Origin of the sequence: uncultured Kluyvera sp. (genome assembly GCF_902485085.1) — a bacterium.
GTDB classification, from domain to species: domain Bacteria; phylum Pseudomonadota; class Gammaproteobacteria; order Enterobacterales; family Enterobacteriaceae; genus Kluyvera; species Kluyvera ascorbata.
Map to the genome: position 1 here is coordinate 1 of NZ_CABTJS010000123.1, position 57,054 is coordinate 57,054.

Below are 57,054 nucleotides of genomic sequence, written 5' to 3' on the forward strand. Positions count from 1 at the left end.
AGTGCGGTCAGCACATGTTCCTGGCCGACGACGTCAGCAAAGGTTTGTGGGCGCCATTTTCGGGCTAAGACCTGATAACTCATTGGCAGGCTCTGAAACGCTGGAAGGTGGATTCACGAGGGAGTAATGCTATCACAGCCCCGCCGGGCAGGCGAGGCTATGTATCGGGAAATGCTTAGTGACCCGGGAAATTCACCAGGCTGTAGCTGGTGATGCCCTGTTTTTCCAGACGCTGCTCGCCGCCCAGATCGAACAGGTTGATGATGAAGGCCGCATCGTGCACTTCGCCACCCAGACGACGGATCAGTTTAACCGTCGCTTCAATAGTCCCACCGGTTGCCAGCAGATCGTCGACCACCAGTACTTTATCGCCAGCTTTGATCGCATCAACGTGGATCTCAAGCTGATCGGTGCCGTACTCCAGCTCGTAGCTTTCGGCGATCGTTTCACGCGGCAGCTTGCGCGGTTTACGCACCGGGACAAAACCTACGCCCATGGCCAGCGCGACCGGCGCGCCAAACAGGAAACCACGCGCTTCGGTACCCACGACTTTGGTGATACCGGCGTCTTTGTACTTCTCGACCAGCAGTTCAATGCTGAGCGCGTAGGCTTTCGGGTCTTCCAGTAAGCTGGTGACATCGCGGAAAAGAATGCCAGGTTTTGGATAGTCCTGGATGCTCTGGATGCTGTTCTTCAGATATTCAAGCTGCTGTGCAGTTGCGGTCATAGGTTTGTGCCTAATTGAAACAGTGTTACTCAAGGCGAGCAAAACGGGCTAAAAATCACAATTGGTTAACTTTTAACCGGGCGCGCCTGTGCTCGAAAACGCCAGAATTTACTGGCTCATTCGTAGAATTGCAACACCATAAATGCGGTTCACCCGTTTTGTTGTTCTGCATCAACCACCGGAATGCGCCAGAGGAAAACCAACAAGCCACAAAGAATCGCCAGCAACAGCAGTCGTACCCACAGCATGTTGACCAGCCACAGCGAAACGCCAAAGGTCAGTAAAATCACCATAATCGCCCGTAGTTTAGCGCCTGGCGGCATGGCTTTATAGCGCTGCCAGTGGCGTAAATAGCCGCCAAACCAGGAACGATACAGCAGCCAATGATGAAAGCGCGGCGAAGAACGCGCAAAGCACCAGGCGGCGAGCAGAATAAACGGCGTCGTCGGCAGCAGCGGCAATACCACGCCAATGGTGCCAAGGACTACCGCCAACCAGCCAATAATGATTAAAATAGTACGCTGCATAATGCGAATCGTTATCAAATGAGTCTGCTACTCTAGCATAGCCGATAACCATCAAGGGGAGAATCCGGTGAAAACGGCGCAGCTTTTACAAACGCTGGAACAACAGCTTGCCCGGCTTCAGGCGCGTATCGCACCGCTTGCCGCGCATGCCACGCTGAGCGCGCGCTTTGACCGCCAGCTTTTCCAGACGCGTAGTACGAAAATGCAGGCCTATCTCGATGAAGCCCATGCTCATCTCGAAGAGCTTAAGCACGCCGTTGAACAGCAGCAATTGCCGCAGGTAGCCTGGCTTGCTGAGCGGCTGGCGGCACAGATTGAGGCTATCAGCCGTGAGAGCGAGGCCTGGTCGCTGCGCGTCTGGGATAGTCCCTCGCCCGGGCTACGTCGCTGGCAGCGTAAGCGGCTGGAAACGCAGGATTTTGAACGTCGACTGCTGGAAATGAAGCAGCAGCGCCAGCAACAGTATCAGCAGGCGACGACGCTTGACGACCAGCAGCGTCTGGCCCGTGAAATTACCGCCTTTGATGGCCGTCTCAGTCGCTGCCGTCAGGCGCTGGAAGATATTGAACGCATACTGGCGCGCATGACGCGCTGACAAGGAGAAACTATGTCGCTGGAAAGCGCCCCGGATGATGTCAAACTGGCAGTGGATCTGATTGAGCTGCTGGAGAGCAATGAAATTGCGCCGGAAGTAGTGCTGAGCGCGCTGGAGATGGTGCGCAAAGATTACATCAACAAGTTAAAAAACGTGGAAGATGACGCGTAAAACGTAAAATCATCGGCGGCATCACCGCCATCGCCTGTGGCACATTCTTCTCCTCGCCCAGGAAACTCGATGACGGAACATCATGAATATCTATTCGGCAACGCCACACGACGCGATTTTTAAGCAGTTTTTACGCCACAAAGCGATAGCGAGGGATTTCTTACAGGCTCACCTTCCAGGTGAACTGCTGGCGCAGTGCAAACTTGAAACGCTGCAGTTGGCCTCTGGGAGCTTTGTCGAAGAAAATATGCGCGCCAGCTATTCCGATATTCTCTACTCATTGCAAACCCGCGATGGGCCCGGCTATATCTATGTGCTGATTGAGCACCAAAGCACACCGGATAAACTGATGCCCTTTCGCCTGATGCGCTATACGCTCTCTGCCATACAGCAGCATCTCGACGCGGGCCACAGCACGCTGCCGTTGGTCATCCCGATGCTGTTTTATCACGGCAGTGTCAGCCCCTGGCCATACCGTATGAACTGGCTTGAATTATTTGACAACGCCGCGCTGGCACACCGTCTATACACAGAGGACTTTCCTCTCGTTGATATCACCGTAATGCCCGATAGCGAGATCATGGCTCACCAGCGCATGGCCATGCTGGAGCTGTTGTTTAAGCATATTCGTCAGCGCGACCTGGCTTCTTTACAAGAACAGCTGGGAGCTTTGCTGATAGAGAATTGGCTCACGCCGTCACAGCTCGAGGCGCTGCTCACCTATATGCTACAAGCAGGTAGTACATCTCATCCGGAAGCGTTACTCTGCACATTAGCGCAATATTCACCACAGCATAAGGAGCAGCTGATGACCATCGCCGAATGGTTGGCCGAAGAGGGACGAAAGAAAGGCATTGTTCAGGGAATCGAACAAGGAATAGAGCAAGGAGAAGCGCTAGGCCGTCGTGATGAAGCGCAAAAGATTGCACTGAATATGCTAAACGCCGGGCTGGCTGCAACATTAGTTCAGCAGCTTACTGGGTTAAGCGAAGACGACCTGGCGGCAAAAGCAGAATAAATAAGGGCGGCTTTCGCCGCCCTTTTCAGTCTTAATCCGCAACCAAACCCTGGCCATCGGTTTTACCGTCACGCTTCACTTCCGTCACCACATCCCCTTTCTCATTGTGCAGATGCACTTCGAGCTGGTTGAAGGCGATGTTGATGTCGTTTTCGCGGCACAGACGATCGATAGTGCGGTTCAGCTCATCGACGGTATAGCTACGGTCACGCAGCTCGCGCACGTACAGGCGCAGTTCGTGATCCAGCGTGCTGGCACCAAACGTGGTAAAGAAGACCGACGGTTCCGGGTCATGCATCACTTTCGGGTGGCTGGTCGCCGCTTGCAGCAGCACTTTTTTCACCTTATCGAGGTCGGAGCCGTAGGCTACGCCAAGGCGTATCACAACGCGCGTCGTGGTATCGCTCAGCGACCAGTTGATGAGGCGCTCGGTCACAAACGCTTTGTTCGGGATAATCACCTCTTTGCGGTCAAAGTCGGTAATCGTGGTAGCACGGATACGAATCTTACTTACCGTCCCCGAGAAGGTGCCAATGGTGACCGTGTCGCCAATACGCACCGGGCGTTCAAACAGAATAATCAGGCCGGAAACGAAGTTCCCGAAGATTTCCTGTAAGCCAAAACCCAGACCTACCGACAGCGCAGCGGCGAGCCACTGCAATTTATCCCACGACACGCCGAGTGAACCAAACACGGTCATCGCGCCAACGGCGATAATCGCGTAGTTCAGAATCGTGGTAATCGCGTACGAAGCCCCCTGACGCATGTTCAGCCGTGAAAGCACCAGCACTTCCAGCAGACCCGGTAAGTTGCGAATCAGTGCCCAGGCCACCATCGAGGCAATAATGGCAAACAGCAGGCTGCCCATGGTGACATCTTTCACCACGCTGGCGCCCGCTTCGGTGCCGTTGTAGTGCCAGAGCGTAATGCTATCGAGGTAGCTGAACACGGTGATTAAGTCAGACCAGATAGCCCAGAACATCACGCCAAATAGCGCCACCATCACCAGCATAGTGATGCGCAGCGTTTGCTGGTTGATTTGCTCCAGTGCAATCGTCGGTTCTTCCTGCGGTTCAGCGCCTTCAGCCCCCTCTTTCACCAGATTCTGGCGACGCGCAACCGCACGACGATAGGCAATACGGCGCGCCGCCACGCTCAGGCCGCGCAGCACCGTCTGATAAAGCAGGTTCCAGAAAATAACCAGATAAACGGTTTCAATCCAGCGACCAGAGAGGCGCAGCGTGGTGTAGAAATACCCCGTTGCGGTCAGTACCATCAGACCGAGCGGCACCAGCGACAACACCGTCACCGTGAGCAGGCGTAAGCTGTGGGACTCTTTATCTCGCCAGCTTTCACGGCACATCGGCCACATCAGCACCGCGATAACCAACAAATTAAGCAGAATAACGAACTGTCCCAGCACATCATCCATCAGATTCAGAGGAGAGAGCTCAGATACTACAGACCAGAAGTGTAGCGGCAGCAGTGTGAGGCTAATACGCACGATCTGGCGACGCCAATGGCTGGTCAGCTGTTCCGGCATATTAAAGTGGCGCACGGCCACGCCGTTTTTCTCCAGCACTTTCCAGCACAGTCCAAAGACCAGCCAGAAGATGGCCAGTTTTTTACTGAACGCCCACAGCAGTGCGCTGATGTTAAGCTGCATGGTCAACAGAATCAGGCCAATCGCCAGAATGATCAGTACCACCGGGAGCGCACGGATGAGGTCGATGAGAATAGCCTTCGGCGTATGCAGCTGGCTGTCGTTACGCAGATTGCCAACCTGATCGCCGAGCTTATCCTGGTAATTACGCAACCACTGAAGTCGCCAGCGAATCAACCCGGCAATCAGCAGCAGCGGAAGCCCGGCGAGGAAGGCGACAAACACAGCCGGCCACGCTTTCTCCCAGTTCACGGTGATTTTCATCGACTTGAACTGACTTTTCAGCGCTTCAGGGAAGGATTTAATCCAATCCCAGTCCATCGGCTTGTTGCTGTTCACCCAGAAGATTTGTTGGGTCAGAATCGATTTCAGGCTTTTAGAGACGCTCATCAACTGCTGCTGATTAATCTGCAGGTTGATAGCCATCATCAGCTGGTTACCCAGCTGCTTGTTAATCAGGTCCAGCATTTCGCGGCGCGCGTCGACGATTTGCAGCAGCGCATCGTGCACTTCGTTATCGACTTCACTGCTGTGCCCCTCTTCCAGCTTGGCGACAAAATCATCGCTCTGGAACAGGGTATCGCGCTGCTGGTTAATCTCGAACTGCTCGAGGCGCAGGTCGGCGATGCGGGTGGTCATATCCTCCAGCTCATCCGCGGACGGTAGCGTCTGCTGCTGCTGATAGAGAATACGCGACAGCAGCAAGCTGCCCTTGAGCACTGCAATCTGCTCTTTGACGTTACGCTCAGACTGCAATGCGCGGTCAAGCCAGGTTTTCACCCTGATATTCTGTTGCACCAATTGGTTACCGCTTTCCGTTGCGGTAATCAGTTTCTGGCTCAACTGATGGTTGATTTCGAGCTCCTGCTTCACCAGCGGGTTACCCTGAATACGAGCGGTCTCTTCCGGAGAGGCATTCTCGGCGGCGGTTTTTTCCGACAGCATCAGGCGCTTACTGTTGACCGCTTCCTGCAACAGCTGAAGCTGATGCTCAAGCCGGGTGCTGTAGGCGGTCACGTAGTCGCGCTGCTTCTGCAAAGAGTCCTGCAATACCGTGTTACCAGCCAGGCTCTTACGCTGAAGCTCAATCTCAGCGTCAAGCAGCGTTTTTTGCACCTGCAACATGGTCTGCTGGGTAGGACGCAGACCGTCGCCGACGGTGCTGCTATTCAGGCTGTTACGCACCTGTAGCAACTGCTGCGAGGCAGAGTTCATCGCGTTCTGCACGCGTTCAGGTTGGGTTTGCAGGGAGACGAGCTGGCTGTTATAGGTGGCCAGGTCGTTTTGCGCATTCTGTAAATCATCTACCGCCTGCGACACGCGGGCTTCAAGCTGGCGCAGTGACAGGGTGCTCAGCGTTTTACGCGTCTCATCATCGTTATCAACATCGCTGATGTCATTCAGATTGTCGGTAGCCTGGCGCAGCTTAATGGGCGCCTGTTCAATCTGTTTTTGTAGCTGAGTGCTTTCAGCCTTAACGCTGTCGATTTTATCAAGTAGCTGCAGCGTTTCTGTCAGATCCTGCTGAACTAACTTCTCCTGAGGCGTCAGGTCTTTTTTATTGTTCAGCGCGCTAAGCTGATCCTGAACGTCAGTACGGTCAGGAATATCGGTGCCGTTCAGCGCGCGGGCTTGTACCGCGGCGATAGACAGCACAAAACAGACAGCAATAATGAGAAATGCAGAGATCGTGGCCCGAGGGCGGATGTTATGCAGCATAATCTTAACATGTGTGGTGGCTAAAGCCGGCGGTACGCCGGAGATAAATACCTGCGCAGAATAGCACTTCTGGCAACAGGCGAATAGCCAGGGAAACCAGGATTATTCCTGGTAATCCTCAGAAGAAGGGAGGTTTTTTTCACCGCGTAGCGTTGGGCAAAATTGGTACATTTCAAGCAGAATAGCCACGTAGGACTCCGCCTCGGCCCGCAGGTCGAAAGAGTTCGGCGCGAACAGCCAGTTTTCCATTAGCCCGGAGATATAGCTGCGGGTTAAGATTGCCGCCCGGCGGCTTAACAAATTTGCCGGTAAAACTTTCGCCGTGACACAGTCATTTAACGTCTGTTCAATTCTATCGTAACTTTCCAAACATAAATTACGCTGAGCCTGTTGCACTGCAGCCATTTCACCGACAAACTCACATTTGTGGAAAATAATTTCCATCATCAATCGTCGGCGCTCTTCGATAACTGTGGCAACTAGAATGTAAACGAGGATTTCTCTCAAAACTGAGAGTGGATCACCGGGGAATTTTGCCCGATACTCAATTTCAAGATCGCCTATGCTGGACTCTGATAACGCCCAGATTTCATTAAAGAGATCCGACTTATCCTTAAAATGCCAGTAAATTGCGCCGCGCGTCACCCCAGCCGCTTTTGCAATCTCGGCGAGTGAGGTGGATGATACCCCCTGCTGTGAGAACAACCGTAGGGCGACATCCAGTATGTGCTGACGCGTAGCCAGCGCCTCTTCTTTGGTTTTTCGTGCCATAGGTCGGTGAATTTACAGGGGTTAGATTTACATACATTTATGAATGTATGTACCATAGTATGACGATAATACAAACGCAGCAATGGGTTTGTGGACGCTTGTTCCATTGATCAATTTGAAATCGGACACTCGAGGTTTACATATGAACAAAAACAGAGGGTTAACGCCTCTGGCGGTCGTTCTGATGCTCTCAGGCAGCTTAGCGCTAACAGGATGTGACGACAAACCAGCTCAGCAAGGAGGTCAACACGCGCCAGAAGTTGGCGTAGTGACGCTCAAATCTGAACCTCTTGTAATCACGACGGAACTGCCAGGCCGCACCAACGCCTATCGTGTCGCAGAAGTTCGCCCGCAGGTCAGCGGGATTATTCTGAAGCGCAACTTTATCGAAGGTGGCGACATCAAGGCGGGCGAGTCGCTCTATCAGATTGATCCGGCAACCTATCAAGCCACCTACGAAAGCGCGAAAGGTGACTTAGCGAAAGCGGAAGCGGCTGCCAATATCGCCAAACTGACGGTGAATCGTTACTCCAAACTGCTGGGTACTCAGTACATTAGCCGTCAGGATTACGATACCGCCGTTGCGGATGCACAGCAGGCTAACGCCGCCGTTCTGGCCGCCAAAGCTGCCGTCGAAACCGCGCGAATCAACCTGGCTTATACCAAAGTGACCTCACCTATCAGCGGACGCATTGGTAAATCTGCGGTCACCGAAGGGGCGCTGGTACAAAACGGTCAAACAACCGCACTGGCTACCGTTCAACAGCTCGACCCTATCTATGTGGATGTGACCCAGTCCAGCAATGATTTCCTGCGCCTGAAGCAGGAGCTGGCAGACGGCAAACTGAAACAGGAAAACGGTAAAGCGAAAGTGGACCTGGTAACCAACGACGGCATCAAGTATCCGCAGAGCGGGACGTTAGAATTCTCTGATGTCACCGTTGACCAGACCACCGGTTCTATCACGCTGCGCGCTATCTTCCCGAACCCTGACCATACGCTGCTGCCGGGCATGTTTGTTCGCGCACGTCTGGAAGAAGGGACCAACCCAACCGCGCTGCTGGTTCCTCAGCAGGGTGTGACCCGTACGCCGCGTGGCGATGCGAGCGCCATGGTTGTGGGTGAAGGCGATAAAGTTGAAGTTCGTCAGATCGTTGCAAGTCAGGCGATTGGCGACAAGTGGCTGGTTACGGATGGTTTGAAAGACGGCGATCGCGTGATTATCAGCGGTCTGCAAAAAGTGAAACCGGGCGTGCAGGTTAAAGCCCAGGAAGTCACTTCTGACGATAAACAGCAAGCTGCCGCTGGCGCCGCTCAGTCAGAACAAACCAAGTCTTAACTTAAACAGGAGCCGTTAAGACATGCCTAATTTCTTTATCGATCGCCCGATATTTGCGTGGGTGATCGCCATTATTATCATGCTGGCTGGGGGGCTATCGATCCTCAAATTGCCGGTAGCGCAATATCCGACGATTGCGCCGCCTGCGATTTCGATCACGGCCATGTACCCCGGTGCTGACGCCGAAACGGTGCAGAACACAGTAACTCAGGTTATCGAACAGAACATGAACGGTATCGATCACCTGATGTACATGTCCTCCAACGGCGACTCCACCGGTACCGCAACCATTACCCTGACCTTCGAATCCGGTACCGATCCGGATATCGCACAGGTTCAGGTACAGAACAAGCTCGCTCTGGCGACGCCGCTTCTGCCGCAGGAAGTTCAGCAGCAGGGTATCAGCGTTGAGAAAGCCTCCAGCAGCTTCCTGATGGTTGTTGGTGTTATCAACACCAACGGCACCATGAACCAGGACGATATTTCGGACTACGTTGCGGCCAACATGAAGGACGCCATCAGCCGTACTAGCGGCGTGGGCGACGTTCAGCTGTTCGGTTCCCAGTACGCTATGCGTATCTGGATGGACCCGAACAAACTGAACAACTTCCAGTTGACGCCGGTGGATGTTATCGCTGCGCTGAAAGCGCAGAACGCCCAGGTTGCAGCAGGTCAGTTAGGTGGTACGCCGCCTGTACCTGGCCAGCAGCTGAACGCCTCTATCGTGGCACAAACCCGTCTGACGAATACCGAAGAGTTTGGCAACATTCTGCTGAAGGTTAACCAGGACGGTTCGCAGGTTCGCCTGCGCGACGTGGCGAAAATTGAGCTCGGCGGCGAAAGCTATGACGTGGTGGCGAAGTTTAACGGTCAGCCGGCTTCCGGTCTGGGTATTAAACTGGCAACCGGCGCAAACGCCCTGGACACCGCGAATGCTATTCGCGCTGAACTGGCGAAAATGGAGCCGTTCTTCCCGTCAGGGCTGAAAATCGTTTACCCATATGACACTACGCCGTTCGTTAAGATCTCGATTCACGAAGTGGTGAAAACGCTGGTCGAAGCGATCATCCTGGTGTTCCTGGTGATGTACCTGTTCCTGCAGAACTTCCGCGCGACGTTGATTCCAACTATCGCGGTGCCGGTGGTACTGCTCGGGACCTTTGCGGTGCTTGCCGCGTTTGGCTTCTCGATAAACACCCTAACGATGTTCGGGATGGTGCTCGCCATCGGGCTTCTGGTGGATGACGCCATCGTGGTGGTCGAGAACGTTGAGCGTGTCATGGCCGAAGAAGGGCTACCGCCGAAAGAAGCCACGCGTAAGTCCATGGGCCAGATTCAGGGCGCACTGGTCGGTATCGCGATGGTGCTGTCAGCGGTATTTATCCCGATGGCCTTCTTCGGTGGTTCTACCGGGGCAATTTATCGCCAGTTCTCCATCACCATCGTTTCCGCGATGGCGCTGTCGGTACTGGTAGCGTTGATCCTGACGCCGGCACTGTGTGCCACCATGCTGAAACCAATTGCCAAAGGCAGCCACGGCACCACTAAAGGCTTCTTCGGCTGGTTCAACAACATGTTCGAGAAGAGCACGCACCATTACACCGATAGCGTAGGCAACATTCTACGCAGCACCGGTCGTTATCTGCTGCTGTATCTGATCATCGTTGTCGGTATGGCGTACCTGTTCGTGCGTCTGCCAAGCTCCTTCTTACCGGACGAAGACCAGGGCGTATTCCTGAGCATGGCGCAGCTGCCTGCCGGTGCGACCCAGGAACGTACGCAGAAAGTGCTGGATGAGATGACCAACTACTATCTCACCAAAGAGAAGGACAACGTTGAATCCGTCTTTGCCGTAAACGGCTTCGGCTTCGCGGGTCGCGGCCAGAACACCGGTATCGCCTTCGTGTCGTTGAAAGACTGGAGTGAACGTCCGGGCGCTGAAAACAAAGTTGAAGCGATTACCGGTCGTGCGATGGGCTATTTCTCGACGATTAAAGATGCGATGGTGTTCGCCTTTAACCTGCCAGCTATCGTAGAACTGGGTACCGCTACCGGCTTCGACTTCCAGCTGATCGACCAGGCAGGTCTGGGACATGAAAAACTGACCCAGGCGCGTAACCAGCTGTTCGGGATGATTGCCCAGCACCCTGACGTGCTGACCGGCGTGCGTCCTAACGGCCTGGAAGATACGCCGCAGTTCAAAATTGATATCGACCAGGAAAAAGCTCAGGCGTTAGGTGTTTCCATCAGCGACATCAATACCACCCTCGGCACGGCCTGGGGCGGTAGCTACGTCAACGACTTCATTGACCGCGGTCGTGTGAAGAAGGTGTACCTGATGTCCGAAGCGAAATACCGTATGCTGCCGGAAGATATCGGCAAATGGTACGTTCGCGGTAGTGATGGTCAGATGGTGCCGTTCTCCGCATTCTCCACCTCACGTTGGGAATACGGTTCACCGCGTCTGGAACGTTACAACGGTCTGCCATCCATGGAAATCCTGGGTCAGGCAGCGGAAGGTAAGAGTACCGGTGAAGCCATGAACATGATGGAAGAACTGGCGGGCAAACTGCCTGCGGGTATCGGCTACGACTGGACGGGTATGTCCTACCAGGAACGTCTGTCCGGTAACCAGGCCCCTGCCCTGTACGCTATCTCGCTGATTGTCGTCTTCCTGTGTCTGGCAGCGCTGTACGAGAGCTGGTCTATTCCGTTCTCGGTTATGCTGGTGGTTCCACTGGGGGTTGTTGGTGCGCTGTTGGCCGCTACACTTCGCGGGTTAACGAACGACGTTTACTTCCAGGTGGGCCTGTTGACCACCATTGGCCTGTCGGCGAAGAACGCGATATTAATCGTTGAATTCGCCAAAGACCTGATGGACAAAGAAGGCAAAGGGCTGATTGAAGCGACGCTAGAGGCGGTACGTATGCGTCTGCGTCCAATCCTGATGACCTCACTGGCGTTTATCCTCGGCGTTATGCCGCTGGTTATCAGCTCTGGTGCAGGCTCCGGTGCACAGAACGCCGTTGGTACCGGCGTAATGGGCGGGATGGTGACAGCAACCGTTCTGGCCATCTTCTTCGTACCGGTGTTCTTCGTGGTTGTACGTCGTCGTTTCAGTCGTAAAAGCGAAGACGTCGAGCACAGCCATAAGGTAGAGCATCACTAAAGCTATGCTATCGAAAGGGCCGCAATTGCGGCCCTTTTTTATTCCCGCCATTCACTTTTGCGTGGTGTTTATTTTTTAATCACCACAAAAACAATTGATACCTTTTATCAACCGAAATTTAAATACCCTCACATTTCCGATTTAATTGAGATTTATCTTTAAGTAATTTCGAATAATCCCAAAAAAAGCCCAAAACAGAAGCAAATTAAGAATATTCCTATGACCATTAAACGCACGAAACGACGTTGTCGTGGTCTAACTCTTTGAATGCTCTCTTTATCAAACTAAAGTATGAGAAGGTAAGGCATTAACGCCTTTCTGGATGGGTGTCGTTTATAAACAGACTAACCATTTGAGACTTAATTGTAATTTTTCGTAATAGCTCGGTGAAATCTTTCGCGGAGTAGATTATAGTTACAGCAGATCAGGAACACGTGCATGTTTCAGGTTACTCAGTAGTACCCATCCCGCACCGGTATTTTTTACTCGTTGTTTGAACTGCGATAAGGGGATGCGTTATGGACGAATACTCACCAAAAAGACACGATATCGCACAGCTTAAGTTTCTTTGTGAAACCCTGTATCATGACTGTCTTGTCACGCTTGAAGAGAGCAACCATGGCTGGGTGAATGACCCTACCTCGGCGGTTAACCTGCAGCTTAATGAGCTGATTGAACATATTGCAACGTTTGCACTTAATTATAAAATTAAGTACGACGACGATAATAAATTGATTGCACAGATCGACGAATATCTGGATGATACTTTTATGTTGTTCAGTAACTACGGCATTAATAGCAGCGACCTGCAAAAATGGCGTAAGTCAGGGAACAAACTTTTCCGCTGTTTCGTCAACGCTAGCCGAGCTAACCCTGTTAGCCTCTCTTGTTAAAATTATTACAATCATTAGGTGAATTATGTCTGATAAACCATTAACTAAAACTGATTATTTGATGCGCCTAAGACGCTGTCAGTCAATTGATACGCTGGAGCGTGTCATTGAAAAAAATAAATATGAATTGTCCGATAACGAACTGGCGGTATTTTACTCAGCAGCCGATCATCGTCTGGCCGAGTTAACCATGAATAAATTGTACGACAAAATTCCTTCGACCGTCTGGAAGTTCATCCGTTAATCTTTATTCATTACAGGCACGTACCCACTTTTTCCGATCTGAACAATATCTGTGATTGTGGTCACAACGATAAAAAGGGAACGTTCCCAAAACATCATTCGCCTTCTATGGTGATGGCTTCCAGTACAGGGAGGCCCCATGAGTGAAGAAAAACGCAAAATGATTGCCGGTGATGTTTATCGCCCGGCTGACGATACGCTTAAAGCAGACCGAATGCGCGCCAGGCAACTTATTCATCGGTATAACCACACCGAACCGGATGAAAAAGCCGAACGTCACGCGCTATTGGCCGAACTATTGGGCACAACACACGATGCCTATATTGAACCGACATTCCGCTGCGACTACGGCTACAATATTCATCTTGGTGCCAACTTCTACGCTAATTTTGACTGCGTAATGCTTGATGTCTGCCCTATTCATATCGGCGACAACTGCATGCTGGCCCCGGGCGTGCATATCTACACCGCCACCCATCCGCTTGATGCCACAGAACGTAACAGCGTAATAGAGTACGGAAAACCGGTCACTATTGGTCACAACGTATGGATTGGCGGGCGAGCGGTCATTAACCCTGGCGTCACCATTGGTGATAACGTGGTTATTGCTTCTGGCGCAGTCGTGGTGAAAGATGTTCCAGCAAACGCCGTTGTTGGCGGCAACCCTGCAAAAATCATCAAAATGTTGGCCTGATAACAGACGCTGACTGTTATGCTTTTTTGCAACCGATCTGTTACTTTTCGTATTGATTGACGCAACATACAATAGGCTATTCCGCCCCTCGTTGCCGAGCAAAAGATGTCAGAGATCCAGCGATTACTCACGCAAACCATTGATGAACTGAACGCCACTGAAAAGCGCGATAATCGACCGCGCTTTAGCATCAGCTTTATCCGTAACCATCCCGGCCTCTTTATCGCCATGTACGCCGCGTTCTTTGCCACGTTGGTGGTCATGATGCGTTCTGAGACCCTGGCTGATACGGTCTGGCTACTCTGGCTGCTGTTTGCGCTGCTGAACGGCTTCTTCTTTTTCGATGTTTATCCGCGCTACCGCTATGAAGATATCGATGTGCTCGATTTCCGCGTCTGCTACAACGGCGAGTGGTACAACACCCGCTTTGTGCCAAAACAGCTCATCGAGCGGATCCTGAACTCTGCCCGCGTGGATGTCCAGGCCAAGGCCCAGCTGCAAAAAATGGTTTCAACCAAGGGCGAACTGTCGTTTTACGATGTGTTTACCCTTACTCGCGCCGAAGCGGCGCAATAAGACGCTGTAACGTCCGTACCGCCGTCGTAAACTGCGATGCGGACGTATTACCATAACCCAGCACCAGTCCTGATTTCGCCTTCTGGCGGTCAAGATAGAACGTACTGAGCGCGCTGGGTGCCATCTGGTGTAAACGCGCTTGCCGCACCAGCTCCACGTCATCAATCCCTTCAATCACCACCGTCATATGCAGCCCCCCTTCTCCTGCCATCAACTGATGGGGAACGGTCAGTTCCTGCTCCAGCGCTTCCTGTAACTGCGCCTGTCTCTTACGGTAAAGTCGCCGCATTGCCGCCAGATGGCGAGCATAGTGACCCTCTTCAATAAAGCAGGCCAACGCCTGTTGCTCGGCACGGTGTCCGCCGCGTAATAGCGCACGTATAGCTGGCTGAGCGGCTTCAACCAGCATCGACGGCAGCACCATAAACCCAATGCGTAACGATGGAAACAGCGTCTTGCTGAAGGTCCCCAGGTAGACCACAGGGGCGTTATCCACCATACCTCGCATCGCTGGTATCGGTTCGCCGCTAAAGCGAAACTCACTGTCATAGTCATCTTCGACTATCCAGGCCCCCTGCTGACGAGCATAGTCCAGCAGCGCCAGTCGTCTCGTGGCACTGAGTACGCTGCCGGTAGGATACTGATGCGAAGGTGAGGTAAAAATCATCGTCGGCGGCGTTAAGTCCGGCGGGATTTGCATCCCTTCACCGTCGACCGAAACGGCTTCTACCTGAAGCCCTGCGGCCAGAAAGGCGCTTTTAGCGCCAAAATAACCCGGGTCCTCGACCCAGGCAGTCTGGCCTGGCTCACTCAGCAAATGCGTACACAGATTTACCCCTTCCAGCGCCCCTTCGGTGATGACGATTTGCCGAGCGTCGCAATCAATCCCGCGCGATAACGCAAGATGTCGGGCTATCGCGACCCGTAGCGGCCACTCGCCTGCCGCATCACCATAGCCCAGCAGTGAACTCCCCTCTTCACGCAGGACGCGGTCGAGCAACCGCCTCCAGAGCGGTAATGGAAAATAGTTAATGGCTGGCGTTCCCGGCGTGAACAGCAGCGGTGGCGTATCGCGCGGCGAAATCTGCGGTAGTCGCTGTAAGCGTGATGGCAGCGTTACCCGTTCCAGCACGGCACCATCAATACTCACTGACTGCGGTAAAGACGCCACTCGAGAACCCTGGCGGTCCCGGCGAAGATACCCTTCCATCGCCAACTGTTCCAAAGCAGCGTTCACCGTATTGCGAGAAATCTGCAGCCGTTCAGCGATAACCCGCGACCCGGGAAGCCAGCTCTGCGCCTGTAGCTGTCCTTGCATAATGGCCTCTCGCAACGCGGCATACAGGCTACGTTGAAGTGTCTCTTTGCCGCGCATCTGAAGCGAGCGGGATAGCAGGGTAAAAAAGGGATCGTCGGGAATATTCATCTCAGCTCCTCGTGGTACCATAAAAATATAACTTGGTGGCACTTTTTACGGAACCAGTAAACCCCTACGCTCAGCGTATTGTTTATTTTCCCTAAGGAGAGGTTATGAGTCAGCTGAATCAATTTGGTCAGTTAATCGGCGATGCCCTGCCGGATTGGCAGCCACGTCCACATCCTGAGCGGGTGGTTCTGAAAGGGCAATACTGCCGCCTTGAGCCGCTAAGCCTTCAGCACGCCGATGCCCTGTTTACCGCGCACCGGCAGGCAACCGATACCCGCAACTGGACGTGGTTGCTGCGCGAGCCAGAAAGTTCGGTTGAAGAGTATCGTCAGTGGGTCGCCAGCGTCGAAGCGCTACAGGATCCACTGCACTTTGCGGTGATAGACCAACGAACGAATCAACCCGTGGGCTCGCTGGCGCTGATGCGCATCGACCCGAATCATGGGGTCATGGAAGTCGGCCACGTCCACTTCTCACCGCTGTTAAGCAGAACCCCCGCCTCTACGGAAGCGCAGTGGTTGCTTATGCGCTACGCCTTTGAAACGCTGGGCTATCGTCGCTACGAATGGAAGTGCAACAGTCTGAATGAACCTTCCCGCAAGGCCGCACTGCGTTTAGGATTTCAGTTTGAAGGTCATTTTCGGCAGGCGCTGGTGATTAAAGGCCATAACCGCGATACCGACTGGTTTTCGATTATCGACGGCGAGTGGCCAGCCTTGAATGGAGCATTTCAGAAATGGCTTGCCGCCGACAATTTTAGTGCCGACGGCAAGCAACTCCACTCCCTGGAGTCACTGCGAGAGTTGTCCGCTTAACGGCGCTTCTTGCGCCCCTGAACGGCCTTAAAGCGAGGGTTTGACTTGCAGATAACGTACAGTCGCCCTTTGCGTTTCACGATCTGGCAATCCGGGTGGCGCTGTTTGGCGCTGCGCAATGAGTTAAGTACCTGCATTATGAACCTCGTTTCACATCAATAAAGCGACCAAAACGTTGGCTGAAGCGCGCTACGCTGCCCTCGGTGGAGGCCGTTCTCTGCTTCCCGGTGTAGTACGGGTGCGATTTGGACGACACATCAATCGTGACATACGGATATGTCACACCTTCCAGCTCAATTTCCCGGTCGGTTTTAATGGTCGAGCCCACTTTGAAGTACTCGTTGGCGCTGGTGTCATGAAACACCACGGTGCGGTAATGAGGATGGATATTGGCTTTCATCTGGCCCTCGATATCATATGTTATAACATAACAATTACGATACGCCGTCAAAAAGCGCTTTGCAACCCTACATTTTAAATGGGGATAGCCGAAGTGCAGACCGCACTTCGGCAAGAGAGGTTAGCGGCTGAGCTGATGCGCGATGGCGCGCAGCTGCTCGGCAATCGCCTGCATATCTTTGCCCTGCTCCACCTTCGCACCGGTAGAGTGACGCACGACAAGGCGGGCCGGGAGGATGGATGAAGTCCGTGACGAAGCGTTATCGTCGCTTTCAAGAATACGGCGTACCGCCTCTTTGCCTTGCAGGTCGAGGTCAAGCGACACGGTGGTCAGCGCCGGATAGAAAAACGAGCTTTCATAGGTGTCATCGTAACCAATCACCGACTTTTCGCCGGGGATCGCCACCTGATGCTGATGAAATGCGCTCAGCACCCCTAACGCCATTTGATCGTTCCCCACCAGCACCGCCGAGAAATCCGGGGTTTCGCGCAGCATTTGCAGCGCGCAGGCGTAGCCGCTTTGCGCATCCCAGTTACCGTGCAGCACGGTCACCGGCTTCAGGCCATAGCTGTTGAGCGTATCCAGCCAGCTTCTCAAGCGCAGGTTAGCAGAGACAGAACTCACCGGCCCGGCCAGAATCGCCATCTCCCGATGACCCGACTCATACAGATATTTCACGCTAGCACGCGTGCCATCTGCCGGGTTGAACGAAACGTTATACACCGAACTGTAGGGATCAACGTCGAGGAAAAGACAGACGATATCATCGTTATCATCTGCGATTTTCTGCGCCATTTCGGTCTCTAATGGCACGTTGATAATCACTTTACTCACCAGCTGTGATTTCAGTTCGTTGATCGAATCCTGAATACTATGATTGACGCTCTCATCAATCATCGAAATCAGTACCTGATACCCCTCCACATTTGCGTAGCGTTTCACCGCTGCCGCAACCTGAGAAGGCGCATGCAGCGCCAGTGAAGTGGTCACCAGTCCAATGGTATGACTGGTCTTGCCCACCAGCTGCTGGGCAAGTCGGTTTGGGACATAGCGGAGTACCTCGATGGATTTCTCCACCTTGTGGCGTGTGGCTTCGGATACATTGGCAGATTTATTGAGTACCCTGGACACAGTCTGGTAGGAGACACCCGCATGGCGAGCAACGTCTTCCAAAGTTGCGCTTTTAGACTTCATCGTCCGGTTCCTTATGTTGTTATCGCTAGATTGTAACAGGGGTCATCCCAAAAAACGTCTACCGACCTGATTTATGGCATACGATAACATAAAAAAGACATACGCTCACATAGCCATACAATAAGAAGCGTCTTACACATCGAACCAAAAATGGCTAATTTATTTGCAGTTAATCACACATCAGCGATCAAATGTTTGCCAGTTTTTACATTTAGGCATTTTATTACACACGTTATGTGAACGTACTACAAAACAAAACGAGGATAATAATGAAAACAACCCTACGCACGCTTTCAATTGCATTGGCTACTGCGCTGACTTCATCTTCTCTGCTGGCGGCAACGTCAGTTCCTATTGATTTCCATGGCTACCTCCGCTCCGGCGTAGGGGTTTCTAGCGATGGCGGAATGCAAGAATGGCAAAAGAACAAACTCGGCCGTCTGGGAAACGAAGCCGACACCTATGGTGAGCTTGAATTAGGCTCTGAGGTGTATAAGAAAAACGATGTCAGTTTCTATCTGGACTCAATGGTCAGCATGGTCTCCGACGGTTCAAACGATAACGAAACTACCTTTGGCGATGACGCGCAGTTTGGTTTGCGTCAGTTAAACCTGCAGATTAAAGGGCTTGTCCCGGGCGATCCGAATGCGGTTATCTGGGGCGGGAAACGCTATTACCAGCGCCACGACCTGCACATCATCGATACCAAATACTGGAATATTTCCGGCTCCGGTGCCGGGATCGAAAACTACACCGTTGGCCCAGGCGCAGTGTCACTGGCCTGGATCCGCGGCGATGCCAACGATGTCGACTATCGCGTTGACGGCGATAACGACGTCAACATCAACTACATTGACCTTCGCTATGCGGGCTGGAAACCGTGGAGCGGCGCCTGGACCGAATTCGGTATCGACTACGCCATGCCGAACCCAACCGACAAACAGAAAGATTATGGCGGCCTGTATGATGCCGATAACGGCGTGATGCTGACCGGCGAAATTAGCCAGGATATGTTTGGCGGCTATAACAAGCTGGTGCTGCAGTATGCCAACAAAGGTCTGGCACAGAACATGGTCTCTCAGGGCGGTGGTTGGTACGACATGTGGAACTACGTCAACGATGCCACCGGCTACCGTGTTATCAACACCGGTCTGATTCCAATTACCGACAAGTTCTCTCTCAACCACGTGCTGACCTACGGTTCGGCGGATAACACCACCGAGTACACCGATAAATCGCGTCTGGTCTCGCTGGTTGGCCGCGCACAATATCAGTTCACCGAATATGTGCGTTTAATCGGCGAAGTGGGTGGCTTCTACCAGAAAGACTCCTACACCAACGGCAGCCACTATAAGCAGAGCGGTGAGAAATACACTATCGCGTTAGGCCTGGCAGATGGCCCTGACTTTATGTCTCGTCCGGAACTGCGCGTCTTTGCCTCTTACCTGAATGATTCCGAGCAGGGCAATGCCTTTAACGACGGCACCGCCAGCGATACCTGGAACTTCGGCGTCCAGGTGGAAGCCTGGTGGTAATGCGTTAACCTGACTGAGTCATTGTTTTGCCCTAATTCTATCTTTTTTTATTTGCGCCAATTTTATATTTGCCACTCCATTATTGTTTCTATCATCTGGCCTTGGGGATAACGCTATTATTAGGTTATCCTTTTTTTTATCGTACAGATAATAAAAAACCCCGATATTAAATCAGGGTCTTAATACCATCATTTGTAGGCCGGCACGCCGGTTGTCTCAACAAACAATATAAAACGATTTATTTATTGCCAGCAAAGTGTTCATCTAATAACTGACGCAATGCATCAGATTGCTTGCCAAATATAGCGTGAACCTGCTGCCCCAGAATAATAACCCCCAGCGCACCTTCATTCTGCAACGCCTGAGAATCTACGACGGACAGATCTTTGACCGTGACGCGCAGTCGCGTAATACAGGCATCAACATTTTCAATATTATTCTGACCGCCAAACGCGCTAATCAGACGCTGAATTTGCTGTTGCTCATTGGCGCTTAATGGCACCGACGGTTTAGGCTGGGAGAAGTAGTGCAGGAAGGATTTAAGGCTGACCATCATCGACGCTCCTTGATTATCTACAGAGGTAAAAAAGCCTGCTCGGATGAGCAGGCTTGGGATTGCGGCGGATTATGCTGTACGGCGAACGATACGACAGTCCCAGGGTTGCAGTACCTGTTGACCGCTGGCATCAGCGCCGGTAGCGGCGTGCTCATAGCCATCAGGCAAGGTGACCGTCTGCGTCTGCGCGGTAAAGTTCTGCACAAAGACAAAGGTACTTTCGCCATCGGTACGCGCGGTTGCCACCACGCCCGGCGGGAAGCTGCTTGCAACCGCTCGAGGCAGCGCCAGTTCATCCATCAACGAGGCGAAGAAATCACGCTGGAACGCCAGATCGTTACGCGAAGCAATATGCCACGCCTTGCCCTTACCGACGCTATTGACGGTCACGGCCGGGCGACCCGCATAAAAATCATCGCGATACGCTGCCAGCGTCTGCGCCGTTTCAGGATGAATCAACTCGCACAGGTGGCGTACCTGGTACGGCCCCTGTAGGCCAACCATGTTCCCCGCCAGCCCCTGAACCTGATTACGTTCGCCGTCGTCCAGGCAATCGATCTCTTCTGCCCAAATACCTAGCAGTTTGCGCAGCGGGCCAGGGAAACCGCCAAGATGGCAAAGGTCGCTTTCATTGACGATCCCCGTCCAGTAGGTAGTGACCAGATGACCGCCGTTAGCAACAAAGGCTTCGGCTCGCTCAGCAAAACCGTCGCGCACCATATACAGCATTGGCGCAATCACCAGCTGATAGGCGCTGAGATCGCCGTCGGCGTCAATCACGTCTACGGCAACCCCTTGCTCCCAGAACGGACGATAGTGTTCGTTCACCGTCTGTTCATACTCCATACCTTTGTTGCGTGGCCCCTGCGCGTCGTCCATCGCCCAACGGTTCTGCTGGTCAAAGATGATGGCGACCTTCGCATCGGTGCGACAGCCGACCACGTCCGGTAGCTGGCTTAAGATATTGCCAAGCTGAGTGACTTCGCGGCCAACGCGGGTATCAAGATGGCCGACGTGGTCGATAATCGCGCCGTGGAATTTCTCCACCGAACCACGGCTCTTACGCCACTGGAAATACTGCACTGAATCCGCGCCATGGGCTACAGCCTGTAGCGAAGAGAGGATGTGCATACCCGGTTTTTTCAGCTTGCTAGTCGGCTGCCAGTTGGTCACGCTCGGCGTGGACTCCATCAGCACGAACGGTTTGCCGCCCTTCAGCGTACGCATCATGTCGTGGTACATCGCGGTATAGCAGGCGAGCGTGGTCTCGTCTTTATCGCGATGCCACATCGGATAGCTATCCCAGGAGATAAAATCCAGCGGCTCGGCGAGCTGCGAATAATCGTAATCGTAGAAATACTCCATAAAGTTGGTGGTTACCGGCAGATCCGGGTTCGCCGCCTTCAATGGCGCAATTTCATGATGACAAAATTCCGTCACCTGCGCAGTATTAAAACGTCGCCAGTCGAGGTTCAGGCCATGAATAGACACTTCGCCCTGCGGCGACGGCGACTCAATCTGCTCCCAGTCGGTATAGGTATGGCTCCAGAAAGTGCTCCACCAGGCGTGGTTCAGATTATCGAGCGTCTCGTACCGCGCCTTCAGCCAATCGCGGAACTTCACCTGACAGCGCGGGCAGTGGCACTCACCGCCGTATTCATTGGAAATATGCCAGCCCAGCACCGCCGGATGCTGGGAATAGCGTTCCGCCAGCAGCGTGTTAATTTTCAGCGTTTTTTCACGGTAAACCGGCGAGGTCATACAGTGATTATGACGACCGCCGTGCAGCGCCGGAACGCGATCGCGCCCCACGCGCAGCACTTCTGGGTAGGCTTTTGACATCCATGCCGGGCGCGCGCCGCTTGGCGTGGCTAAAAAGACGTGTATCCCGGCGGCATAGAGTTTATCAATAACATTATCCAGCCAGGCGAAATCAAATACGCCCTCTTGCGGCTCAAGTTTGGCCCAGCTAAATATCCCCACCGACATGACATTACAGTTTGCCTGCTTCATCATCATAATATCCTGGTCGATAATACCGGGATAATTCTCCCACTGCTCCGGGTTATAATCTGCGCCATGCAATAGCGCATTAACCTTCGGGCTCAAAGGCGGAAATTTTTGCATAATAAAATCCTGAAAAAGAGTGTTCAAATTAATTAAATACTTTTACCGACGGCAAGACTTTCCCTTTGCAGTCAAATAGCGCCTGGTTTTCGCGTGCATTACCTTCTTTCCATTCATCATGGATATATTTCATGCCCGCTTTCGTAGCCCAGGTATTTCCCGTAACGGCAATCCAGGTTGGCTCCCAATAGAAAATGCCTTTGCCTCGATGATTGGGAACATCAATAACGGCCTGCATTAAGTCATGAATATAGTTATATTGCCCCTGAACCGTGCCCGGATAACCGCCGTCTTTCTCCTCTTTCGCCTGGAAGCTGTTTTCTGCGTTATCGCAGTTCTCCAGGGTGTAGCCATAGGCGGCTTCGACCACGATGACATCTTTGTTGTAGCGTTTGCTGATGTCATCCATGTTGGCCTTCAGCGCGCTAATAGGGCCGTTCCAGTAGGTATACATCGACAGACCAATCACGTCATACGGCACGTTGCGCTTGCTGATCTCATCAAACCACCAGCGGAAAGTGTCGTTTTTAGTGCCTTCAGCCAGGTGGAGCATGATTTTGACCTGCTCGCCGCCCTTCAGATTCTCTTTCAGCCCGGAAATCGCTGCGTTCAACAGGCCTGCTAAACGGTCAAACTCGCCGCCGCCCTGCCCCCAGCTTTTGCCTTCAGGCCAGAGAATGCCGCCGTTAATTTCGTTGCCAATCTGCACCATGTCCGGCAGCACGCCCTCTTGCTTGAAGCGAGCGATGGTGTCACGGGTATAGTCATGAATCTCGGTTTTCAGCTGTGGGTAGTCCATCTTTTCCCAGGCTTTGGGTTTGTACTGCTTGCCCGGATCAGTCCAGAAATCGCTGTAGTGGAAGTCCAGCAGCAGCTTCATACCCTGCGCTTTTGCTCGCTTCGCCAGCGCCAGCGTACTGGCGAGATCGTTATCGCCGCCGCCGTACGCTTTGCCGTCGGCATCTTTCGGGTCAACCCACAGGCGCAGACGAACGTAGTTCACGCCGTTGGCTTTAAGAATGGCCAGCGCGTCCTGCGGCTGATTTTGTTCGTTGTAGAAACGGGCGCCGTGCTTCTCGGCATCCAGCAGGGTCGAAATATCCGCGCCTTTAATAAAGTCCGCCGGCATGGCGTTAAACGGCTTTGTTTGCAGCGTCTCGGCCGCCAGTGAAGAGGCGGAAAAACTACAGGAGAGACAAACAGCAAGCAGAGCGGGTGCAAATCTTTTCATGTGGTTATCCTTTGGTGCTGCCGGAGGTCAGGCCGGACACGAAGTATTTCTGTAATGCCAGATAGAGAATCGCCACCGGTACGGCAATCAATACGGCTCCTGCCGCGTAGGTGGTGTAACTGGCGCCCATTTTTTGCGCCACCAGGTTGTACAACCCGATAGGCAGCGTGTATTTATCCGGCGTACGCAGGATGGTGCTGGAGAGAATGAAATCCCCCAGCGGGCCGGTGAAGGAGAACAGCGCCACCACCGCCACAATCGGCTTCGACAGCGGCATGATTATCTCGATGAAAATGCGGAAGTTGCTCGCTCCGTCCATACGCGCGGACTCATCAAGATCTTTGGGGATCGCATCGAGATAGCCCTTCATCAGATAGGTATTCATCGGGATCATCCCCGCCACGTAGATCAGCACCAGCGCGAAGTGGCTGTTAATCAGCCCCAGCAGCTGAGAGAGCACGAAAATGGCAATCAGCGCGGAGAACTGCGGGATCATCTGCAGCAGTAAAAACAGCATTAGCCCGTTCTGTCGCCCTTTAAAGCGAAAGCGCGAGAACGCATAGGCGGTGAAGCTGACGCTAATTAGCGTCAGCACCATGGTCAGGAAACTGATTTTCATCGAGTTCCAGTACCAGGTCATGTAGTTCACCTGGCCGTTAAACAGGTCGGCGTAGTGCTGGAACGACAGGTTCTCCGGAATAATAGAGGTGCTCAACAGGCTGTTCCCGGCGTTGAGCGACGCGCCAATAGTCCAGATCAGCGGGTAAATAATGATGGTGGAAACCAGCACGATAACCAGCCAGGAGAGCGACAGTCGCACCCATTTTTCACGTTTAATACTTTGTGATTTAGCCATGTGATTCCCTTACGCCATGTCGTCATTTTTGAAGGATTTCGTGGCGCGGAACTGCCACAACGCCAGACCGACGACAAAAATCGACAGCAGGATGGTAATGGTTGCCGCAATGGCATACTGGGAAGAGGACATGGTCAGCTTATAGATCCACGACACCAGAATATCCGTACCGCCTGCGTTCGACCCGGCCACCGCCGGCCCACCGTTGTTAAACAGGTAGATGATGTTGAAGTTGTTAAAGTTGAAGGTGTATTGCGTGATGATGATTGGCGCAATCGAGTAGAGCACCAGCGGCAGCGTGATCGTCCGCAGTTTGGTGGTAGTGCTGGCGCCGTCCATCGTCGCCGCCTCGTAGAGATCGTCAGGAATCGCCTGCAATACCCCAGTGGTCATCGCGAACACAAACGGGAAGCCAAGCCAGGTCTGCATCATAATCAGCGCAGTCTTGGTCCAGAACGGGTCGGTCATCCACGCTTTTGGGCTGATGCCGAAGAACGACAGAATCGCGTTGTTAATCACGCCGAAAGAGTCGTTAAACATCCCGGCGAACACCAGAATGGTGACAAAGCCCGGCACCGCCCACGGCAGAATAAAGATGGTACGGATAAGCGGCTTAAAGCGCAGATCCTTCTGGTTGACCAGAATTGCCAACAGTACGCCTACGGTACATTGCAGCGTGGTGGCCAGCAGCGTCCAGACCACCGTCCACTGCAGCACGTCGAAGAAGGTCGAGCGCCAGATGGACAGCGTGAAAATATTAACGAAGTTCTTAAGCCCTACCCAATCCACCAGCTTCGCAGGCGGCGTGTGGTAAAGGTTGTAGTTGGTGAAAGCGATGGCGAAACCAAACAGGATTGGGAAAATCACCACGAACACCAGCAGGATGAAGCCTGGGGTGATCATTAAATAGGGGAAGCCATCGCTCAGCAGCATCTGGTACTGCTTGCGCACGCTGTTCAGTTGCTGGCCGTCATCACGCTTCTTACCGTTCACCCACGCATCGCGAAGGGAAAGGTAATAAACGGTAGCGCCAAAGGCGACAATCAGCACGCTGATAATCCCTTCCGCTAACAGGAAAATAGAGTTATCGCGCGGGACCTCTTCTCCCAGCGTGTATAGCCCCCACAGCCCTTCGCGCAGGAAGTCATAAAACACGCCCATAAAGCTGCTGAGCAGCACCAGGAAGATAAGTCCCTTCAGCCACTGGCGGTGATAGAACTGGCCAAAGCCAGGCACAATGGCCAACAGCAGGCCGCACCACGCATGGCGTCCGGCCCCCTGTGCTCTGTTTAAATTTTCGCTGGGATTGATAATCACACACGGCTCCTTCTGAAAACGGGAGGTCCCCCTCCCGTCCGTGACGTCAGTGCTTACTGGTTACTCGCCTGCATGGCTTCGATCTGCATCTTGACCTGTCTTTCGGCGTTATCGAGCGCCGCTTTCGGCTCTTGCTTACCAGTGAGGCTCAGCTCGAGCGCCGCGTTAGCCGGCCCCCACACTTCACCCATTTCCGGAATACCCGGCATTGCCGTAGCGCGCGCCGCCTGCACCGCAACGGCGCTGGCTTTCTCATCATTCTTGATAATCGGATCGTCAATCATCGCCTTCTGCGGCGGGATCTCACGCGTTGCGATATAGCGTGTTTTCACGTACTGCGGCTGGTTGATAAACGAAATGAACTTCTGCGCCATCTCCTTATCTTTACTCCAGGTCGACACCACGTAGCCCTTCACGCCAAGGAAGGAGCTCATCGGTTTACCGTCCGGCAGGTTTGGCAGCGGTGCCACACCATAGTTGATGCCCGCAGCTTCATACGGCTGGAAAGCCCACGGCCCGTTGATAACCGCCGCCGCTTTCTTCTCAGTGAACAGCGAATCGATGGCGTTCAGGCCGTTGTCGCCAATAATCCCCGCTGGGAACACGCCGTCGGCATAGAATTTTTTCAGGTAAGTGACCGCTTCAACGGCACCAGGCTTGTTCAGACCGACATCCTGCGCGTTGTAGCCGCCTTTGCCGTTATCGCCAAAGATATAGCCGCCCATCGGGCCAATCGCGCCCCAGCTGTAGTAAATCTGGTCGAACTTGGCGAGCAGGCCGTATTTGTTTTGCGCACGCTGTTTCTTCGAGTAGTCGTACCATTCCGGGAGGCTTGCCAGCGGCTTGTCGATTAAATCTTTGTTGTAAATCAGCACCAGCGTTTCGACCGCTTTCGGCACGCCATACAGAGCGTTATCCATACGAAAAGCGTTAATCGACGCGGGGGTAAACTCATCAATCTGCTTCTGGTCAAGCTTCAGCGGCGACAGCAGCCCCTGAACCACCGCGCCACCGAGCTGATCGTTGGGAATAACCAGCACATCTGGGCCAATCCCTGCCGGGCCATCAAGGCGCAGTTTTTCTAGCTGCTGCGCGTAGGGCATCTCCTGCACGTTGACCTTAACGTCATACTGTTTTTCGAAATCAGCGATGGCATCCTTAATTCCGGCGGATTTCTTTATGTCTTCCCAGACGTTAAGCTGCGTAGCCGCATGAGCCTGCAGGCTAATCAACTGCCCCGCGGCCAGAGTGGTAAGGATTAGTGCGGCAATGGTGTTCTTTTTCATTATCAACCTCATGTGAAGGTGTAACAATTTATCGTTTTAAACTACAGGGTACAGCACACTGTGACGCTTATAATGCTTGTTTAGCACCGAGTTACTCGTCTGCCTGTGATTTGTTATACGCTACGCTTTGAGTGATGATAAAACCACTGACAACTGCGAGTTGTGTGATCGTGATTGCAGAAATGAAACATCGATATAGGGCGCGTAAATAGCCGAAGTTATAGTCGTGCCATGATTTTCACGCTGTTGAGCACCGTTTAGCTAAATTGTCATACGTAGTACACAAATGACATTCAGCGGCCCTCATCCAACGGCAGGCAAGGTTAATAACTTCGGGGAACGTCGATGTCTAATATCCGACTGAGGAATGTCACGAAACGCTTTGGCAGCACCGTCACGCTGCATAATGTCAATCTCGATATTGAAGACGGCGAATTTGCCGTATTTGTCGGCCCGTCCGGCTGCGGTAAATCAACGCTGCTGCGCATGATTGCCGGGCTGGAGGAGGTCAGCGACGGCGAAGTGCTGATTGGCGACGAAGTTATGAACGATGTCGCGCCGTCCCATCGCGGCGTGGCGATGGTGTTCCAGTCTTACGCGCTCTACCCACACATGACCGTTGCCGAGAACATGGGCTATGGTCTGAAGGTGAACAAAGTACCGAAAGACGATATTCGTCGTCAGGTTGAAATGGTCGCCAAAACGCTGCAGCTTTCGCACCTGTTGGACCGCAAACCTAAGCAACTTTCCGGCGGCCAGCGCCAGCGAGTGGCTATTGGTCGTGCCATCGTGCGTAACCCACGCGTCTTTATGTTTGATGAACCGCTGTCAAACCTCGATGCCGAACTGCGCGTGGACATGCGTCTGCACATTGCGCGCCTGCACCAGGAGCTGAAAACCACCATGGTTTATGTCACCCACGATCAGGTCGAAGCGATGACGCTGGCCGATAAAATCGTGGTGATGAACTACGGCAAGGTCGAGCAGATGGGCTCACCGATGGACCTTTACTACAACCCGATCAACAAGTTCGTCGCCGGGTTTATCGGCTCACCGAAGATGAACTTCCTGCCCGCTACCGTTGCCGACTGGCAGCCAGGCTCGCTGACCGTAAACCTCGCCCAACAGCATACGCTGACGCTGGCGATAGAGACCGCCCCGCTCACGCCAGGTGCCACCGTCACGCTGGGCATTCGCCCGGAGCATCTCTCAACCGACACCAGCCGCGGGACGGTACTGGCCTTTAACTGTGAAGTGGTTGAGCGCCTTGGCAACAACACCTATCTGTTCGGACAATGCTACGGCCACGACAACGTCAAAATCCTGCTGCCGGGCGATGTCCACTTCCGCCCGTGGCAGCAAATTGACCTCGCCTTCGATAACCAGCACTGCATGGTCTTCGATGAAGATGGCCTGCGCATCAGCGCCGATATTGCCGCGCCTAATCAGCATTAATCCCCGCCTTCCACGCACGGCCTTACGCCGTGCGCTTTAGCTAATTTTCGCAAAAGCTCAGACCCCCACTTCGTCATAAATTAGAAAATAACGTTATTGGTCGACCCCTCCGCCATCAGGCAGTCTGTTGTTATCAACCCGACGGAGATATCCCATGCAGCGCTGTTGTTGTCATCCCGCATTTGCACCACCTGAACATTACGGCATTTATCTGCAAAACGGAGTATTCAATGAGTCTGACCACCCTGCCCATCCTCAGCCTGGCGCACTACCACCAGACGTCTGAGCGCGCTGAGTTTCTGCTGCAACTTCGCCACGCCGCCCGCGACGTCGGCTTTTTCTATCTCACCGATCACGGTATCAACGATGCCTTGCAGCAGTCGCTGCAGTCGGAATCGCGCCGCTTTTTCGCCCTGTCCGACGAACAAAAACAGCAGGTGGCGATGATTCATTCTCCGCACTTTCGCGGCTACAACCGCAGCGCGGCAGAGCTAACGCGCGGCCAGCCGGACTGGCGGGAACAGTTTGATATCGGTGCCGAACGTCAGGCCGTCTCACTGCGCGAGCACGACCCGCGCTGGCTTCAGCTTCAGGGGCCCAATCTCTGGCCTGAGGCGCTTCCCACCCTGCGTCCGGTGCTGTTGCAATGGCAACGGGCGATGACCGAGATGGCGATGACGCTGCTGCGCGCCTTTGCTGAGGCGCTCGAATTGCCCCCCGAGGCGTTTGACACCCTGTACGGTGAGAAGCCCAACGAACATATCAAGCTGATCCGTTATCCCGGCCAGCAGGAGACGCAAAGCAGCACCCAGGGCGTTGGTGCGCATAAAGATTCCGGCTTCCTGAGTTTCCTGCTGCAAGATGAGCAGAAAGGGCTACAGGTAGAAGTCAGCGACGGCCACTGGATTGACGCCAAACCACTGCCAGGCAGCTTTGTGGTGAACATCGGTGAACTGCTGGAACTGGCAACTAACGGCTATCTGCGCGCCACCGTTCACCGCGTGATCTCACCGCCCGCGAACCAGCAGCGCCTCTCCATCGCCTTCTTCTTAGGGGCGCAGCTGGACGCCGTGGTGCCGGTTTATTCCCTGCCCGAACCGCTGGCACGAGAAGCCAACGGCCCACAAAGCGATCCGCAGAATCCGCTGCTGCGAGATGTGGGTTGGAACTACCTGAAAGGCCGCCTGCGCTCCCACCCGGACGTGGCGGAGCGCTATTACCGTGACGTACTGCGCGCACGCAGTGAACAGCTGATTTCCTGATAACCATTAAAATAAGGAACACACCATGAAACATGCCGCATTCAAACTGGCAGGGGTAGCACTGTCTCTTTCTCTGGCCTGGAGCGCATCCGCCGCGCCGCTGCGTATCGCCGCTGACCCGGTGCCGCACGCGGAGATCCTCAACTTTATTAAAAAGCAGGACCCGAAACTGGATCTGAAAATTGTCGAACTGACCAGCGGCGTTAACGCCAACGAACTGCTGGCCAACGGCGACGTGGATGCCAACTACTTCCAGCACGTGCCGTATCTGAAAGATCAGGAAAAAGCGCTGGGCAAAACGTTTGCCGTTGCCGCCACGGTGCACATCGAACCGCTGGGGATCTATTCGCACAAACATAAAGATCTGCAATCGCTGCCAGAAGGCGCAACCGTCGCGGTCCCGAATAACACCACCAACCTGAGCCGCGCGCTGTTCCTGTTGCAAAGCAAAGGGTTGATTAAGCTCGATGCGAAATTTACCGACCCGGCAACCACTCTCGCGACACCGAAAGACATTGTGGAAAACCCGCATAAGCTGAAGATCCTTGAGGTGGAATCGCCGCAGATCCCGCGTTCGCTGGACGACGTCGACCTGGCGGTGATCAACGGCAACTACGCGCTGGAAGCGGGGCTGAACCCGGCCAAAGACTCGCTGGGGCTGGAGAGTGCCACACATAACCCCTACGCCAATATTCTGGTCACCACTCCGCAGCTGGCAAACGATCCGCGTATCAAACAGCTCGCCAAAGATCTGACTTCACCGCAGGTGGCCGAGTTTATTCGCCAGCACTACAACGGCTCGGTGATCCCGGTTAGCGCACCGCAGTCATGATCGTCATTGAAGGGCTGAGCAAGCAGTATGCCGGAAGCGGCCACCCGGCACTCAACGACGTTTCGTTTACCGTCCCCAAGGGGGCCATTTACGGCATTCTTGGACGGAGCGGCGCGGGTAAAAGCACCCTGATTCGTTGTTTGAACCTACTGGAGCGGCCCAGCGCGGGCCGCATTCTGTTCAACGGGGAAAATATCGTGCAGTACGATAAAGCGCGGCTTCGCGCCCATCGTCTGCGCACCGGCATGATTTTTCAGCACTTCAATCTGCTACACGCCAGAAGCGTTGCCGACAACGTCGCCGTACCGCTGGAAATCGCCGGTATGCCAAAGGCGCAGCGCCAGCAGCGCGTGACGGAACTGCTCGCGCTGGTAGGGCTTGGCGATAAAGCCAACGCCTTCCCTTCGCAGCTTTCCGGCGGACAAAAGCAGCGCGTGGGTATTGCCCGCGCGCTGGCGGCAGAGCCCGACGTGTTGCTGTGCGATGAAGCCACCAGCGCGCTGGACGCCGAAACCACCGCCAGCGTGCTGGCGCTGCTGGAGACGATAAACCGCCAGCTTGGGCTCACTATCGTGCTGATCACCCATCAGCTTGAAGTGGTCAAAAATCTGTGCGATCACGCAGCGCTGCTGGAAGGTGGAGAATTACAGGAAAGCGGGAAAATCGCCGACCTGCTGGCCTCACCCTGGTCACGTCTACGGGAAATTTTGCTGGGCGACGGCGATGAAGAACGCCGTTTTCTCGCTCGCCACGGCCTTGATGGGAGACACCTATGCATAGTCGCATGAGCTGGGAAGATTTATGGCCGCTGCTGGTCGACGGCACGCTGGATACCCTCTATATGGTTGGATTCGCGACGCTGTTTACCGTCTTAATCGGGCTGCCGCTGGGCGTACTGCTGTTTATCTCACGGCGTCAGGGCATTGTCCCCATGCCGCGCCTGAACGCGGTGCTGGGCGCAATCATTAACACCGGCCGCTCGCTGCCGTTCATCGTACTGCTGATTGCCCTTATCCCGTTCACCCGTCTGCTGGTCGGCACTACGCTTGGCAGCACGGCGGCAATTGTCCCCATTACCATCGGGGCATTTCCCTTCTTTGCACGGCTGACCGAAAGCGCGCTGGATGAGGTGGATTACGGGCGTATTGAAGCGGTGCTGTCGATGGGCGGCAACGCCTGGCACGTGGTGAGCAAAGCGCTGTTGCCTGAAGCGCTGCCTGCACTGCTGGCCGGCACGACGCTGACCATTGTCATGCTGATTGGTTTCTCTTCCATGGCTGGCGTTATTGGCGGCGGCGGGCTGGGCGATTTAGCAATTCGCTATGGCTATCAGCGTTTTAACGATCAAATCATGGTGGGCACCGTGCTCATTCTGGTGCTGATGGTTCAGGGGGTACAGATGGGCGGCGACAGATTAGTTCGCGCGCTGGCGCACCGTCGCTAATTTGAGCTAATTCTGATAAGGCATGAGATTTCACGTAATAAGCGTAGAAAATGTCGGGTATACTTACACGACTTGATCCCGGAAAAGGACCGGCAGTGACAACTCGACACCTGATCGGTCTGATAACCGGCGTGCTGATTATGGCGATACTCCTGCCTATTCTGCTGAGCATCTGGCTCGCCCAGCGCGAGGCGCATCGACAGTTTATCGATGAGCAGGAGACCTATGCTTCGCGCGTGCTTATGCGTACCGAGCAGGTCATGGACCAGGCCAAAGGGGCGCTGCAACAGATGGATGAGCTGAAAGCCCCCGGCTGTAGCCCCGAACATTTGCAGGAAATGCGCCGCCTCTCTTACTCCTGGCGTTATATTCAGGAAGTACTGTACCTCGACGGGCTAACCGCTAAATGCTCTTCACTTGAAAACAGCGGCGCACAGTTTACCTTCCCGCAACCTGACCGCATCACGCCTGGGGGCTATCGCGCCTGGTATACCGAGCGAAACGATCTCGGCATTCACCGCTATATGGCAGCCTTTGCCTCCGCTCGCCACATGGTGATCATCGACCCGGTCTCTTTTATCGATGTGATTCCGTTTAGCAATTCCAAAACCCAGGTTGCGCTGATTAGCACCCACAACAGCCGGGTGCTCGCCAGCAGCGCGCCGCTGGACCAGCAGGCCTGGCAGAAAATCCAGCTACAGCACCTGGAGACGCTAACCGAGAACAATATCGTTTATACGGTCCGTGAGTTTCCCGACCTGCAGCTGTCGATCATGACCTGGTCTTCCACCCTGCCGCTGTCAGAACGCCTGCACCACCAGCTCATGCTGTGGCTGCCGGTTGGTATACTGATAAGCCTGCTGGCAAGCTGGTTGATTGTCCAGGTGCTGCGCCGCCTGCAATCGCCACGTCAGCGTATGCTCGACGCACTGAACAATGCCGCCATCACCGTCTATTATCAACCGATTGTGTCGCTAAAAGAGGGGAAAGTGGTTGGGTGTGAGGCACTGGCGCGCTGGAAACAACCGGACGGCACCTATTTGTCACCGGAAATTTTTATCCCTCTTGCCGAAGAAACCGGGATCATCACCAATCTGACGGAAAACGTCGCGAAGTCAGTGTTCCGCGACCTCGGTAAATGGCTGAGTCTGCACCCCGACCAGCACGTCTCCATCAGCCTCTCCGTCGCCGATTTCCACTCGGTCGTCTTGCAAACGCTGCTACATCAGCAGATGCGAGTCTGGAATGTCCAACCGCAACAAATTGCCCTTGAGCTCACCGAGCGCGGCTTTGCCGACCCCAAAACGACGCTCCCGGCGATAACCGCCTACCGCAAGGCCGGGCACGCCATCTATATCGACGACTTTGGCACCGGCTACTCCAGCCTGCGCTATTTGCAGGACCTTGAAGTCGATACCTTAAAACTCGATAAATCCTTCGTTGAGGCGCTCGAATACGCCCAGGTCACGCCGTACATCATTGAGATGGCGAAAACCTTACAACTTAACGTGGTGGCGGAAGGGATTGAGAACACCTGCCAGGAGAAGTGGCTGCGCGAGCACGGCGTGCAGTTTGGGCAGGGCTGGCTTTACAGCAAGGCCCTACCGAAAGAGGAATTTATTCTCTGGGCGGAAAGCAACCTGCGGGCGCACGCTACTTAAGATAGGATTTGATCACCTGCATCACCACCTCGAGGTCAGCTTCACGCTGCACCTCTTCGGGCTCTTTGACCACGTGATCGGTCAGATGCCCCTGAATCACCTGCAGCATCATGCCGTTTACCGCGCCGCGAATCGCCGCCAGCTGCTGTAACACCTCCGCGCACTCGTGCTCACGGTTGAGCATTTTCTCAAGCGCAACGCTTTGCCCCTGAATTTTCTTCAGACGCGTCAATAACATCTTCTTGTGACGAACGGTATGTGACATGGCCGGGATCCTGTTCTTAACTCCTGCGCAAGCATACCACGCACGGCCCTGACTGCGTATTTTTATACTAGGGGGTAGTATTAAAGTACTGGGTGGGAGTATAGTCATTTCACTTTTCACAAGGATCTTCCGCGATGAACGACTTCACCACACTCTTACAACAGGGCAATGCCTGGTTCTTTATCCCCGGTGCCATTCTGCTGGGGGCGCTGCACGGCCTGGAGCCAGGCCATTCTAAAACCATGATGGCGGCGTTTATCGTGGCGATCCGCGGCACCCTGAAGCAGGCGGTGCTGCTCGGGTTGGCGGCTACCCTGTCGCATACCGTGGTGGTCTGGGTCATTGCGATGGCCGGGATGTGGTTTGGCCGCAGCTGGGACGCCCAAACCGCAGAGCCGTGGTTCCAGTTGCTTTCCGGGATAATCATTATTGTTATCGCGCTGTGGATGCTGTGGCGTACCTGGCGTGAATCACGCGGGGCGCACGATCATGACCACGAGCATGCGCACCACCGCCACGATCATCACCACGCTCATGATCACGATCATCACCACGGTCATGAGCATCATCATGACCACGATCATCACAATCTGGTTGATGCAGACTGGCAGGATGCCCACCAGCGCGCACACGCCGAAGAGATCAACCGCCGCTTCAAAGGCCAGGAAGTCACCACCGGGCAGATTGTGCTGTTTGGTCTCACTGGCGGGCTCATCCCTTGCCCTGCATCCATTACCATTCTGCTTATCTGCCTGCAGCTTAAACACGTAGCGCTGGGCGCGACGCTAGTGCTAAGTTTTAGCGTCGGGCTGGCGCTCACGCTGGTGGCCTCCGGCGCCATTGCCGCCATCGGTCTGAAGCATATGAGTAAACGCTGGAGCGGGTTCGGGGAGCTATCGAGAAAGGCGCCGTGGTTCTCCGGCGCGTTGATTATTCTGGTGGGACTTTACATGATGGGTCACGGCATCAGCGCACTGGTCTGATGCCGTGCATAGTACTCAGCGTAGCCGCCGGGCACCACGGCAGAAACATCATACAGACAAACTCAAGCAATTTGACGCTGCATCACGCGGGGAGTCTGGAACCATGGCAAGAAGAGCTGAATAAGCGGGCCAATGGCCAGTGCATACAGTACGGTCCCGACGCCAAACGTCCCGCCCAGCAGCATGCCGATGACCAACACGGAGAGTTCAATCGTCGTGCGAATGCGGCGAATGGGCCATCCGGTGCGGGCATGAATCCCGGTCATCAGACCATCACGCGGCCCCGCGCCAAAGCCTGCGCCAATATACATACCGGTCGCCATACCGTTCAGCACCACCGCCAGCAGCAGCAGCACACCGCGAACCCAGAGTGATTCCAACGGCGGCATCAGAGACAGCGTGGCGTCTGCCGCCAGCCCCAGCACAATGACGTTGCTGATGGTGCCAAGCCCCGGGCGCTGGCGCAGCGGAATCCACAGCAGCAGAACGGCGGCGCCGGTCAGAATCATCACGATGCCAATATCAAGAGACGTCAGCCCGGAAACGCCGAGGTGGAAAACGTTCCACGGATCGGCGCCAAGATTGGCGCGGACATAAACGGCGGTCGATACTCCATAGAGCATTAACCCAAAGTAGAGCTGAATCAGTCGGCGTAGCATGGGCACCTCGGCCTATCGAAAGAGGCTTCCATCATCGGTAAAAATGGCATTATGATTAATGACCAGTTTTTAAAAAGTGGACTGCACCGATGCTTCGACGTTCCGCCACCCAATCTTTAGTTCGCCTGCTGGGCCACTGGCAGGACGGCCCTTCCCCGACCCCGCTCTGGCGACAGCTTACCGACGCGCTGCGGTTGCTGATTCTGGACGGTCGGTTGCCGCTGGGCACGCGTCTACCGGGCGAGCGAGAATTTGCCAGCGCGCTGGGCGTCAGCCGCACCACCATTGCCAGCGCGCTCGGGCAACTGCGCGACGAAGGCTATGTGCAGAGTAAACAGGGCAGCGGTTCAACGGTGACGCTCAGTGCCGAAGGCTACCAGCGCGCACCGCGTATGCCGACCTCGCCGACGCTGGATATGTCCACCGCCGCGCTGGCAGCAGGCGCGGAAATTCATCAGGCCTACAGTCATGCACTGGCGGCCCTACCCGGCTATCTCAACAATACCGGCTATGATCAGCATGGATTGCCCGCCCTGCGTGAGGCCATTGCCCAGCGCTACTGCGCGCGCGGGCTGCCGACGCATGCCGATGAAATCATGCTGGTTAACGGTGCAGTCAGCGGGCTGGCGCTGATTCTGCGTTACCTTACGGGGCCTGGCGATCGGGTGGTGGTAGAAACACCAACCTACCCGCTGGCCATTTCCGCCATTGAAGGCGCGTCCTGTCGCCCGGTGGCTTTACCGATGCCTGACAAAGGCTGGGACACCGACGGTCTGGCGGCCATTATCGCCCAAACCGCACCGCGGCTGGCGTATCTGATGCCCGATTTTCAAAACCCTACCGGGCAGTGCATGGACAGCGCGACGCGGCAAATCGTCGCAGACCTGTCGGCCCGGACCTGCACCACGCTCGTCGTCGACGAAACGATGGTAGATTTGTGGTACAACGCCCCACCGCCACCGCCGCTGGCGGCGTTTAATCACGATGCGCCGATCGTCACGGTGGGCTCAACCGGGAAAAGCTTCTGGGGTGGGCTGCGCCTGGGGTGGATCCGCGCGTCATCGCGCACCATCGCGGCCCTCGTTCAGACCCGCGACACGCTCGATCTAGGCTCGCCGCTGCTAGAGCAGTTGGCCACCTGCTGGTTGCTGGAGAATGAATATCATCTGCTCCCTGAACGGCGACGTCTGCTGACGGCACGGCGCGATATGTGCGCGGCGCTCATGCGAGAATATTTTCCGCAGTGGAAATTTGTCCTGCCGGAAGGCGGGCTATCATTCTGGGTGGAACTGCCGGAAATGATGGCCACTCGGTTTGCCGCACGGGCAGAGGCCAGCGCGATTCATCTAGGGGTAGGAACGCGATTTGGTCTGGCAGGAAGTGGGGAGCGTAACTTACGCATTCCCTTTACGTTGGACGATGAAATCCTGCGTCGCGCTTTTTCGACATTACAGCCGATATGGGCAACGTTAGCAGGCCAGCATGGCGCAAACAAAATGCGGAAAATAATTTAACCGCGCGCAGGGGAAGACGTTCCCACTCACATAACCGGCCCGAAACTTTATATTCTTTAATGTAATAAAGTGCTGCTAAAGAATATATTAGTGCTGCGGAGGGATCGGAAAGCCTTTCAGGGAAATAACGAAAGATTCTCCCTCTTTTTTAATCTTAGCACCGGTATCGCACCAGTCTGAGGCAATACGAAAGAATTCATCGCTGCCAACATTCCAGTTGAGAAGAACATGCTTCACGTAGCCCGAACGTAACAGATCGCAGGCTTCACTATAGTTACACGCTATCGACGTTTGCTGTTTCATTTTCTCTTCTTCAGGATTTTACGTAATGCTTTGATTTCTTTAGGCGAGAATGGAGCAACATCTTCTTCCGTATGCTGGCTGTCGATGTCATCTTCACAAACGCCCGCCTCTTCTTCCGCTGCAAACCCGAGCAGCAGCAGTTTTTCCGCCGCAGCGCCTAAAGTCAGGCCATGGACCTCGGCAAAGTGGCGAAGTCTTTCTTTTACTGTTTCATCAATTTTTACGTTGAGCACTGCGACGGTCATGTGAACTCCTTCCGGTAAAGACGCGTCATCCATACACGGTTTGTGTTAACAAATTCCGTGGAACAACGCTGTCCAAAATGGTTTATGTATTATTTCTGTAATAACTAATACATGAAACCAACAGTACATTCCAGAAATATATTTATAACACAATGGGTAATATAAATACCCAATGTTAATTTAAAACCAATTTATGACACATAAATGACAGTATTATTACAAGAGGATGAATATTAATTGAATGCGGGAAGAAGAAAGCAGTGAATAACCACAATAAAAACAGGGATGAGTTTGGTCTGAACGGAGAGTTTTTGCGGAGGCGGAAATGGGTGGGGGCCCTGCCAGCTACATCCCGGCACACGCGTCATCTGCCTTGGCTGCTTCCTTCCGGACCTGACCTGGTGAACAGAGTAGCGTTGCGGGAGAACCAACAGGGCCCCCATTGAGAGCGTTGTTATCCAACGCGCTGGCGCATTATCACTGCTGAGGCAGCCAAATGCAAGCCATCCGCTACTACCTGCTGGATTCTTGCGCAATCCGCCCTTCACAGGGGACATCGAGCTGATTATGCTGAAGGTTCTGCCTTCAGGAACTTACTATGGACGATTTTGGCTCTTTCCCTCAGCGCGTATGGCAAATCGTAGCTTCCATCCCGGAAGGCTACGTTACCACTTACGGCGATATTGCCCGGCTGGCAGGTTCACCCCGTGCCGCGCGCCAGGTAGGCGGCGTATTGAAACGACTGCCGGAGGGGTCCACGCTGCCGTGGCATCGCGTGGTGAACCGGCATGGCGTCATTTCACTGACCGGCCCGGATCTACAGCGCCAGCGTCAGGCGTTGCTTTCTGAAGGGGTGCAGGTTTCGGGAAGCGGACAGATTGATATGCAGAAGTATCGCTGGAACTACTAGCATTGTAGCCCGGCCGAGCGAAGCGACGCCGGGAAGCCCCCCAGGGTCAGCAGCCCGTGCTACAAAAAAATGCCCTCACATGGAGGGCATTTACGTTTAAGGAACCTGTACTGGGGAGGTGTCCTGAACCGGAACCGGCGTTTGCTGTACCGGCACCAACGTCAGGTCGACTTTGGTACCGCCATGGTTGATAACCTCTTGCACGGTATCGGTGATAAAGACCAGCTTATCGTTGATGGTCACCGCTGCGCTCAACAGGATACGGGCATTTGGCTGGATCTCTGCCGGGTTATACGGCAGCACAAAGCTAAACGGTGCCTGTTTACCTTCGGTACGCGTCACTTTCTGCGACAGGACTTTCGATGGTGCGTCGGCCAGCGAGGCATCGGACAGGGTGACGGTCAGCACGGCATCCGGCGGCAGCGCCACTTTCTGGCGGATCCACACATTACCGGAAACGTTCGGTCCCTGAATGGCCTGAGTTGCTGCGGCTGCGCCTGGCGCAGATGTCTGATTCTGACTTTGCTGGTGCGTATTCGCACAGCCCGCCAGGGCCAGTGCAATCGCCAAACCGCTTAAGATCGGCACAAGTTTCATTAGCATTCTCCTTATTGCTCACTCAAATTGAGGCAAATTTCTCAATTGAGCGACAACGCTTTAACAAACGTAACCGCTTTAGTGTGGCATATCTTTCACATGTTTGCCTGCAAACGCCCCATTATTCAGATAATTGAACCCATCGGACCACTGGCGAAACTACGTTATAATGGAGATATTCACCTGCAGCTGTGACCGTAAAATATAGAGGGTATCAATGAGCCAAGCGCTTTCTAATCTGCTGACGTTGTTAAATCTGGAAAGAATTGAAGAAGGGCTGTTCCGCGGCCAGAGTGAAGACTTGGGTCTGCGTCAGGTCTTTGGCGGCCAGGTTGTCGGCCAGGCGCTGTATGCGGCAAAAGAGACCGTCCCTGCCGATCGCCTGGTGCACTCTTTCCACAGCTACTTCCTGCGCCCTGGCGACAGCCAGAAGCCTATCGTTTATGACGTTGAGGTGCTGCGCGATGGCAACAGCTTCAGCGCGCGCCGCGTGGCGGCTATCCAGAACGGTAAACCGATTTTCTATATGACCGCCTCCTTCCAGGCGCCAGAATCCGGCTACGAGCATCAGAAAACCATGCCAGTAGCCCCATCCCCGGACGGCCTGCCTTCGGAAACCGATATCGCCCGCTCGCTGGCGCACCTGCTGCCGCCGCAGGCCAAAGAGAAGTTTCTCTGCGATAAGCCGTTGGAAATTCGCCCGGTTGAGTTCCATAACCCGTTAAAAGGCCATATCGCAGAACCGCGGCGCCAGGTGTGGATGCGTGCTAACGGTACCGTACCGGATTCACTGCATATTCATCAGTATCTGCTGGGCTACGCCTCAGACTTCAACTTCCTGCCGGTCGCGCTCCAGCCACACGGCGTAGGCTTCCTTGAGCCGGGTATGCAGGTTGCAACCATTGACCACTCAATGTGGTTCCACCGTCCGTTTAATATGAACGAATGGCTGCTCTACAGCGTTGAAAGTACCTCAGCCTCCAGCGCACGCGGCTTTGTGCGCGGCGAGTTCTACACTCAGGACGGCGTGCTGGTGGCTTCGACGGTGCAGGAAGGCGTCATGCGCAACCGTAATTAATTCGGTTCATGTACAAAAAAGCCTCCCATTGGGAGGCTTTTTTGGCTTTGGAGATACCGCATCAAAGATGATATCCCCGGAGTCAGCATGTGCGCCTCGTCCGGGTTAGCGATATCAGGCGTTGTACGCATTCTCGCCGTGGCTGTTCACGTCCAGACCTTCGCGTTCCTGGTCTTCCGGTACGCGCAGACCGACGGTTAAATCAGCCACTTTGTAGCCGATGAAGGCCACTACACCGGACCAGACGATAGTGATAGCGATGCTTTCAAGCTGTACCAGAACCTGATGGCTCATGGTCACGCCTTCCGCATAGCCCACGCCGCCAAGCGCCGTAGAAGCAAAGATACCGGTCAGGATACAGCCGATGATGCCACACACGCCGTGGACACCGAACACGTCGCATGGGTCATCCACGCGCAGCCAGCGTTTCAGGGAGGTGACGCCCCACAAACCAGCCAGACCGACGACGATCCCCAGGATCAACGCACCGCCGACGCCGATATAACCGCACGCTGGGGTGATACCAACCAGGCCCGCAATCGCACCGGAACATGCGCCCAACAGAGAAGGCTTACCGCGCAGCGCCCATTCGCCAAATACCCAGCCAAGAATAGCAGCAGCGGTAGCGACAACGGTGTTCACGAAGGCCAGACCGGCAATTTCGTTTGCCGCACTGGCGGAACCGGCGTTGAAACCGAACCAGCCAAAGTAGAGGATTGCGGTACCGATAAACACCATCGGCAGGTTGTGCGGTTTAAACGCTTCTTTGCCAAAGCCCACGCGTTTGCCAATCAGGTATGCGCCGACCAGACCTGCCACCGCCGCGTTAATATGCACCACCGTACCGCCCGCAAAGTCGAGCGCACCGTGGCTCGCCAGCAGACCGCCGCCCCAGACCATGTGGGCAATCGGCACGTAGGAGAGGGTCAGCCAAATGACTACGAAAATCAGTACCGCGGAGAAGCGAATACGCTCCGCCAGCGCGCCCACAATCAGGCCCACGGTGATACAGGCGAAGGAGCCCTGGAACGCTACGTGGATATACTGATAGAACGAGCCCATCAGATCGGTAATCTTGATATTTTTCAGCATCACCCAGTCGAAGCTGCCGAAGAAGCTGCCGCCGGTACCGAAAGCCAGTGAGTAGCCGTAAACGACCCACAGTACGCAAACAACGGCGAAGGTCACCGCTACCTGCGTCAGCATAGAGAGTACGTTTTTACCGCGGATCAGGCCGCCGTAGAACAGCGCAATCCCCGGGATGGTCATAAACAGCACCAGCGCGGTACACAGCATCATAAAGGCGTTATCGGCTTTATCCACCACCGCCGATGCCGCCATTGCCAGACCCGGCAACAGCGCCAGCGCGCTCAACCCCGTTTTTACCATTGTTTTTTTCATCATCTCGATCCCTATCACTGTGCTGGCTGGGAATTACAGCGCCGCTTCGTCGGCTTCGCCGGTACGAATACGGATTACGCGCTGCAGTTCGGCGACAAAAATCTTACCGTCGCCAATTTTTCCGGTGTAAGCGGCTTTGCTAATCACATCGACGACTTCATCGAGCTGATCGTCGGCGATAGCCACATCAATTTTTACTTTCGGCAGGAAGTTGACGCTGTACTCCGCACCGCGGTAAAGCTCTGCATGACCTTTCTGACGACCGAAGCCTTTCACTTCTGTCACCGTTAAGCCCTGAATGCCAATGGAAGACAGCGCTTCGCGAACGTCTTCAAGTTTGAATGGTTTGATTACCACGGTAACCAGCTTCATAGATCCCCTCCAGTCAGAATTCGGTAATGGCTGCGAACACGTAATAGATAAAGCAAGGGCCATGCCAGAAATGAAAACGGCGCTGCTTTATGGAGAAAATCAGGGTTTATCGTGGCGAAATCGGGGGAGACAAAAGAAAAACGCACCATGCGAGTGCATGATGCGTGTCACAACGGCAATCTGTTAGAAAAATGCCTGACGGTGGTGCATCAGGCGGTTACCGCATCGTCCTGCGCGCTGGCAGCCAGCTCTTCTCCGGCCAACTGCAGCTGATACATCTGCCAATATCGGCCTTTGGCTTCAAGCAGTTGCTGGTGATTACCCTGCTCAACGGCCTGTCCACGGTGAAGCACCATAATGGTATCTGCCTCCACAATGGTCGACAGACGGTGGGCAATCACCACCAGCGTCGTGTGCTGGCGTACAGCCGCCAGCGCGTGCTGTATGGCGCGCTCGGTGCCGGAGTCAATATTGGCGGTCGCCTCATCAAGGATCAACACCTGCGGGGTTTCCACCAGCACGCGGGCCAGCGCCAGCAGCTGCTTCTGCCCAACAGACAGATTGTTACCCTGCTCGCCCAGATGCGTATAGATACCGTCGCTCATGCCTCGCGCCAGTTCCGCCAACTGCACCGTTTCCAGTACCTGCCAGACCTGCGCCTCACTGATGTCGCGCCCCAGCGTGACGTTCGCGAAGAAAGAGTCAGCCAGCACGACGGGATCCTGCTGCACCACGGCGATGCCCTGTCGCAGCACCTGATGACTCAGGCTCTGAAGCGGGCGACCGCCAAGGCGGATTTCACCGGAATCAGGCGGGTAGTAGCCCATCAACAGGCTGGCGAGCGTACTCTTGCCGCTGCCGGTGTGCCCCACCAGCGCCACAAAGCTTCGCGCCGGAATCGACAGCGAAATGTTTTGCAGCACCAGCTTGTCGTCGCGATAGGCAAAGGAGACATCATCAATGTCGATATCCCCGCGCTCCAGCGGTGCAAGATCGTGCCCGTACTGCTGACGCGGGCGATCCATCAGTTCAAACACGCGCTCGCCAGCCACCACCGCCTGTTGCAGCATCGACTGCTGGGTTGTCAGTTCAATCAGCGGCTCGTTAAGGCGGCCCAGATAGCTAATAAAGGCATACAGCACCCCAACTTCAATGGTTCCCTGCGCGCTAAAGCCAAACAGCATCAACAGGCCACAGAGCACCAGCGAGGAGAACAGGCTCAGTAGTGGGCGCAGTAAGAAACCGTCCAGACGCAGCGTCTGCATACGCGCCAGATAGTGCGAGCGGCTCACTTCACCGATACGTTCGCCAAAACGTACCTGCTGGCGGAACTGCTGAATAACGCTCATGCCATTGATGACTTCGTTGAAGCCATCGTTGATATCCGCCAGATAGGCGCGAACGCGGCGCACAATCGGCGTGCTGTAGCGCTGATAAATCACCATCACGATCATCACCGCCGGGAAGATAGCCATCGCCACCAGCGCCATGCGCCAGTCAAGGCTAAACATCGCTACCAGCATCGCGCCGATAAGCGCAGCGCTGCGCAGCACTGTCGCCACCACCGTGACGTACAGGTCGCGGATCACTTCCGTATCGTTAGTCACGCGGGAGATAAGCTGGCCGACCGGTTGGGTGTCAAACTCGCTCAGCGGCTGGCGCAGCGCGGCGTCCATCACGTCGCTACGCAACTGCTGTACCACGCCGACCGCTGCGCGGTTAAACAGCAGCGACTGGCTGTAGTGCAGCGAGGCGGCCAGCAGTTGCAAGCCAACATAGGCCGCAGCCAGCCCGGCAACCGTTCCCAATGGCAGAATATTCTTCGCCACCATATTGTCGATAAAATAACTTATCAGCAGCGGCCCGCTCACCTCGGCGGCCGCGGCAATCCATAGCATCACCACCGCAATCGATAGCGGTTTACGCCACGGCGAGCCGTAGGCCAGCAGCCGCTTCAGAGTAGGCCACAGTTGCCCGAAACTACGCATCTGTCACCTCCGATTTGTCTTCTTCCGGCACGTCATTCAGCACGGCCTCAAGCTGTTGATAACGGTGCATATCGCGATACCAGCCCTGCTCCGCTGCCAGCTGTTCATGTCGACCGCGCTGGGCGATATGCCCATGCTGCATCACAATAATTTCACTGGCATCCGATAGCGCCGAAAGACGATGAGCGCTAATGATGACCGTGCGCCCCTCTCCCCACTGACGCAGGTTATGCAGAATCTGGTGTTCCGTGCGGCCATCGACCGCCGATAGCGCGTCGTCGAGTATCAATATTTCCGCCTCCAGCAGCAGCGCGCGCGCAATGGAGATACGCTGTTTCTGCCCTCCGGAGAGCATCACACCGCGCTCGCCCACTTCAGTATCGTAACCCTGCGGCAAACGCAGAATATCTTCATGCACGCAGGCCAGACGCGCCGCATGCTCAATCTCTTCCTGCGTAGCGCTCGGGTTGCCCAGCGCAATATTGCTGGCCACCGTGTCAGAAAAGAGGAACGGCGTCTGGCTCACCACCGCCAGGCGGCTACGCCAGGCATCGAGCTGCAATTGGCGCAGAGGAATATCATGGAAGCGGATTTCACCTTCATCCACGTCAAAATGGCGCTGGATAAGCGACAGAATGGTCGATTTTCCCGAGCCCGTCGGGCCGCAGATACCGAGCATATGGCCCGGTTTCAGGGTCACGTTGACGTCACAGAGCGTTGGCTTGTCGGTTTGCGGATAGCTAAAGCGTTCAATCGCCAGCTCCAGCGTTCCGCGCCCTTCTGGCACTGCCTGAGTGCCGTCATCCACTACCGGTGCTTCCGCCAGCAGCGTGCGAATACGGCTATAGGCGGCGCTGCCACGCTCAACGATATTGAACATCCAGGCCAGCGCGAGCATAGGCCAAATCATCAGGCCAAGGTACATCATAAAGCTGGTGAGCTCACCGAGCGTGAGTTCGCCCTGCATCACCATCCAGCTGCCGCCTGCAATTGCCAGCAGGTTTGCCATGCCGATGGCGATATAGATAGTGGGGTCAAAGCGTGCGTCGATACGCGCCACGCGCATGTTCTTCACACCTGTGTCAGCCGCATCGGCAGCAAACTGTGCGGACTGTCTGTCCTCCAGACCGAACGCTTTGATCATGCGAATGCTGGTCAGGCTTTCCTGGGTACGATCGTTAAGGCTGGAAAACGCCGCCTGCGCCACTTTGAACCGTTCGTGCAGAAGATTGCCATAGCGATGGATAACCAGCGCCATGATCGGCATTGGCACCAGTGCCAGCAGGGTCAACTGCCAGCTTAACTGCGTGGACATCACGATCAATACCGCACAGCCCATCACCAGTGAGTCCACCAGCGTCAGCACCCCTTCCCCGGCGGCAAATACCACCCGGTCGACATCATTGGTGGCGCGGGCCATCAGGTCGCCGGTACGGTGACGCAGGTAAAACTCCGGATGCTGGCGACTAAGCTGACGATAGAAATCTTCACGCAGTTCAACGGCGAGCTGATAGGAAGCGCCAAACAGCAGCACGCGCCAGACGTAGCGCAGCAGATAGACCACCACGGCAATCAGTACCATGGTGCCAATCCACATCATCACCTTCCCGGCGCTGAAGTGGTGTTGTGTCACGCCATCCACCACAATCCCCACCACTTTAGGTGGAATAAGCTGCAGTATGGCGATGATAATCAGCAGGGAAACCGCGCCGAGATAGCGTCGCCATTCCCGGCGGAAGTACCAACTTAATTGAGCAAATAATCGCACGCGATAAAATCCTGAACGTCGATTCTCTTCGTCCTGTGCTGCCGCCCTGGCAGCCTGAAGGGCAAAGAGAAAATCCCAGAGAAAGTGTTATTCGATGGGGAGAGCTGTGGTGTATTTAATCTGTTCCATCGCAAAGCTTGAGGTGACATCCGACAGTCCGGGGACGCGGTTCACCAGGCTTTTATAAAAATCATCGTAGCGTTTCATGTCCGCCACCTGGACGCGCATCAGGTAATCATACTCCCCGGCCATGCGCCAGAAGCCCAGAACTTCGGGCATTTGCGTCACTTCGCTCACAAAAAGGCTGTACCAATCGCTGCTGTGGTGCTGGGTCTTTATCAGCACAAATGCCGTTAACCCAAGCCCAAGCTTTTCGGCATCCAGTAACGCGACGCGTCCAAGCAGCACACCGTCGTCTTCCAGGCGTTTTAGCCGTTTCCAGCACGGTGTGGTGGTCAGATTAACGGCATCCGCGAGTGCCTGCAAAGAGAGCGTGCAGTCATTTTGTAGTAGGGCCAGGAGCTTTCGGTCAATTTTATCTAACATTTCGGTCTCCGGGAGAAAATTTTTCTATCTTAATTCTATTTTAAAGGTCAGATGGCAACAAATTTTTCTGCACTTTTCGCTAAGCTGGGCACAAAATGACAAACGGAAAAGAATGATGAATAGCAACTGGGTCAAACACGCCATCAGCGAAATTAACGCCGACTACCAACGCAGCGCCGACACGCATTTAATCCGCCTGGCGCTGCCCGCCTTTCCCGGCATTCAGCTCTATTTGAAAGATGAAAGCACGCATCCGACCGGCAGCCTCAAGCACCGTCTGGCGCGCTCGCTGTTCCTTTACGGCCTGTGCAACGGCTGGATCAAAGAAGGCACCACCATTATTGAGTCGTCGTCCGGCTCAACGGCGGTTTCCGAAGCCTACTTCGCGCGCCTGCTTGGCCTGCCGTTTATTGCGGTAATGCCGTCCTGCACGGCGAAACGCAAGGTTGAGCAGATTGAGTTTTACGGCGGCCGCTGCCACTTTGTGGAGAGCGCGTGTGAAATTTACGCCGCTTCCGAAACGCTGGCCCGCGAGCTGAACGGTCATTATATGGATCAGTTCACCTACGCTGAGCGCGCCACCGACTGGCGCGGCAACAACAATATTGCCGACAGTATTTTCCGTCAGATGTCCCACGAGCCCAATCCGGTACCGGCGTGGGTGGTGATGAGCGCGGGCACTGGCGGCACATCTGCCACCATTGGCCGCTACATTCGCTGTCAGGGCTATGAAACACAGCTGATGGTCGTGGACCCGGAAAACTCGGTGTTTATGGACTACTGGCAGCACCGCGACGTGAATCTTCGCGGCAGCGTCGGCAGCAAAATTGAAGGTATTGGTCGCCCGCGCGTCGAGCCGTCGTTTATCCCTGACGTGGTCGACAGCATGCTGCGCGTACCGGATGCCGCAAGCGTTGCCACCGCACAGTGGCTGGAGACGCAGCTTGGCCGTAAGGTTGGCGCTTCTACCGGGACGAATATGTGGGGCGCGCTGCAATTAGCCGCACAGATGCGCGACGAAGGAAAAACCGGCTCCATCGTGACGCTGCTGTGCGACAGCGGTGAACGCTACCTGGATACCTACTACAACGCTGAGTGGGTGGCGAATAACATCGGCGACACCGCGCCGTGGCAGCAGGCTATCAACACCCTGCTCGGGAAATAAAAAAAGCCAGGCATCAAATGAGCCTGGCTTGCTGGAAGGTCTCTCTATTCGGGGGAATAAGGAAGATTAGGTGTATCCAGCCAATGAGCTAAATAGTGAGAAACCGCCTGATTTTTGCAGTTTCCAATAATCGGCAGATGGGGAAGCGCCGCTTTGAGCTGCCCCATCGCATTACCCATGATCACGCCACGCCCGACGAGCCCCAGCATTTCACGGTCATTCATTGCATCGCCAAAAGCCATGCACTCGTCCATGCCCACGCCCAGATGGCGGCTCAGCACGGACAGCGCCGCACCTTTGTTACTGCCAAGCGGCAGAACCTCCAGACAGTCAACGGCGGAGAAGCAGATATCGGCCCGCTTATCGAACGCTTCGACGAGCTGAATTCGCAGGCGGCAAAGATCGTCGTGATCCCCACAGAAACAGATCTTCGTCACCTGATGCGCCGGCATCATACGAAGATCACGAAGCTGATAGCGGAATCCGCTATAAACATGCGCTTTTAACATTTCCGGTATTTCCTGCCCGGTAAACCAGCCGCCGTCGTTAAAGACATGGACGCTGGCCTGCGTATCCCAACGCGTGTGCAGCACCTCTTCCGCTACGTCCGGAGAGAGATCGCTACGGTGCAGCACTTCCCCCTGCTGGGTATGAATACGCGTACCGTTGCCGGTAATCAGGAAGGCATTCAGCGACAGCTTCTCCACCAGCGGGCGCATTTCCAGCACGTGGCGACCGGTGGCAAAGGTCAGCGTGATGTTCCGCTCGCGCAGGCGCTTTAGCACCGCCACGGTTCTCTCGCCTAAACGATGGTCTGGCATCAAAAGGGTGCCATCCATATCAAATGCTGCCAGTCTTGCCATCTTTTATCCCGCCTGTGATCGCTCTCTCTTGCTACTTAGTATCTGCTGGGATATACGGAAGTAATACTGAATAGTTGATATTTATTGTTCCGGGTTTCTATGCGCCAGTTAAATCGTTTAAATCAGTTCCAGCGTCTGTGGCTGCCGTCGCAGGGAGAAGATCAACAGGTCACCATCGCCGAGCTGGCTGCCCGCTGTTTTTGCAGCGAGCGCCATGTACGCACCCTGCTGCGTCAGGCACAAGAGGCAGGCTGGCTGAGCTGGCAGGCGCAGTCCGGGCGCGGCAAGCGCGGGCTGTTGCAGTTCCATACCGCGCCGGAAACGCTACGTAATGAAATGATGGAAACGGCGCTGAACCGCGGCGAGCAGCACAACGCGCTGGAGCTGGCTCAGATTGCCCCGGTTGAGCTGCGGGCGCTGCTGCATCCGTTTCTCGGCGGCCAGTGGCAAAACAATACGCCGACGCTGCGTATTCCCTACTACCGACCGCTTGAGCCGCTGCACCCCGGTTTTCTGGCCGGACGCGCGGAACAGCACCTTGCCGGGCAGGTCTACTCCGGGCTGACCCGCTTCAACCACGAAGCCTCACAGCCGCAGGGCGACCTGGCACATCACTGGTCCGTGTCTGACGACGGACTATGCTGGCAGTTCTATATTCGCTCGACCCTGCATTGGCACAACGGTGATGCCGTTGAGACCGAGCAGCTTCGCCGACGATTATTGATGCTGTTGGAATTGCCTGAACTGGCGAAGCTCTTTTCCAGCGTGAAAGCGATTACGCAAACGCACCCACAGTGCCTGACTTTCACGCTCCATCACCCGGACTATTGGCTGCCACATCGACTGGCAAGCTACTGTAGCGTGCTGGCGCACCCGGATAAACCGTCACAGGGAACTGGCCCATTTATGCTGAAAATTTTTGAGCCGGAGCTGGTACGCATTGAGAGTCACCATCAATACCACCATAGCCACCCATTGCTACAAGCCATTGAATACTGGATCACACCGCAGCTTTTCGAGCAAGGACTCGGCACCAGCTGTCAGCATCCGGTGCAAATCGCTATCGGCAAACCCGAGGAGCTTGGCGAGCTTCGCCTGGTGAGCCACAGCATCAGCCTTGGATTCTGCTATCTGGCACTGCGCCAGAGTCCACGACTGAGCGCCGCCCAGGCGCAGCGGGTGATTGCGCTAATTCACCGCTCTGGCCTGCTGCAAAGCCTGCCGCTGGGAGAAAATCTGATTACCCCAAGCGAAGAGATGCTGCCTGGCTGGGATATCCCCCTGCCGAAAGAAGCGCCCGACGTTGCTCTACCAGCCCATCTGACGCTTATCTATCATCTACCGGTGGAACTGCACACCATGGCCGAAGAGCTCAAAACCGCGCTGGCTCGTCTTGGCTGCGAGCTCACGGTGATTTTTTATGATGCTAAAAGCTGGACCGGCTGCCCGGACCTGCCGCAAGCAGATTTGTTTATGGGCGACCGCCTGATTGGCGAGATGCCGGAATACGCGCTGGAGCAGTGGCTTCGCTGCGATGCGCTGTGGCCCGCGCTGTTTACCGAGTCACAGTCCCATCGCGTTCACCAGGCGCTGGATGAGGCACAATCGCTGCCGGATGATACTCAGCGTATCGCCGCGCTGAAGACGATTTTTACCCAACTGATGAGTGAAGCCATGCTGACGCCGCTGTTTAACTATCAGTATCAGGTCAGCGCACCGCCGGGGGTTAACGGCATTCGCCTTAACGCGCGCGGCTGGTTTGACTTTTCCGCCGCCTGGCTGCCGCCGACCACGCGGTGAAGAAGCTGGTCGCCACGCCCCGCAGGCGTTACCATAGCGGCTTTTAGAGTCACAGACAGGAAAAGCCATGAAACGTGCCGTTGTCGTCTTTAGCGGTGGACAAGATTCCACAACATGCCTGGTGCAGGCGCTGCATCAATATGATGAAGTTCACTGCGTCACGTTTGATTATGGCCAGCGCCATCGCGCTGAAATTGACGTTGCCCGTGAACTGGCGCTGACGCTGGGCGCTCGCGCGCATAAAGTTCTGGACGTTACCCTGCTCAATGAACTGGCGGTCAGCAGCCTGACTCGCGACAGTATTCCCGTGCCGGACTACGAACCGGATGCCGACGGCATTCCAAATACCTTCGTGCCAGGACGCAATATTCTGTTCCTGACGCTGGCAGCTATTTATGCCTATCAGGTGAAGGCGGAAGCCGTCATCACCGGCGTATGCGAGACCGACTTCTCCGGTTATCCGGACTGTCGCGATGAGTTCGTGAAGGCGCTGAACCATGCGGTCAGCCTGGGCATGGCGAAAGATATTCGCTTTGAAACGCCGCTGATGTGGCTCGACAAAGCCCAGACCTGGGCGCTGGCGGACTACTGGGACAAACTTGAACTGGTACGCACCGAGACGCTCACCTGCTACAACGGCATCAAAGGCAATGGTTGCGGCCACTGCGCGGCCTGTAATCTGCGCGCCAACGGGCTGAATCATTATCTGGCAGATAAGCCAGGGGTGATGGCAGCGATGAAGCAGAAGACCGGGCTGAAATAGGTCTGACATTATTCCCGGGGTCGCTTGCGCTCGCCCGGGCTACCGTCCCGGGCCAGGCGTTTATGCCGCCCCGGGACAAGCACATTACTCAACCATCGCTTCCAGATGCTCCCGCAACTCCCCTTCCAGCGCCAGCGCCTTCTGCGTTTTCAGGTCAATACAGACAAAGGTAATCAGCGCGTCGGCAACTACCTGCCCTTCAGGCTCCAGCGTTACCACCTGACTTAACACACCGCTTTTGCCGTTCAGTTGTTGCACCTTGCTGGTTACCGTCAGCAGATCGCCCAGTACCGCCGGGCGACGGTAGTTAATATTGATGTTCACCACCACAAAGGCAATATGGTGCGCGCTCATCCACTGAAACCCCGCGCTGCTCTCCAGCCCATCCCAGCGGGCCTCTTCGAGAAACTCCAGATAGCGAGCGTTATTAACGTGCTGATATACGTCCAGGTGATAACCGCGAACTTTGATTTGTGTCTGCATAGCGCCATAGCCTTATTATTTTGTTTTATACATAGAGTCAGAGGTCACACCACTGGTATGACCTCTTTAGTCTGGCAAATTTTCAGACGAGTGCAAACACCTTGTGCAAATTAAAGCGTGAGGTGGGCCAGATTACGCTCAACGAGCGAGCTACCCATGCCCGGAACCTGCTTGAGATCGTCCACCGTTTTGAACGGGCCGTACTCTTCACGGTAGCTGACGATAGCCTGCGCTTTTTTCAAACCCACGCCGATCATCGCCTGTGCCAGCGCTTCGGCCGAAGCCGTATTGATGCTGACCCTGGTGCCTTCTTCATCCACCGTTTTACCGGCAGGCACTGCTTTCGTCTGCTCTGCGGTATCTGCGTTGGCTTTCACCTGCGTTGCCTGCGTTTTTGCAGCCGCGGGTTGTGCCGCCTGAACGCTAAAGCTCATTCCCACACACGCCAATACTGCCGCCATAACAGACATTTTGATTCCACGTTTCATGTTGATTTCTCCTTATTGATTGATAGCGAAAGCACCATAACGGTTAGCGCGCAACGGTTCAAAAGGCAGATTTCAAATGTGGAAAAGGCCGCGAAAGCGGCCTTTGATTTGTTCATCGCATTACAAAATTATGCGAAGCGAATTCCGATTATTGCTGCTGGTCGATGATATCGCCGAGCTTAATCTTCGCGGATTTACGCAGGTTGTTCATCATCGCTTCGAAGGCGATTTGTGCGTTGTTCTGGGTAATGCCCTGAACCATCGCTTTCTTCTGCGCTTCCGGCATTTCGCCCGCTTTCACTTCGTCCAGCGCCAACAGAACCACGTTGCCCTGCATATCGTTACCGATACCGTAGCTTGGTTTGTCTTTCTGCGGCAGCGGCAGCGCGAAGGCAGCCTGGCTCAGTGGATCCTGACCGGCACGGCTCAGGGTTTTGCTGGCGCTAAAGGTCAGACCCGCCGCTTTCATCGCATCGTCGCCCTTACCGTCTTTCAGCGCCACCAGCAGTTTTTCAGCATCCAGTTTGGCCTGCTGTTCTGCTTTGTTGTGCTTAACGATGTCGGTCACCTGTGCTTTCACTTCGGCCAGCGGTTTCACCGCTTCAGCTTTGTGCTCGCTCACGCGAATAACGAAGGCGCGGTCACCGTCAACGGTGATGATATCTGAGTTGCTGCCCGGCATGCCGTTCTCACCAACCAGACCACCGTTAAAGATTGCGTCGGACACCGGCTTGAAGTTCAGCTCTGCTGGCAGGCTGTTACGGTCAAACCAACCGGTCTCAACCGCTTTCACGCCAGCCGCCTGCTCTGCACCCGCCAGAGAGTCGTTGTCGTTGCTCGCCGCATCGCTCACCTTCTGCTGCAGGGCGTAGTAAGCGTCGAGAGATTTTTCCTGTTTAACTTTGTCAGCAATTTGGCTACGTACATCCGCCAGCGGTTTCACCACCGGAGCCTGAACGTCATCCAGACGCGCGACCAGGAAGCCCACGGAAGATTTGATAACGCCTGACAGCTGGCCTTTCTCTTTCAGACCGGCATTTTTCAGTTCGTCAGGTGTGGTAGACGCTTCCAGCCAGCCCATATCACCGCCGTTACGCGCGGAGATAATGTCGGCAGATTTCTCTTTCGCCAGCGTGGCAAAATCAGCGCCTTTGTTCAGTGCATCCAGAACCGCTTTCGCATCGGCTTCAGTTTTGGTCTGAATCACGCTGTAGCGATCACGCTGCGGCTGAGTGAACTGATCCTGATGCTGATCGTAGTAGGACTGGATTTCGTCGTCAGAGACGGGTTCGCTCATGGAAGTTGCGTCCAGCTTGATATAGCTCACGCGAAACTGTTCCGGCGCGACAAACTGGTTTTTGTTCTGCTCGTAGTAGCTTGCAACTTCCTGATCAGAAACCTGCTGCTTCGCCGCCAGCGCGCTCACGTCGATAGTGGCTTCGCGAACCAGACGCTGCTGAGCAACCAGTTCGGCCAGTTGATCGGTTTCACCTGGCAGCATGAAGTCAGTACCCGCGACGGCGTTAATCAGCTGCTGAGTGGTCAGCTGGTTACGCAGTGCTTGCGCGTATTGATCGGCCGTCATCCCCATCTGATTCACCAGCGCGTTGTAGCGGGTGTTATCAAATTTGCCGTCGGTCTGGAACGCAGGAGTCGCGAAAATCGCTTTACGCACCTGCTCATCGCTGATGCCAAGGCCTAATGTCTTCGAATACTGGTCGAGCAGCGATTCGTCAATCAGGCGGTTCAGCACCTGCTGGCGCATAGATTTGATGTAGTTTTCGTTGGCTGCCAGCTCTGAGTACTGGTCGCCAAGCTGCTGCTGCATGCGGTTACGCTCGCTAGCAACGGCATTTTCAAACTGGGCGCGGCCAATTTCCTGGCCATTCACTTTCGCGGCAAAATTATTGTTACCGCCGATCAGGTAACCACTCACGCCGGTCAAAATGAACGACACGATAATGAGACCGAAAATGACTTTGATCACGACGCTGTTGGCTGCCGTGCGTAAATTGTCCATCATGGTGTAACAACACTCCGCTGTAGGTGACAAATACCTCGTGCAGCATAGCACGTGTGGCCGCTATTTTGACAAGAAACCGGGGTGCTTGTCAGCATGACACCGAATATAAACGCTTAAAAGTACACAATAAGCCATAAAAAAAGGCACATCAGATGATGCGCCCTTGTACTGTGCCACATTCCCTACGAGGGAAAGCGATCAGTTTACCGCGTCTTTCAGTGCTTTACCTGCACGGAACGCTGGTACTTTAGCAGCGGCGATAGTGATCTCTTTACCAGTTTGAGGGTTACGGCCAGTACGGGCAGCACGCTCTTTAACAGCAAAGGTACCAAAACCTACCAGTGCAACATCATCCCCGGCTTGCAGAGATTCAGTAACAGAAGCAATTAAAGCATCTAACGCACGTCCAGCTGCAGCTTTGGAGATATCCGCGCCAGCAGCAATTTTGTCAATCAGTTGAGATTTATTCACTGTTCTCTTCCTCTCTTTATTATTTATATCGCACCGGAGTCCTTCGCGGTGCAATCGCGGAGCAGTTATATCAGGACTCCCATGCCCTTACAACACCCGTCGTCTTAGACACACCTGCCAGCCGTCTAAATTAGCGAGACAAAAAAAGGCTGGCAAGTCAGTTTACGCTTGCCAGTCTTATTTTTATTAACGCTCTTTGCGCGAGGTCACTATTTTGCGCTTACAACCTGCATGCCAGACGGCTCATTTTGCAGCGCCAGCGCCAGAACTTCCTCAATGCGCTTAACCGGATGAATATCCAGATCGGCCAGAACGTTGTCCGGAATCTCTTCCAGATCGCGTTTGTTCTCATCAGGAATCAGAACAGTCTTAATACCGCCACGGTGTGCCGCGAGCAGTTTTTCCTTCAGACCGCCGATTGGCAGCACCAGGCCACGCAGGGTAATTTCCCCTGTCATCGCCACGTCTGCACGCACCGGGTTACCGGTCAGACAGGAAACCAGCGCAGTACACATCGCGATACCCGCACTTGGACCGTCTTTCGGCGTCGCCCCTTCCGGAACGTGAACGTGAATGTCGCGTTTTTCGTAGAAATCTGGGTTGATACCCAGTTTTTCTGCGCGCGCGCGCACCACGGTCAGCGCTGCCTGAATGGACTCCTGCATCACTTCACCCAGAGAACCGGTATAAGTCAGCTTGCCTTTACCCGGTACGCAGGCGGTTTCAATGGTCAGCAGGTCGCCGCCCACTTCCGTCCACGCCAGACCGGTGACCTGACCCACACGGTTTTCGTCATCGGCGCGACCGTAGTCGAAGCGCTGAATGCCGAGGAAATCATGCAGATTGTCGCCGTTAATCTCGATGTGTTTCAGATCTTTATCCAGCAACAGCTGTTTAACCGCTTTACGGCACAGCTTCGAGATTTCACGTTCCAGGCTACGGACGCCCGCTTCACGGGTGTAGTAACGAATGATGCCAACAATCGCGCTGTCATCAACCGTCAGCTCGCCTTTTTTCAGCGCATTACGTTCAATCTGCTTCGGCAGCAGGTGACGTTTTGCAATGTTCAGCTTCTCGTCTTCGGTATAACCGGACAGACGGATCACTTCCATACGGTCCAGCAGCGGCGCTGGAATGTTCATGGAGTTCGACGTCGCCACGAACATTACGTCGCTGAGATCGTAATCGACTTCCAGGTAGTGATCGCTGAACGCCACGTTCTGTTCTGGATCAAGTACTTCCAGCAGAGCAGAGGCCGGGTCACCGCGCATGTCCGAAGACATTTTGTCGATTTCATCGAGCAGGAACAGCGGGTTTTTAACGCCCACTTTGGCCATTTTCTGGATCAGTTTACCCGGCATAGAGCCGATGTAAGTACGACGGTGACCGCGGATTTCCGCTTCGTCACGTACGCCGCCCAGCGCCATACGAACGTATTTACGTCCGGTCGCCTGCGCAATGGACTGACCCAGAGAGGTTTTACCCACACCTGGAGGCCCTACCAGGCACAGGATTGGCCCTTTCAGCTTGTTCACACGGCTTTGAACCGCGAGATACTCAAGAATACGGTCTTTGACGCGCTCGAGGCCATAATGATCGGTATCGAGGATTTCCTGCGCCTGACGAAGGTCTTTTTTGACCTTGCTGCGCGAATTCCACGGCACCTGCACCATCCAGTCGATATAACCGCGAACCACGGTGGCTTCAGCTGACATCGGTGACATCATTTTCAGCTTCTGCAGTTCGGCTTCGGTTTTCTCTTTCGCCTCTTTCGGCATTTTCGCCGCGTCGATCTTACGCTTCAACGCTTCGTTTTCGTCAGGAACTTCGTCCATCTCGCCGAGTTCTTTCTGAATGGCTTTCATTTGCTCGTTCAGATAGTACTCACGCTGGGATTTCTCCATCTGCTTTTTCACGCGGTTGCGAATGCGCTTCTCAACCTGCAGCAGATCGATTTCTGACTCCATCATCGCCATCAGATATTCCAGGCGCTCGTTGATGTCAGACATCTCCAGAACGGACTGTTTATCTGCCAGCTTCAACGGCATGTGGGCCGCGATGGTGTCAGCCAGACGTGCAGGGTCGTCGATGCTGTTCAGCGACGTCAGCACTTCTGGTGGGATTTTCTTGTTCAGCTTGATATAGCCTTCAAACTGACCAATCGCGGTGCGTACCAGTACTTCCTGCTCGCGCTCTTCAATGGCCGGCGATTCAAGGTACTCTGCTTTCGCGGAGAAGTGTTCGCCGTTATCAGAGAGCGTAGAAATACGCGCACGCTGCAGCCCTTCGACCAGTACTTTGACCGTACCGTCAGGCAGCTTCAGCATTTGTAAAATAGAGGCCACGGTCCCGACGGTGAAAAGATCGTTTACACCCGGCTCATCCGTTGAAGCATCTTTCTGCGCGACCAGCATGATTTTTTTATCATGATCCATGGCCGCTTCCAGACAACGGATAGATTTTTCCCGCCCTACAAATAAGGGGATGACCATGTGCGGATAAACCACCACATCGCGCAACGGCAATACGGGGATTTCAATGCGTTCAGAACGCTCAGGATTCATAGAGCTCTCTCTTAGTTTAGTGTCCGCCAGGTAAACTGGTCATGCGACTGTGCTTCACACAACCATTAACATGTAACCAGTATATGGGGATGTATTCCACACATTCAACGCCATGAATACGGAAAAATAAAAGGGGAGATAAAATCCCCCCTTTTTGATTAACTGATTGTATGAACTGGTGAATTATTCGCCAGATGCCTGCTGCGCTTCCGGCTTGCCGTAAATCAGCAGCGGTTCGCTTTGACCGGCAATCACCGATTCATCGATAACCACTTTCTCAACGTCTTCCATAGAAGGCAGATC

At 54.6% G+C, this 57,054-nt stretch carries 56 protein-coding genes and 1 other RNA gene (1 of these 57 only partly in view); 24 read left to right on the forward strand and 33 right to left on the reverse strand.

Annotated features, from left to right (window positions below; translation table 11 throughout):
* The 3 genes from RDN66_RS24315 to RDN66_RS14030 form a co-directional block, all read right to left on the reverse strand.
* Nucleotides 1-83: hypothetical protein (locus RDN66_RS24315; protein ID WP_250394232.1), on the reverse strand; the 83-nt coding region annotated here is incomplete at its 3' end.
* 92 nt (nt 84-175) lie between these two features.
* Entirely contained in the window at nt 176-727 is a 552-nt protein-coding gene (apt, locus tag RDN66_RS14025) for an adenine phosphoribosyltransferase (protein ID WP_035891847.1), read from the reverse strand.
* 149 nt (nt 728-876) lie between these two features.
* Nucleotides 877-1,254 carry a DUF454 family protein gene (locus RDN66_RS14030; RefSeq protein WP_202216304.1) on the reverse strand — a complete coding sequence of 126 codons (378 nt, stop codon included), beginning with the start codon at nt 1,252-1,254 and terminating at the stop codon, nt 877-879.
* A 67-nt stretch (nt 1,255-1,321) separates the two neighbouring features.
* Between RDN66_RS14030 and priC the strand changes: the two genes are divergently transcribed.
* The 3 genes from priC to RDN66_RS14045 all read left to right on the forward strand — a co-directional run bounded on the left by priC (nt 1,322) and on the right by RDN66_RS14045 (nt 3,038).
* On the forward strand, nt 1,322-1,849 hold the full coding sequence (gene priC, locus RDN66_RS14035; protein WP_202216305.1) for a primosomal replication protein N'': 528 nt from the start codon (nt 1,322-1,324) through the stop codon (nt 1,847-1,849).
* A 12-nt stretch (nt 1,850-1,861) separates the two neighbouring features.
* Complete coding sequence (gene rsmS / locus RDN66_RS14040) at nt 1,862-2,020, forward strand: pleiotropic regulatory protein RsmS (RefSeq protein ID WP_123650033.1); 159 nt, start codon at nt 1,862-1,864, stop codon at nt 2,018-2,020.
* Nucleotides 2,021-2,102: 82 nt separating this feature from the next.
* Nucleotides 2,103-3,038 (forward strand): Rpn family recombination-promoting nuclease/putative transposase, encoded by a 936-nt coding sequence (locus tag RDN66_RS14045; RefSeq protein ID WP_308537932.1) that lies wholly within the window; start codon nt 2,103-2,105, stop codon nt 3,036-3,038.
* 31 nt (nt 3,039-3,069) lie between these two features.
* Here RDN66_RS14045 and mscK read toward each other — a convergent pair whose 3' ends face one another.
* The gene (gene mscK, locus RDN66_RS14050) at nt 3,070-6,420 is read right to left on the reverse strand and encodes a mechanosensitive channel MscK (protein WP_308537933.1); all 3,351 of its coding nucleotides are present in this window, start codon (nt 6,418-6,420) and stop codon (nt 3,070-3,072) included.
* Nucleotides 6,421-6,522: 102 nt separating this feature from the next.
* Nucleotides 6,523-7,191 (reverse strand): multidrug efflux transporter transcriptional repressor AcrR, encoded by a 669-nt coding sequence (acrR, locus tag RDN66_RS14055; RefSeq protein ID WP_308537934.1) that lies wholly within the window; start codon nt 7,189-7,191, stop codon nt 6,523-6,525.
* 142 nt (nt 7,192-7,333) lie between these two features.
* Between acrR and acrA the strand changes: the two genes are divergently transcribed.
* The 6 genes from acrA (at nt 7,334) to RDN66_RS14085 (ending at nt 14,105) form a co-directional block, all read left to right on the forward strand.
* A complete protein-coding gene (gene acrA, locus RDN66_RS14060) occupies nt 7,334-8,530 on the forward strand; it encodes a multidrug efflux RND transporter periplasmic adaptor subunit AcrA (RefSeq protein ID WP_123650031.1) in 1,197 nt (398 codons plus the stop codon).
* Between the two features lie 22 nt (nt 8,531-8,552).
* Nucleotides 8,553-11,699 carry a multidrug efflux RND transporter permease subunit AcrB gene (gene acrB / locus RDN66_RS14065; RefSeq protein ID WP_202216309.1) on the forward strand — a complete coding sequence of 1,049 codons (3,147 nt, stop codon included), beginning with the start codon at nt 8,553-8,555 and terminating at the stop codon, nt 11,697-11,699.
* Between the two features lie 518 nt (nt 11,700-12,217).
* Nucleotides 12,218-12,592 (forward strand): Hha toxicity modulator TomB, encoded by a 375-nt coding sequence (gene tomB, locus RDN66_RS14070; RefSeq protein WP_202216310.1) that lies wholly within the window; start codon nt 12,218-12,220, stop codon nt 12,590-12,592.
* Nucleotides 12,593-12,617: 25 nt separating this feature from the next.
* Nucleotides 12,618-12,836 carry an HHA domain-containing protein gene (locus tag RDN66_RS14075; RefSeq protein ID WP_035891858.1) on the forward strand — a complete coding sequence of 73 codons (219 nt, stop codon included), beginning with the start codon at nt 12,618-12,620 and terminating at the stop codon, nt 12,834-12,836.
* Nucleotides 12,837-12,974: 138 nt separating this feature from the next.
* Nucleotides 12,975-13,529 (forward strand): maltose O-acetyltransferase, encoded by a 555-nt coding sequence (maa, locus tag RDN66_RS14080; protein WP_202216311.1) that lies wholly within the window; start codon nt 12,975-12,977, stop codon nt 13,527-13,529.
* Nucleotides 13,530-13,634: 105 nt separating this feature from the next.
* Complete coding sequence (locus RDN66_RS14085) at nt 13,635-14,105, forward strand: YlaC family protein (RefSeq protein ID WP_202216312.1); 471 nt, start codon at nt 13,635-13,637, stop codon at nt 14,103-14,105.
* On the opposite strand, the gene RDN66_RS14090 is transcribed toward RDN66_RS14085, so the two are convergent.
* Nucleotides 14,080-15,531 carry a PLP-dependent aminotransferase family protein gene (locus RDN66_RS14090; RefSeq protein ID WP_202216313.1) on the reverse strand — a complete coding sequence of 484 codons (1,452 nt, stop codon included), beginning with the start codon at nt 15,529-15,531 and terminating at the stop codon, nt 14,080-14,082. The genes RDN66_RS14085 and RDN66_RS14090 overlap by 26 nt on opposite strands.
* A 104-nt stretch (nt 15,532-15,635) precedes the next feature.
* On the opposite strand from RDN66_RS14090, the gene RDN66_RS14095 reads away from it, so the two are divergent.
* The gene (locus tag RDN66_RS14095) at nt 15,636-16,346 is read left to right on the forward strand and encodes a GNAT family N-acetyltransferase (protein WP_202216314.1); all 711 of its coding nucleotides are present in this window, start codon (nt 15,636-15,638) and stop codon (nt 16,344-16,346) included.
* On the opposite strand, the gene ykgO is transcribed toward RDN66_RS14095, so the two are convergent.
* The 3 genes from ykgO to RDN66_RS14110 form a co-directional block, all read right to left on the reverse strand.
* Nucleotides 16,343-16,483, reverse strand: a complete 141-nt coding sequence (gene ykgO / locus RDN66_RS14100) for a type B 50S ribosomal protein L36 (RefSeq protein ID WP_003859006.1) — start codon at nt 16,481-16,483, stop codon at nt 16,343-16,345. The genes RDN66_RS14095 and ykgO overlap by 4 nt on opposite strands.
* Entirely contained in the window at nt 16,483-16,746 is a 264-nt protein-coding gene (locus RDN66_RS14105; protein WP_035891863.1) for a type B 50S ribosomal protein L31, read from the reverse strand. The genes ykgO and RDN66_RS14105 overlap by 1 nt, the downstream gene beginning before the upstream one ends.
* Nucleotides 16,747-16,866: 120 nt before the next feature.
* Entirely contained in the window at nt 16,867-17,940 is a 1,074-nt protein-coding gene (locus RDN66_RS14110; protein WP_308537935.1) for a LacI family DNA-binding transcriptional regulator, read from the reverse strand.
* Nucleotides 17,941-18,209: 269 nt separating this feature from the next.
* Between RDN66_RS14110 and RDN66_RS14115 the strand changes: the two genes are divergently transcribed.
* Nucleotides 18,210-19,475, forward strand: a complete 1,266-nt coding sequence (locus RDN66_RS14115; protein ID WP_202216316.1) for a maltoporin — start codon at nt 18,210-18,212, stop codon at nt 19,473-19,475.
* A gap of 238 nt (nt 19,476-19,713) precedes the next feature.
* On the opposite strand, the gene RDN66_RS14120 is transcribed toward RDN66_RS14115, so the two are convergent.
* The 6 genes from RDN66_RS14120 to RDN66_RS14145 form a co-directional block, all read right to left on the reverse strand.
* The gene (locus tag RDN66_RS14120) at nt 19,714-20,028 is read right to left on the reverse strand and encodes a glucose PTS transporter subunit EIIB (protein ID WP_202218155.1); all 315 of its coding nucleotides are present in this window, start codon (nt 20,026-20,028) and stop codon (nt 19,714-19,716) included.
* Between the two features lie 72 nt (nt 20,029-20,100).
* Nucleotides 20,101-22,158, reverse strand: coding sequence for a beta-galactosidase (locus RDN66_RS14125; protein ID WP_202216317.1), 2,058 nt, complete (start codon nt 22,156-22,158; stop codon nt 20,101-20,103).
* 28 nt (nt 22,159-22,186) lie between these two features.
* Nucleotides 22,187-23,389 carry an arabinogalactan endo-beta-1,4-galactanase gene (locus tag RDN66_RS14130; protein WP_202216318.1) on the reverse strand — a complete coding sequence of 401 codons (1,203 nt, stop codon included), beginning with the start codon at nt 23,387-23,389 and terminating at the stop codon, nt 22,187-22,189.
* A gap of 4 nt (nt 23,390-23,393) precedes the next feature.
* A complete protein-coding gene (locus tag RDN66_RS14135; RefSeq protein ID WP_035891868.1) occupies nt 23,394-24,245 on the reverse strand; it encodes a sugar ABC transporter permease in 852 nt (283 codons plus the stop codon).
* Between the two features lie 9 nt (nt 24,246-24,254).
* Nucleotides 24,255-25,562, reverse strand: coding sequence for a carbohydrate ABC transporter permease (locus tag RDN66_RS14140; RefSeq protein WP_035891869.1), 1,308 nt, complete (start codon nt 25,560-25,562; stop codon nt 24,255-24,257).
* Between the two features lie 53 nt (nt 25,563-25,615).
* Complete coding sequence (locus RDN66_RS14145) at nt 25,616-26,848, reverse strand: extracellular solute-binding protein (protein WP_202216319.1); 1,233 nt, start codon at nt 26,846-26,848, stop codon at nt 25,616-25,618.
* 345 nt (nt 26,849-27,193) lie between these two features.
* Between RDN66_RS14145 and RDN66_RS14150 the strand changes: the two genes are divergently transcribed.
* The 6 genes from RDN66_RS14150 to RDN66_RS14175 all read left to right on the forward strand — a co-directional run bounded on the left by RDN66_RS14150 (nt 27,194) and on the right by RDN66_RS14175 (nt 33,502).
* Nucleotides 27,194-28,303, forward strand: coding sequence for an ABC transporter ATP-binding protein (locus RDN66_RS14150; protein WP_035891871.1), 1,110 nt, complete (start codon nt 27,194-27,196; stop codon nt 28,301-28,303).
* A gap of 230 nt (nt 28,304-28,533) precedes the next feature.
* The gene (locus RDN66_RS14155) at nt 28,534-29,565 is read left to right on the forward strand and encodes an isopenicillin N synthase family oxygenase (RefSeq protein ID WP_308537936.1); all 1,032 of its coding nucleotides are present in this window, start codon (nt 28,534-28,536) and stop codon (nt 29,563-29,565) included.
* Between the two features lie 25 nt (nt 29,566-29,590).
* Nucleotides 29,591-30,397, forward strand: coding sequence for a MetQ/NlpA family ABC transporter substrate-binding protein (locus RDN66_RS14160; protein WP_035891873.1), 807 nt, complete (start codon nt 29,591-29,593; stop codon nt 30,395-30,397).
* A complete protein-coding gene (locus RDN66_RS14165; RefSeq protein ID WP_202216320.1) occupies nt 30,394-31,185 on the forward strand; it encodes a methionine ABC transporter ATP-binding protein in 792 nt (263 codons plus the stop codon). The genes RDN66_RS14160 and RDN66_RS14165 overlap by 4 nt, the downstream gene beginning before the upstream one ends.
* The gene (locus RDN66_RS14170; RefSeq protein WP_167540398.1) at nt 31,182-31,841 is read left to right on the forward strand and encodes a methionine ABC transporter permease; all 660 of its coding nucleotides are present in this window, start codon (nt 31,182-31,184) and stop codon (nt 31,839-31,841) included. The genes RDN66_RS14165 and RDN66_RS14170 overlap by 4 nt, the downstream gene beginning before the upstream one ends.
* A gap of 95 nt (nt 31,842-31,936) precedes the next feature.
* Nucleotides 31,937-33,502: an EAL domain-containing protein gene (locus RDN66_RS14175; RefSeq protein ID WP_308537937.1), complete on the forward strand. Its 1,566-nt coding sequence runs from the start codon at nt 31,937-31,939 to the stop codon at nt 33,500-33,502.
* Here RDN66_RS14175 and RDN66_RS14180 read toward each other — a convergent pair.
* Nucleotides 33,495-33,767, reverse strand: coding sequence for a metal-sensing transcriptional repressor (locus RDN66_RS14180; RefSeq protein ID WP_115074562.1), 273 nt, complete (start codon nt 33,765-33,767; stop codon nt 33,495-33,497). The two genes, RDN66_RS14175 and RDN66_RS14180, sit on opposite strands and share 8 nt — an antisense overlap.
* Before the next feature lie 134 nt (nt 33,768-33,901).
* Here RDN66_RS14180 and RDN66_RS14185 point away from each other — a divergent pair, with 134 nt between their 5' ends.
* Nucleotides 33,902-34,750, forward strand: a complete 849-nt coding sequence (locus tag RDN66_RS14185; protein WP_202216321.1) for a nickel/cobalt efflux protein RcnA — start codon at nt 33,902-33,904, stop codon at nt 34,748-34,750.
* 62 nt (nt 34,751-34,812) lie between these two features.
* Here RDN66_RS14185 and RDN66_RS14190 read toward each other — a convergent pair whose 3' ends face one another.
* Nucleotides 34,813-35,409, reverse strand: a complete 597-nt coding sequence (locus tag RDN66_RS14190; RefSeq protein ID WP_035895190.1) for a YitT family protein — start codon at nt 35,407-35,409, stop codon at nt 34,813-34,815.
* Nucleotides 35,410-35,498: 89 nt separating this feature from the next.
* Between RDN66_RS14190 and RDN66_RS14195 the strand changes: the two genes are divergently transcribed.
* Nucleotides 35,499-36,923 carry a PLP-dependent aminotransferase family protein gene (locus RDN66_RS14195; RefSeq protein ID WP_202216322.1) on the forward strand — a complete coding sequence of 475 codons (1,425 nt, stop codon included), beginning with the start codon at nt 35,499-35,501 and terminating at the stop codon, nt 36,921-36,923.
* An 87-nt stretch (nt 36,924-37,010) separates the two neighbouring features.
* Here RDN66_RS14195 and RDN66_RS14200 read toward each other — a convergent pair whose 3' ends face one another.
* The 3 genes from RDN66_RS14200 to ffs form a co-directional block, all read right to left on the reverse strand.
* Nucleotides 37,011-37,226 (reverse strand): hypothetical protein, encoded by a 216-nt coding sequence (locus tag RDN66_RS14200; protein WP_035895186.1) that lies wholly within the window; start codon nt 37,224-37,226, stop codon nt 37,011-37,013.
* Complete coding sequence (locus RDN66_RS14205) at nt 37,223-37,471, reverse strand: hypothetical protein (protein WP_035895184.1); 249 nt, start codon at nt 37,469-37,471, stop codon at nt 37,223-37,225. Before RDN66_RS14205 ends, RDN66_RS14200 begins: the two co-directional genes overlap by 4 nt.
* A gap of 336 nt (nt 37,472-37,807) precedes the next feature.
* Nucleotides 37,808-37,904: signal recognition particle sRNA small type (gene ffs, locus RDN66_RS14210), an RNA gene on the reverse strand.
* A 165-nt stretch (nt 37,905-38,069) separates the two neighbouring features.
* On the opposite strand from ffs, the gene RDN66_RS14215 reads away from it, so the two are divergent.
* The gene (locus tag RDN66_RS14215) at nt 38,070-38,381 is read left to right on the forward strand and encodes an MGMT family protein (RefSeq protein ID WP_035895177.1); all 312 of its coding nucleotides are present in this window, start codon (nt 38,070-38,072) and stop codon (nt 38,379-38,381) included.
* Nucleotides 38,382-38,477: 96 nt separating this feature from the next.
* On the opposite strand, the gene RDN66_RS14220 is transcribed toward RDN66_RS14215, so the two are convergent.
* On the reverse strand, nt 38,478-38,978 hold the full coding sequence (locus RDN66_RS14220; RefSeq protein WP_035895175.1) for a YbaY family lipoprotein: 501 nt from the start codon (nt 38,976-38,978) through the stop codon (nt 38,478-38,480).
* Nucleotides 38,979-39,195: 217 nt separating this feature from the next.
* Here RDN66_RS14220 and tesB point away from each other — a divergent pair, with 217 nt between their 5' ends.
* The gene (gene tesB / locus RDN66_RS14225) at nt 39,196-40,056 is read left to right on the forward strand and encodes an acyl-CoA thioesterase II (RefSeq protein WP_123650019.1); all 861 of its coding nucleotides are present in this window, start codon (nt 39,196-39,198) and stop codon (nt 40,054-40,056) included.
* 114 nt (nt 40,057-40,170) lie between these two features.
* Here tesB and amtB read toward each other — a convergent pair whose 3' ends face one another.
* From amtB to RDN66_RS14250, 5 genes are all read right to left on the reverse strand, one after another.
* Nucleotides 40,171-41,457 carry an ammonium transporter AmtB gene (amtB, locus tag RDN66_RS14230; RefSeq protein ID WP_308537950.1) on the reverse strand — a complete coding sequence of 429 codons (1,287 nt, stop codon included), beginning with the start codon at nt 41,455-41,457 and terminating at the stop codon, nt 40,171-40,173.
* A gap of 33 nt (nt 41,458-41,490) precedes the next feature.
* Entirely contained in the window at nt 41,491-41,829 is a 339-nt protein-coding gene (glnK, locus tag RDN66_RS14235) for a P-II family nitrogen regulator (RefSeq protein WP_004858743.1), read from the reverse strand.
* Nucleotides 41,830-42,038: 209 nt separating this feature from the next.
* Nucleotides 42,039-43,817: a SmdB family multidrug efflux ABC transporter permease/ATP-binding protein gene (locus RDN66_RS14240; RefSeq protein WP_202216328.1), complete on the reverse strand. Its 1,779-nt coding sequence runs from the start codon at nt 43,815-43,817 to the stop codon at nt 42,039-42,041.
* Nucleotides 43,810-45,585: a SmdA family multidrug ABC transporter permease/ATP-binding protein gene (locus RDN66_RS14245; RefSeq protein WP_308537938.1), complete on the reverse strand. Its 1,776-nt coding sequence runs from the start codon at nt 45,583-45,585 to the stop codon at nt 43,810-43,812. The genes RDN66_RS14240 and RDN66_RS14245 overlap by 8 nt, the downstream gene beginning before the upstream one ends.
* Before the next feature lie 87 nt (nt 45,586-45,672).
* A complete protein-coding gene (locus RDN66_RS14250) occupies nt 45,673-46,131 on the reverse strand; it encodes an Lrp/AsnC family transcriptional regulator (protein WP_035895169.1) in 459 nt (152 codons plus the stop codon).
* Nucleotides 46,132-46,243: 112 nt separating this feature from the next.
* Between RDN66_RS14250 and RDN66_RS14255 the strand changes: the two genes are divergently transcribed.
* Nucleotides 46,244-47,296 (forward strand): PLP-dependent cysteine synthase family protein, encoded by a 1,053-nt coding sequence (locus RDN66_RS14255; RefSeq protein WP_221181508.1) that lies wholly within the window; start codon nt 46,244-46,246, stop codon nt 47,294-47,296.
* A 44-nt stretch (nt 47,297-47,340) separates the two neighbouring features.
* On the opposite strand, the gene cof is transcribed toward RDN66_RS14255, so the two are convergent.
* Nucleotides 47,341-48,159: an HMP-PP phosphatase gene (gene cof / locus RDN66_RS14260; RefSeq protein ID WP_123650016.1), complete on the reverse strand. Its 819-nt coding sequence runs from the start codon at nt 48,157-48,159 to the stop codon at nt 47,341-47,343.
* 99 nt (nt 48,160-48,258) lie between these two features.
* On the opposite strand from cof, the gene RDN66_RS14265 reads away from it, so the two are divergent.
* Both RDN66_RS14265 and queC read left to right on the forward strand, forming a co-directional pair.
* Entirely contained in the window at nt 48,259-49,959 is a 1,701-nt protein-coding gene (locus RDN66_RS14265) for an SgrR family transcriptional regulator (protein WP_202216331.1), read from the forward strand.
* Nucleotides 49,960-50,026: 67 nt separating this feature from the next.
* Complete coding sequence (queC, locus tag RDN66_RS14270) at nt 50,027-50,722, forward strand: 7-cyano-7-deazaguanine synthase QueC (protein WP_035895165.1); 696 nt, start codon at nt 50,027-50,029, stop codon at nt 50,720-50,722.
* A gap of 84 nt (nt 50,723-50,806) precedes the next feature.
* Here queC and RDN66_RS14275 read toward each other — a convergent pair whose 3' ends face one another.
* From RDN66_RS14275 to clpX, 6 genes are all read right to left on the reverse strand, one after another.
* Nucleotides 50,807-51,205, reverse strand: coding sequence for a YbgC/FadM family acyl-CoA thioesterase (locus tag RDN66_RS14275; RefSeq protein ID WP_035895164.1), 399 nt, complete (start codon nt 51,203-51,205; stop codon nt 50,807-50,809).
* 110 nt (nt 51,206-51,315) lie between these two features.
* On the reverse strand, nt 51,316-51,693 hold the full coding sequence (locus tag RDN66_RS14280; RefSeq protein WP_308537939.1) for a helix-hairpin-helix domain-containing protein: 378 nt from the start codon (nt 51,691-51,693) through the stop codon (nt 51,316-51,318).
* A gap of 148 nt (nt 51,694-51,841) precedes the next feature.
* Complete coding sequence (ppiD, locus tag RDN66_RS14285) at nt 51,842-53,716, reverse strand: peptidylprolyl isomerase (RefSeq protein ID WP_035895162.1); 1,875 nt, start codon at nt 53,714-53,716, stop codon at nt 51,842-51,844.
* A 198-nt stretch (nt 53,717-53,914) separates the two neighbouring features.
* Complete coding sequence (gene hupB / locus RDN66_RS14290; protein WP_035895161.1) at nt 53,915-54,187, reverse strand: nucleoid-associated protein HU-beta; 273 nt, start codon at nt 54,185-54,187, stop codon at nt 53,915-53,917.
* A gap of 209 nt (nt 54,188-54,396) precedes the next feature.
* Nucleotides 54,397-56,751, reverse strand: coding sequence for an endopeptidase La (gene lon / locus RDN66_RS14295; RefSeq protein WP_202216333.1), 2,355 nt, complete (start codon nt 56,749-56,751; stop codon nt 54,397-54,399).
* Between the two features lie 183 nt (nt 56,752-56,934).
* Nucleotides 56,935-57,054, reverse strand: the final stretch of a protein-coding gene (gene clpX, locus RDN66_RS14300) for an ATP-dependent protease ATP-binding subunit ClpX (protein WP_035894304.1). 1,155 nt of this gene lie beyond the right edge of the window; 120 of the gene's 1,275 nt are visible here — the last part of the coding sequence; its start codon lies off the right edge, out of view; its stop codon occupies nt 56,935-56,937.

Bases quoted from the DNA above. Each gene is read 5' to 3' on its own strand.
- RDN66_RS14205 (WP_035895184.1), bottom strand. From the start codon at position 37,471: ATGACCGTCGCAGTGCTCAACGTAAAAATTGATGAAACAGTAAAAGAA.
- RDN66_RS14160 (WP_035891873.1), top strand. From the start codon at position 29,591: ATGAAACATGCCGCATTCAAACTGGCAGGGGTAGCACTGTCTCTTTCT.
- RDN66_RS14255 (WP_221181508.1), top strand. From the start codon at position 46,244: ATGATGAATAGCAACTGGGTCAAACACGCCATCAGCGAAATTAACGCC.
- RDN66_RS14240 (WP_202216328.1), bottom strand. From the start codon at position 43,817: ATGCGTAGTTTCGGGCAACTGTGGCCTACTCTGAAGCGGCTGCTGGCC.
- RDN66_RS14185 (WP_202216321.1), top strand. From the start codon at position 33,902: ATGAACGACTTCACCACACTCTTACAACAGGGCAATGCCTGGTTCTTT.
- apt (WP_035891847.1), bottom strand. From the start codon at position 727: ATGACCGCAACTGCACAGCAGCTTGAATATCTGAAGAACAGCATCCAG.
- RDN66_RS14195 (WP_202216322.1), top strand. From the start codon at position 35,499: ATGCTTCGACGTTCCGCCACCCAATCTTTAGTTCGCCTGCTGGGCCAC.
- RDN66_RS14110 (WP_308537935.1), bottom strand. From the start codon at position 17,940: ATGAAGTCTAAAAGCGCAACTTTGGAAGACGTTGCTCGCCATGCGGGT.
- RDN66_RS14170 (WP_167540398.1), top strand. From the start codon at position 31,182: ATGAGCTGGGAAGATTTATGGCCGCTGCTGGTCGACGGCACGCTGGAT.
- ykgO (WP_003859006.1), bottom strand. From the start codon at position 16,483: ATGCAGGTACTTAACTCATTGCGCAGCGCCAAACAGCGCCACCCGGAT.
- lon (WP_202216333.1), bottom strand. From the start codon at position 56,751: ATGAATCCTGAGCGTTCTGAACGCATTGAAATCCCCGTATTGCCGTTG.
- RDN66_RS14200 (WP_035895186.1), bottom strand. From the start codon at position 37,226: ATGAAACAGCAAACGTCGATAGCGTGTAACTATAGTGAAGCCTGCGAT.
- tomB (WP_202216310.1), top strand. From the start codon at position 12,218: ATGGACGAATACTCACCAAAAAGACACGATATCGCACAGCTTAAGTTT.
- RDN66_RS14155 (WP_308537936.1), top strand. From the start codon at position 28,534: ATGAGTCTGACCACCCTGCCCATCCTCAGCCTGGCGCACTACCACCAG.
- RDN66_RS14280 (WP_308537939.1), bottom strand. From the start codon at position 51,693: ATGAAACGTGGAATCAAAATGTCTGTTATGGCGGCAGTATTGGCGTGT.
- RDN66_RS14215 (WP_035895177.1), top strand. From the start codon at position 38,070: ATGGACGATTTTGGCTCTTTCCCTCAGCGCGTATGGCAAATCGTAGCT.
- RDN66_RS14130 (WP_202216318.1), bottom strand. From the start codon at position 23,389: ATGAAAAGATTTGCACCCGCTCTGCTTGCTGTTTGTCTCTCCTGTAGT.
- RDN66_RS14090 (WP_202216313.1), bottom strand. From the start codon at position 15,531: ATGAATATTCCCGACGATCCCTTTTTTACCCTGCTATCCCGCTCGCTT.
- RDN66_RS14165 (WP_202216320.1), top strand. From the start codon at position 30,394: ATGATCGTCATTGAAGGGCTGAGCAAGCAGTATGCCGGAAGCGGCCAC.
- RDN66_RS14150 (WP_035891871.1), top strand. From the start codon at position 27,194: ATGTCTAATATCCGACTGAGGAATGTCACGAAACGCTTTGGCAGCACC.
- RDN66_RS14125 (WP_202216317.1), bottom strand. From the start codon at position 22,158: ATGCAAAAATTTCCGCCTTTGAGCCCGAAGGTTAATGCGCTATTGCAT.
- RDN66_RS14075 (WP_035891858.1), top strand. From the start codon at position 12,618: ATGTCTGATAAACCATTAACTAAAACTGATTATTTGATGCGCCTAAGA.
- mscK (WP_308537933.1), bottom strand. From the start codon at position 6,420: ATGCTGCATAACATCCGCCCTCGGGCCACGATCTCTGCATTTCTCATT.
- RDN66_RS14105 (WP_035891863.1), bottom strand. From the start codon at position 16,746: ATGAAAGCCAATATCCATCCTCATTACCGCACCGTGGTGTTTCATGAC.
- glnK (WP_004858743.1), bottom strand. From the start codon at position 41,829: ATGAAGCTGGTTACCGTGGTAATCAAACCATTCAAACTTGAAGACGTT.
- rsmS (WP_123650033.1), top strand. From the start codon at position 1,862: ATGTCGCTGGAAAGCGCCCCGGATGATGTCAAACTGGCAGTGGATCTG.
- RDN66_RS14030 (WP_202216304.1), bottom strand. From the start codon at position 1,254: ATGCAGCGTACTATTTTAATCATTATTGGCTGGTTGGCGGTAGTCCTT.
- RDN66_RS14250 (WP_035895169.1), bottom strand. From the start codon at position 46,131: ATGTTAGATAAAATTGACCGAAAGCTCCTGGCCCTACTACAAAATGAC.
- RDN66_RS14220 (WP_035895175.1), bottom strand. From the start codon at position 38,978: ATGAAACTTGTGCCGATCTTAAGCGGTTTGGCGATTGCACTGGCCCTG.
- RDN66_RS14120 (WP_202218155.1), bottom strand. From the start codon at position 20,028: ATGGTCAGCCTTAAATCCTTCCTGCACTACTTCTCCCAGCCTAAACCG.
- RDN66_RS14190 (WP_035895190.1), bottom strand. From the start codon at position 35,409: ATGCTACGCCGACTGATTCAGCTCTACTTTGGGTTAATGCTCTATGGA.
- acrB (WP_202216309.1), top strand. From the start codon at position 8,553: ATGCCTAATTTCTTTATCGATCGCCCGATATTTGCGTGGGTGATCGCC.
- queC (WP_035895165.1), top strand. From the start codon at position 50,027: ATGAAACGTGCCGTTGTCGTCTTTAGCGGTGGACAAGATTCCACAACA.
- RDN66_RS14145 (WP_202216319.1), bottom strand. From the start codon at position 26,848: ATGAAAAAGAACACCATTGCCGCACTAATCCTTACCACTCTGGCCGCG.
- cof (WP_123650016.1), bottom strand. From the start codon at position 48,159: ATGGCAAGACTGGCAGCATTTGATATGGATGGCACCCTTTTGATGCCA.
- ppiD (WP_035895162.1), bottom strand. From the start codon at position 53,716: ATGATGGACAATTTACGCACGGCAGCCAACAGCGTCGTGATCAAAGTC.
- RDN66_RS14265 (WP_202216331.1), top strand. From the start codon at position 48,259: ATGCGCCAGTTAAATCGTTTAAATCAGTTCCAGCGTCTGTGGCTGCCG.
- RDN66_RS14085 (WP_202216312.1), top strand. From the start codon at position 13,635: ATGTCAGAGATCCAGCGATTACTCACGCAAACCATTGATGAACTGAAC.
- RDN66_RS14095 (WP_202216314.1), top strand. From the start codon at position 15,636: ATGAGTCAGCTGAATCAATTTGGTCAGTTAATCGGCGATGCCCTGCCG.
- RDN66_RS14045 (WP_308537932.1), top strand. From the start codon at position 2,103: ATGAATATCTATTCGGCAACGCCACACGACGCGATTTTTAAGCAGTTT.
- RDN66_RS14115 (WP_202216316.1), top strand. From the start codon at position 18,210: ATGAAAACAACCCTACGCACGCTTTCAATTGCATTGGCTACTGCGCTG.
- RDN66_RS14275 (WP_035895164.1), bottom strand. From the start codon at position 51,205: ATGCAGACACAAATCAAAGTTCGCGGTTATCACCTGGACGTATATCAG.
- RDN66_RS14180 (WP_115074562.1), bottom strand. From the start codon at position 33,767: ATGTCACATACCGTTCGTCACAAGAAGATGTTATTGACGCGTCTGAAG.
- maa (WP_202216311.1), top strand. From the start codon at position 12,975: ATGAGTGAAGAAAAACGCAAAATGATTGCCGGTGATGTTTATCGCCCG.
- amtB (WP_308537950.1), bottom strand. From the start codon at position 41,457: ATGAAAAAAACAATGGTAAAAACGGGGTTGAGCGCGCTGGCGCTGTTG.
- acrA (WP_123650031.1), top strand. From the start codon at position 7,334: ATGAACAAAAACAGAGGGTTAACGCCTCTGGCGGTCGTTCTGATGCTC.
- RDN66_RS14135 (WP_035891868.1), bottom strand. From the start codon at position 24,245: ATGGCTAAATCACAAAGTATTAAACGTGAAAAATGGGTGCGACTGTCG.
- tesB (WP_123650019.1), top strand. From the start codon at position 39,196: ATGAGCCAAGCGCTTTCTAATCTGCTGACGTTGTTAAATCTGGAAAGA.
- acrR (WP_308537934.1), bottom strand. From the start codon at position 7,191: ATGGCACGAAAAACCAAAGAAGAGGCGCTGGCTACGCGTCAGCACATA.